Origin of the sequence: Streptomyces sp. G-G2 (assembly GCF_030063135.1) — a bacterium.
Classification (GTDB): Bacteria; Actinomycetota; Actinomycetes; order Streptomycetales; family Streptomycetaceae; genus Streptomyces.
This window is the reverse complement of the sequence record NZ_JASISO010000028.1, coordinates 1-54,952: the sequence shown is the minus strand read 5'-3', so window position 1 is coordinate 54,952 and position 54,952 is coordinate 1. Positions and strand designations below refer to the sequence as shown.

At 70.8% G+C, this 54,952-nt stretch carries 50 protein-coding genes and 5 pseudogenes; 21 read left to right on the top strand and 34 right to left on the bottom strand.

What is annotated here, in order from left to right; translation table 11 throughout:
* The 3 genes from QMF80_RS22345 to QMF80_RS22335 form a co-directional block, all read right to left on the bottom strand.
* The coding region (locus tag QMF80_RS22345; protein ID WP_283455991.1) for an ABC transporter ATP-binding protein at positions 1-524 on the bottom strand (524 nt) is incomplete at its 3' end.
* Entirely contained in the window at positions 521-1,240 is a 720-nt protein-coding gene (locus tag QMF80_RS22340) for an ABC transporter ATP-binding protein (RefSeq protein ID WP_283455990.1), read from the bottom strand. The genes QMF80_RS22340 and QMF80_RS22345, both read right to left, overlap by 4 nt.
* Entirely contained in the window at positions 1,240-1,830 is a 591-nt protein-coding gene (locus QMF80_RS22335) for a hypothetical protein (protein WP_283455989.1), read from the bottom strand. Before QMF80_RS22335 ends, QMF80_RS22340 begins: the two co-directional genes overlap by 1 nt.
* A gap of 120 nt (positions 1,831-1,950) precedes the next feature.
* On the opposite strand from QMF80_RS22335, the gene QMF80_RS22330 reads away from it, so the two are divergent.
* Together QMF80_RS22330 and QMF80_RS22325 are read left to right on the top strand one after the other, a co-directional pair.
* Entirely contained in the window at positions 1,951-3,243 is a 1,293-nt protein-coding gene (locus QMF80_RS22330) for a HAMP domain-containing sensor histidine kinase (protein WP_283455988.1), read from the top strand.
* Positions 3,244-3,541: 298 nt separating this feature from the next.
* Positions 3,542-4,420 carry a COG4705 family protein gene (locus QMF80_RS22325; protein ID WP_283455987.1) on the top strand — a complete coding sequence of 293 codons (879 nt, stop codon included), beginning with the start codon at positions 3,542-3,544 and terminating at the stop codon, positions 4,418-4,420.
* A gap of 130 nt (positions 4,421-4,550) precedes the next feature.
* Here the strand turns inward: QMF80_RS22325 and QMF80_RS22320 are convergent, their stop codons facing one another.
* Positions 4,551-5,612: a M56 family metallopeptidase gene (locus QMF80_RS22320; RefSeq protein ID WP_283455986.1), complete on the bottom strand. Its 1,062-nt coding sequence runs from the start codon at positions 5,610-5,612 to the stop codon at positions 4,551-4,553.
* A gap of 263 nt (positions 5,613-5,875) precedes the next feature.
* Between QMF80_RS22320 and QMF80_RS22315 the strand changes: the two genes are divergently transcribed.
* From QMF80_RS22315 to QMF80_RS38365, 3 genes and pseudogenes are all read left to right on the top strand, one after another.
* Positions 5,876-6,052, top strand: a complete 177-nt coding sequence (locus QMF80_RS22315; protein ID WP_349372230.1) for a hypothetical protein — start codon at positions 5,876-5,878, stop codon at positions 6,050-6,052.
* 382 nt (positions 6,053-6,434) lie between these two features.
* The gene (locus QMF80_RS22310; RefSeq protein ID WP_283455985.1) at positions 6,435-6,779 is read left to right on the top strand and encodes a hypothetical protein; all 345 of its coding nucleotides are present in this window, start codon (positions 6,435-6,437) and stop codon (positions 6,777-6,779) included.
* Positions 6,776-7,552, top strand: a pseudogene (locus QMF80_RS38365) (polysaccharide deacetylase family protein). The gene QMF80_RS22310 and the pseudogene QMF80_RS38365 overlap by 4 nt, the downstream one beginning before the upstream one ends.
* 229 nt (positions 7,553-7,781) lie before the next feature.
* Here QMF80_RS38365 and QMF80_RS22300 read toward each other — a convergent pair.
* On the bottom strand, positions 7,782-8,498 hold the full coding sequence (locus QMF80_RS22300; RefSeq protein WP_502962895.1) for a COG4705 family protein: 717 nt from the start codon (positions 8,496-8,498) through the stop codon (positions 7,782-7,784).
* 449 nt (positions 8,499-8,947) lie between these two features.
* On the opposite strand from QMF80_RS22300, the gene QMF80_RS22295 reads away from it, so the two are divergent.
* On the top strand, positions 8,948-9,760 hold the full coding sequence (locus tag QMF80_RS22295) for a COG4705 family protein (RefSeq protein WP_283455982.1): 813 nt from the start codon (positions 8,948-8,950) through the stop codon (positions 9,758-9,760).
* On the opposite strand, the gene QMF80_RS22290 is transcribed toward QMF80_RS22295, so the two are convergent.
* The 3 genes from QMF80_RS22290 to QMF80_RS22280 form a co-directional block, all read right to left on the bottom strand.
* Positions 9,741-11,111, bottom strand: a complete 1,371-nt coding sequence (locus QMF80_RS22290) for a sensor histidine kinase (protein ID WP_283455981.1) — start codon at positions 11,109-11,111, stop codon at positions 9,741-9,743. The genes QMF80_RS22295 and QMF80_RS22290 overlap by 20 nt on opposite strands.
* Entirely contained in the window at positions 11,108-11,770 is a 663-nt protein-coding gene (locus QMF80_RS22285) for a response regulator transcription factor (protein ID WP_283455980.1), read from the bottom strand. Before QMF80_RS22285 ends, QMF80_RS22290 begins: the two co-directional genes overlap by 4 nt.
* A 531-nt stretch (positions 11,771-12,301) precedes the next feature.
* A complete protein-coding gene (locus QMF80_RS22280; RefSeq protein WP_283455979.1) occupies positions 12,302-12,856 on the bottom strand; it encodes a YceI family protein in 555 nt (184 codons plus the stop codon).
* Between the two features lie 518 nt (positions 12,857-13,374).
* Here QMF80_RS22280 and QMF80_RS22275 point away from each other — a divergent pair.
* Complete coding sequence (locus QMF80_RS22275) at positions 13,375-14,076, top strand: hypothetical protein (RefSeq protein WP_283455978.1); 702 nt, start codon at positions 13,375-13,377, stop codon at positions 14,074-14,076.
* A 291-nt stretch (positions 14,077-14,367) separates the two neighbouring features.
* On the opposite strand, the gene QMF80_RS22270 is transcribed toward QMF80_RS22275, so the two are convergent.
* From QMF80_RS22270 to QMF80_RS22260, 3 genes and pseudogenes are all read right to left on the bottom strand, one after another.
* Positions 14,368-15,198 carry a ZIP family metal transporter gene (locus tag QMF80_RS22270; protein WP_283455977.1) on the bottom strand — a complete coding sequence of 277 codons (831 nt, stop codon included), beginning with the start codon at positions 15,196-15,198 and terminating at the stop codon, positions 14,368-14,370.
* Between the two features lie 296 nt (positions 15,199-15,494).
* A pseudogene (locus tag QMF80_RS22265) lies at positions 15,495-16,008 on the bottom strand (LuxR C-terminal-related transcriptional regulator); the annotation flags it as partial.
* A gap of 261 nt (positions 16,009-16,269) precedes the next feature.
* Entirely contained in the window at positions 16,270-16,641 is a 372-nt protein-coding gene (locus QMF80_RS22260) for a winged helix-turn-helix transcriptional regulator (protein ID WP_283455976.1), read from the bottom strand.
* Positions 16,642-16,732: 91 nt separating this feature from the next.
* Here QMF80_RS22260 and QMF80_RS22255 point away from each other — a divergent pair, with 91 nt between their 5' ends.
* Entirely contained in the window at positions 16,733-17,572 is an 840-nt protein-coding gene (locus QMF80_RS22255) for an SDR family oxidoreductase (protein ID WP_283455975.1), read from the top strand.
* Positions 17,573-18,050: 478 nt separating this feature from the next.
* Here QMF80_RS22255 and QMF80_RS22250 read toward each other — a convergent pair.
* Positions 18,051-18,260 (bottom strand): annotated as a pseudogene (locus QMF80_RS22250) (IS3-like element ISPfr13 family transposase); the annotation flags it as partial.
* 922 nt (positions 18,261-19,182) lie between these two features.
* On the opposite strand from QMF80_RS22250, the gene QMF80_RS22245 reads away from it, so the two are divergent.
* From QMF80_RS22245 to QMF80_RS22235, 3 genes are all read left to right on the top strand, one after another.
* A complete protein-coding gene (locus QMF80_RS22245) occupies positions 19,183-20,595 on the top strand; it encodes an ATP-grasp domain-containing protein (RefSeq protein ID WP_283455974.1) in 1,413 nt (470 codons plus the stop codon).
* On the top strand, positions 20,592-22,592 hold the full coding sequence (locus QMF80_RS22240; RefSeq protein WP_283455973.1) for a PEP/pyruvate-binding domain-containing protein: 2,001 nt from the start codon (positions 20,592-20,594) through the stop codon (positions 22,590-22,592). Before QMF80_RS22245 ends, QMF80_RS22240 begins: the two co-directional genes overlap by 4 nt.
* 80 nt (positions 22,593-22,672) lie before the next feature.
* Positions 22,673-23,944 (top strand): MFS transporter, encoded by a 1,272-nt coding sequence (locus QMF80_RS22235; RefSeq protein ID WP_283455972.1) that lies wholly within the window; start codon positions 22,673-22,675, stop codon positions 23,942-23,944.
* Here the strand turns inward: QMF80_RS22235 and QMF80_RS22230 are convergent.
* On the bottom strand, positions 23,935-25,002 hold the full coding sequence (locus QMF80_RS22230; RefSeq protein ID WP_283455971.1) for a PAS domain-containing protein: 1,068 nt from the start codon (positions 25,000-25,002) through the stop codon (positions 23,935-23,937). The genes QMF80_RS22235 and QMF80_RS22230 overlap by 10 nt on opposite strands.
* Before the next feature lie 479 nt (positions 25,003-25,481).
* Between QMF80_RS22230 and QMF80_RS22225 the strand changes: the two genes are divergently transcribed.
* The gene (locus tag QMF80_RS22225) at positions 25,482-25,646 is read left to right on the top strand and encodes a hypothetical protein (protein WP_283455970.1); all 165 of its coding nucleotides are present in this window, start codon (positions 25,482-25,484) and stop codon (positions 25,644-25,646) included.
* A gap of 301 nt (positions 25,647-25,947) precedes the next feature.
* On the opposite strand, the gene QMF80_RS22220 is transcribed toward QMF80_RS22225, so the two are convergent.
* The 9 genes from QMF80_RS22220 to QMF80_RS22180 all read right to left on the bottom strand — a co-directional run bounded on the left by QMF80_RS22220 (position 25,948) and on the right by QMF80_RS22180 (position 35,472).
* The gene (locus QMF80_RS22220; RefSeq protein ID WP_283455969.1) at positions 25,948-26,955 is read right to left on the bottom strand and encodes a CU044_5270 family protein; all 1,008 of its coding nucleotides are present in this window, start codon (positions 26,953-26,955) and stop codon (positions 25,948-25,950) included.
* On the bottom strand, positions 26,952-27,518 hold the full coding sequence (locus QMF80_RS22215; protein WP_283455968.1) for an RNA polymerase sigma factor: 567 nt from the start codon (positions 27,516-27,518) through the stop codon (positions 26,952-26,954). The genes QMF80_RS22220 and QMF80_RS22215 overlap by 4 nt, the downstream gene beginning before the upstream one ends.
* 234 nt (positions 27,519-27,752) lie before the next feature.
* Positions 27,753-29,222, bottom strand: coding sequence for a cytochrome P450 (locus QMF80_RS22210; RefSeq protein ID WP_283455967.1), 1,470 nt, complete (start codon positions 29,220-29,222; stop codon positions 27,753-27,755).
* A gap of 434 nt (positions 29,223-29,656) precedes the next feature.
* Entirely contained in the window at positions 29,657-30,907 is a 1,251-nt protein-coding gene (gene fabF, locus QMF80_RS22205; RefSeq protein WP_283455966.1) for a beta-ketoacyl-ACP synthase II, read from the bottom strand.
* Entirely contained in the window at positions 30,904-31,383 is a 480-nt protein-coding gene (locus QMF80_RS22200) for an SCP2 sterol-binding domain-containing protein (RefSeq protein WP_283455965.1), read from the bottom strand. Before QMF80_RS22200 ends, fabF begins: the two co-directional genes overlap by 4 nt.
* Complete coding sequence (locus tag QMF80_RS22195) at positions 31,380-33,065, bottom strand: FAD-dependent oxidoreductase (RefSeq protein ID WP_283455964.1); 1,686 nt, start codon at positions 33,063-33,065, stop codon at positions 31,380-31,382. The genes QMF80_RS22200 and QMF80_RS22195 overlap by 4 nt, the downstream gene beginning before the upstream one ends.
* Positions 33,062-34,051 (bottom strand): hypothetical protein, encoded by a 990-nt coding sequence (locus QMF80_RS22190; protein ID WP_283455963.1) that lies wholly within the window; start codon positions 34,049-34,051, stop codon positions 33,062-33,064. Before QMF80_RS22190 ends, QMF80_RS22195 begins: the two co-directional genes overlap by 4 nt.
* A gap of 4 nt (positions 34,052-34,055) precedes the next feature.
* Positions 34,056-35,192 carry a 3-oxoacyl-[acyl-carrier-protein] synthase III C-terminal domain-containing protein gene (locus tag QMF80_RS22185; RefSeq protein WP_283455962.1) on the bottom strand — a complete coding sequence of 379 codons (1,137 nt, stop codon included), beginning with the start codon at positions 35,190-35,192 and terminating at the stop codon, positions 34,056-34,058.
* Positions 35,193-35,211: 19 nt separating this feature from the next.
* Complete coding sequence (locus tag QMF80_RS22180; protein WP_283455961.1) at positions 35,212-35,472, bottom strand: acyl carrier protein; 261 nt, start codon at positions 35,470-35,472, stop codon at positions 35,212-35,214.
* 343 nt (positions 35,473-35,815) lie between these two features.
* Between QMF80_RS22180 and QMF80_RS22175 the strand changes: the two genes are divergently transcribed.
* Positions 35,816-36,247, top strand: a complete 432-nt coding sequence (locus tag QMF80_RS22175) for a DUF8189 domain-containing protein (RefSeq protein ID WP_283455960.1) — start codon at positions 35,816-35,818, stop codon at positions 36,245-36,247.
* A gap of 29 nt (positions 36,248-36,276) precedes the next feature.
* Here the strand turns inward: QMF80_RS22175 and QMF80_RS22170 are convergent, their stop codons facing one another.
* On the bottom strand, positions 36,277-36,639 hold the full coding sequence (locus tag QMF80_RS22170; protein WP_283455959.1) for a hypothetical protein: 363 nt from the start codon (positions 36,637-36,639) through the stop codon (positions 36,277-36,279).
* Between the two features lie 124 nt (positions 36,640-36,763).
* Positions 36,764-37,168 (bottom strand): DUF1622 domain-containing protein, encoded by a 405-nt coding sequence (locus QMF80_RS22165; protein WP_283455958.1) that lies wholly within the window; start codon positions 37,166-37,168, stop codon positions 36,764-36,766.
* 433 nt (positions 37,169-37,601) lie between these two features.
* On the opposite strand from QMF80_RS22165, the gene QMF80_RS22160 reads away from it, so the two are divergent.
* The 3 genes from QMF80_RS22160 (at position 37,602) to QMF80_RS22150 (ending at position 40,182) form a co-directional block, all read left to right on the top strand.
* Complete coding sequence (locus tag QMF80_RS22160; RefSeq protein ID WP_283455957.1) at positions 37,602-38,222, top strand: hypothetical protein; 621 nt, start codon at positions 37,602-37,604, stop codon at positions 38,220-38,222.
* Between the two features lie 347 nt (positions 38,223-38,569).
* Positions 38,570-38,914, top strand: coding sequence for a transposase (locus QMF80_RS22155; protein WP_283455956.1), 345 nt, complete (start codon positions 38,570-38,572; stop codon positions 38,912-38,914).
* A gap of 524 nt (positions 38,915-39,438) precedes the next feature.
* Positions 39,439-40,182, top strand: a complete 744-nt coding sequence (locus tag QMF80_RS22150) for a class I SAM-dependent methyltransferase (protein ID WP_283455955.1) — start codon at positions 39,439-39,441, stop codon at positions 40,180-40,182.
* Between the two features lie 109 nt (positions 40,183-40,291).
* Here the strand turns inward: QMF80_RS22150 and QMF80_RS22145 are convergent, their stop codons facing one another.
* A complete protein-coding gene (locus QMF80_RS22145) occupies positions 40,292-40,666 on the bottom strand; it encodes a cupin domain-containing protein (protein ID WP_283456036.1) in 375 nt (124 codons plus the stop codon).
* Positions 40,667-40,733: 67 nt separating this feature from the next.
* On the opposite strand from QMF80_RS22145, the gene QMF80_RS22140 reads away from it, so the two are divergent.
* Positions 40,734-41,174, top strand: a complete 441-nt coding sequence (locus QMF80_RS22140; RefSeq protein WP_283455954.1) for a MarR family winged helix-turn-helix transcriptional regulator — start codon at positions 40,734-40,736, stop codon at positions 41,172-41,174.
* Here QMF80_RS22140 and QMF80_RS22135 read toward each other — a convergent pair.
* The 5 genes from QMF80_RS22135 to QMF80_RS22115 all read right to left on the bottom strand — a co-directional run bounded on the left by QMF80_RS22135 (position 41,140) and on the right by QMF80_RS22115 (position 46,232).
* A complete protein-coding gene (locus QMF80_RS22135) occupies positions 41,140-41,826 on the bottom strand; it encodes a DUF3291 domain-containing protein (RefSeq protein ID WP_283455953.1) in 687 nt (228 codons plus the stop codon). The genes QMF80_RS22140 and QMF80_RS22135 overlap by 35 nt on opposite strands.
* Before the next feature lie 154 nt (positions 41,827-41,980).
* Positions 41,981-42,709: a GNAT family N-acetyltransferase gene (locus tag QMF80_RS22130; RefSeq protein WP_283455952.1), complete on the bottom strand. Its 729-nt coding sequence runs from the start codon at positions 42,707-42,709 to the stop codon at positions 41,981-41,983.
* A gap of 479 nt (positions 42,710-43,188) precedes the next feature.
* Positions 43,189-44,022: a PIG-L family deacetylase gene (locus QMF80_RS22125; protein ID WP_283455951.1), complete on the bottom strand. Its 834-nt coding sequence runs from the start codon at positions 44,020-44,022 to the stop codon at positions 43,189-43,191.
* A 288-nt stretch (positions 44,023-44,310) separates the two neighbouring features.
* Positions 44,311-45,681 (bottom strand): SMI1/KNR4 family protein, encoded by a 1,371-nt coding sequence (locus QMF80_RS22120; protein WP_283456035.1) that lies wholly within the window; start codon positions 45,679-45,681, stop codon positions 44,311-44,313.
* A 110-nt stretch (positions 45,682-45,791) separates the two neighbouring features.
* Complete coding sequence (locus QMF80_RS22115) at positions 45,792-46,232, bottom strand: hypothetical protein (protein ID WP_283455950.1); 441 nt, start codon at positions 46,230-46,232, stop codon at positions 45,792-45,794.
* Positions 46,233-46,699: 467 nt separating this feature from the next.
* Here QMF80_RS22115 and QMF80_RS22110 point away from each other — a divergent pair, with 467 nt between their 5' ends.
* Positions 46,700-46,915, top strand: a complete 216-nt coding sequence (locus QMF80_RS22110) for an ArsR/SmtB family transcription factor (RefSeq protein WP_349372231.1) — start codon at positions 46,700-46,702, stop codon at positions 46,913-46,915.
* 252 nt (positions 46,916-47,167) lie between these two features.
* Here the strand turns inward: QMF80_RS22110 and QMF80_RS22105 are convergent, their stop codons facing one another.
* Positions 47,168-47,533 (bottom strand): darcynin family protein, encoded by a 366-nt coding sequence (locus tag QMF80_RS22105; protein ID WP_283455949.1) that lies wholly within the window; start codon positions 47,531-47,533, stop codon positions 47,168-47,170.
* 77 nt (positions 47,534-47,610) lie between these two features.
* Positions 47,611-48,503: pseudogene (locus QMF80_RS22100) on the bottom strand (NAD(P)H-binding protein).
* Between the two features lie 113 nt (positions 48,504-48,616).
* Between QMF80_RS22100 and QMF80_RS22095 the strand changes: the two are divergent.
* Positions 48,617-49,561: a LysR family transcriptional regulator gene (locus QMF80_RS22095; protein WP_283455948.1), complete on the top strand. Its 945-nt coding sequence runs from the start codon at positions 48,617-48,619 to the stop codon at positions 49,559-49,561.
* An 818-nt stretch (positions 49,562-50,379) separates the two neighbouring features.
* Here QMF80_RS22095 and QMF80_RS22090 read toward each other — a convergent pair.
* Entirely contained in the window at positions 50,380-51,609 is a 1,230-nt protein-coding gene (locus QMF80_RS22090) for a serine hydrolase domain-containing protein (RefSeq protein WP_283455947.1), read from the bottom strand.
* A 370-nt stretch (positions 51,610-51,979) separates the two neighbouring features.
* Here QMF80_RS22090 and QMF80_RS22085 point away from each other — a divergent pair, with 370 nt between their 5' ends.
* Positions 51,980-52,699 (top strand): GbsR/MarR family transcriptional regulator, encoded by a 720-nt coding sequence (locus tag QMF80_RS22085; protein ID WP_283455946.1) that lies wholly within the window; start codon positions 51,980-51,982, stop codon positions 52,697-52,699.
* A 644-nt stretch (positions 52,700-53,343) separates the two neighbouring features.
* Here QMF80_RS22085 and QMF80_RS22075 read toward each other — a convergent pair.
* Complete coding sequence (locus tag QMF80_RS22075; RefSeq protein WP_283455945.1) at positions 53,344-54,159, bottom strand: helix-turn-helix transcriptional regulator; 816 nt, start codon at positions 54,157-54,159, stop codon at positions 53,344-53,346.
* A 138-nt stretch (positions 54,160-54,297) separates the two neighbouring features.
* On the opposite strand from QMF80_RS22075, the pseudogene QMF80_RS22070 reads away from it, so the two are divergent.
* Positions 54,298-54,828, top strand: a pseudogene (locus QMF80_RS22070) (SDR family oxidoreductase); the annotation flags it as partial.
* Positions 54,829-54,952: the final 124 nt, after the last annotated feature.

The following is a 54,952-nucleotide window of genomic DNA, read 5'->3' as shown; positions in this document are numbered from 1 at the left end:
GGCGGGTGGGGCTGGTCGGCTGGGTCGAGCCGGGGCCGGGCGGCCAGGACTCGGGCGACCGCGACGCGCTGTGCCTGTCCGCCCGAGATGTCGTCGGGCAGCTTGGCGGCGAGGTCGGCGACGCCGACGCGTTCCAGGGCGGCCAGCGCGCGGCCGTGGGCAAGCTCGGCATTTTCCCCGGACAGCACCAGCGGCAGGCCGGTGTTCTCGGCGATGTCCAGGGTGGCGATGAGGCTGGGGCTCTGGAAGACGACCCCGATGCCCTGCGCACGGGCCCGTGGCCCGGCCTTCGGGCCCGCGGCTTCCGCGCACCAGGGCCAGAGCACCTCGCCGCTGGTCGGCTGTTCCAGTCCGGCCATCAGGTGGAGCAGCGTCGACTTGCCCGACCCTGAGGGCCCCATGACGGCGATCCGGTCGTGCGGGTGCACCTGGCAGTTGGTGCCGTGTACGGCGACCACGGCCGCCTGCCCGTGTCCGTAGGTCCGTCCGGCGTCCCGGCAGGTGACGAGCGGCAGGCCGGTCATGGCTCGATCCTGCCGTCGCGCAGGGTCAGGACCCGGTCGGCGCCCCGTACGGCCGCGGTGCTGTGGGTCACGAGCAGCACGCCGCGGCGGCTGTCACTGCCGCGGGCGCGCAGCAGGTCCAGGACGCGCTGTTCGGTGCTCCCGTCGAGTTCGCCGGTCGGTTCGTCGGCGAGGAGTACGGCGGGGTCGTTGGCCAGGGCGACGGCCAGGCCGGCCCTGGCCAGTTCTCCCCCGGCCAGTTCGCGAGGCAGGGCGCGGGCCCGGCCGAGCAGGCCCATCTGGTCCAGGAGGCCTTCGACGGTGGGTCCGCCGACGCTGCGCCGCCCCCCGGCGGTGCGGGCGAGGCGGATGTTCTGGGTGACGTCGAGGTGGGCGATCAGGTTCTCCGTCTGGAGCAGGATGCCTATTCTGCGGGCCCGGACCCTGGCCCGCTCGGCCTCGGGCCGGTGGCTGATCCGCTCTCCGGCGACCCGTACGGTTCCTCCTTCGGGCTCGTCCAGGCCCGCGAGGCAGGCCAGCAGCGTGGACTTGCCGGAGCCGGAGGGGCCCACGACGGCCACCAGCTCTCCGGGAGCGACCGTGAGGGACACCCCGCGCAGGGCGAGGGTCTCCTCCTCGCCCGCGCGGTAGAACCGGTACAGCTCGCGGGCGTCGAGAGCCGGCGGGGCGGGGGGCGCGGGTCGGGTATTCAGGACGGACGGGACCGCGGCGGCCATTACGGCCACCGCAGCGAGTCGGTGACCGTCCGCCAGGGATCGACGTTGTCGGCCGTGACCGGGCCCGACAGGGTGAGCACGATGTCGCGGCTGTCGTGGTGGAACACGTACCGCTCGAAGGCGTCGCGGACGGCCTTGCCGGTCACCGGGTCAGGGGCCGTGTTGCCCTGGTACGTGTACAGGAGGGCCTTGCCGGACTTGCGCGTCACCTCGGAGGCCTTCCCGGGCGCGAACCCGGAGACCGCCTTGGCCAGCGCCGGCACGTCGCGCGCCGTGACCGAGGCGATCGTGGGGGCCTGCGCGGCGGCGCGCTCGGACACCTCGATCCGGTTCAGCTTGTCGGTGAACGCGGTGACCGGGCCCGTGGAGGTACGTGCCCAGCCTTCGGGCACGCTGACCGTGAAACCGCCTGTGGGCGGCTTGAACACCACGTACACCTGGTTGTCGGGGATGTCGCCGGGCGGATTCGATTCAGCCGGGGCGGGCGGCGGCTTCGGATCGGCGGCCGCCGGGGAGCCGGAGGCACCGCACCCGGCGAGGGTCGCGACGACGAGCACGACCGTGGCGGAAGCAGCGCATGTGCCACGCATGTTCATGGCGCCCTCCGAACACTGGATGGATCTCCCACGCTAGGCAGTGCCGCGTTAAGGGCCGGGGCCGTGAAGGTGAGGCGAAGGCAAAACCGGGACCGCGGAGGCCATGATGGGCCCATGAGGCAGCGTGTGGTGCGGGTGGCGGTGGCCGCTGTCCTGGTGGCTCTCGTCCTGCTGGCAGGGCCGCTGGCCGCGGTCGTCCAGCGGTCCTTCTTCGAGGCCGAGCGCGGCGCCCTGGAGCGTACGGCCCTCGCGGCGACGGTCGCCGTGGGGCCCGAATTCTCCGCGGGTGACGCCGTCGAGCTGCCGCGCCCCCGACCCGGGGGACGGCTGGGGGTGTACGACCTCGCGGTGCGCCTGCGCGCGGGTACGGGAGGACCGTCGGGTGACCCGGTGACACGCCGGGCGGTCGGCGGGAAGGTCACGCGCGGGAGCAGCGGGGACGATCTCGTCGTCGCGGTCCCGGTGGTCTCCGCGGAACAGGTCATCGGGGTGGTCCGGGCCTCGGTCCCCGCCCGTACGGTCTGGAACCGCGTTCTGTGGGCGTGGGCGCTCCTGCTGGCGGTCACCCTGCTGGCCCTGGCCACGGCGGTCCTGGTCGCGCGCCGCCAGGCACGCTCACTGAGCGCCCCGGTGGAGGCGCTCTCCCGTACGGCCACGGAGATCGCCGACGGTGACCTCGGCGCCCGGGCCGGTCCGTGCGGGATCGCGGAGCTGGACCAACTGGCCCGCACCCAGAACGATATGGTCGAGCGGCTCACCCACCTTCTGCGCCGGGAGCGAGACTTCAGCGCCAACGCCTCCCATCAGCTGCGTACGCCGCTGACCGGGCTCCAACTCGGCCTCGAGGCCGCCCAGAAGCTGCCTCCGGGTCGGGATCTGCGCCCGGCCGTGCGGGAGGCCCTGGAGCGGGTGCGCCACCTGGAGGAGACCATCGCGGAGGTGCTGCGGCTGGCCCGGTCGGGCAGCGGTGAGGAGCAGCCGGTCCCCCGGGAACCGCTCGACCGTGTCCTGGACCGCGCACGGGCGCGCTGGCACGGCGAGTTCGCCGCCGCCGGGCGGCGGCTGGAGTTCCGCTCGTCGCCCGGCTCCGAGCCCTTCGATGTCGCGGGCCGCACCACCGCGCAGATCCTCGACGTCCTCCTCGACAACGCGCTGCGGCACGGCCGGGGTACGGCCGCGGTGGCCATGCGGGAGACCGCCGGGGCGGTCGCGGTCGATGTGGCCGACGAAGGGACGCTCGCGCTCGCCCCAGGGGCGGTGTTCACGCGCGGCAGCACGACCGGCCCGGGCAGCGGTATCGGTCTCGCGATGGCCCGGGAACTGGCGGAGGCGGCGGGCGGGCGGCTGAGCCTGCGCTCCCCGGCTCCGACCACGTTCACCCTGCTCCTCCCCGGTCCGGGGGATTGACCCGGTCCCCCGGACCGGCCGGCGAAGAGCCGAGCCCGCCGGTCACCGTGTCGCGACGTACGAGGGCGGCCGGCTTCCGCCACGCTGAAGGTCACGACCGCCACCGCGTCGTCGCATGCGTCGAACCCGGGTCCTTCATGTTCCGTGTGAGGGGAAAGCAAACACGCGCTCGGACACGGTCACTTCACCGCCGCAGGGGACGCGAGGTACCGGCAACGCCGCACGACCCCCTCGTGCCCACCCGGCGGCCCGATCCATGAGCGTGCGGCGTCGATACACCGACCAGGAGTGATGGACAGTGGAAAAGTCAGAAGCGCTGACCGAGCAGGACGTCGTCGGCACCGGAGCGTACGTCGTGAAGAAGCTCCCGGAGGTCACACTGGCTTTCTGGATCATGAAGATCGCCGCCACGACTCTCGGTGAAACAGCTGGGGACCTCTTCGCCCAGACCCTGGGGCTGGGCTACTTCCTCACCACGGTCGCACTGTTCCTGATCTTCGTGGTCACGCTGGTGGTCCAGCTCCGTTCCAAGCGGTACAACCCCTTCTTCTACTGGACCGTCATCCTGTCCACCAGCATGGCCGGCACCACCATGTCCGACTTCATGAACCGTGACGCCAGCGCGAAGTACCTCTCGGTCGGGGCGACGTCGCTGGGCTGGGGCCCCCAGGGCCTGGGATTGGGTTACCCCGTCGGCGCGGCGATCCTCGTCTCGATCCTGGCCGCGATCTTCGTCGTCTGGAGGTTCACCGGCATGACGTTCGTCATCCGCGACATCACCACGCTTCGCGGCGAGGCCCTCTTCTGGTCGGCGATCCTCGTGTCCAACACGCTCGGAACCTCCATGGGCGATTTCCTGTCCGACAGCTCCGGACTCGGCTACCTGGGCGGCGCGCTCCTCGTCTGCGCACTGCTCGGCGTACTCCTCGCCCTCATGCCGGTGCCCGTGGTGCCGAACGTCGTGCTGTTCTGGATCGCCTTCGTACTCACCCGCCCACTGGGGGCGACCGCGGGTGACTTCCTCACCAAGCCGATCGCCAAGGGCGGCCTGGACCTCGGCACGACGGGCTCGTCCGCCGTGCTCTTCGCGGTCCTCATCGGCCTCATGGGCTACGCCCGTGTTCAGGAGCGCAGGAACACCGTCCGGCGCGTCGAGGTCGCGGCCCGGAACTCCTGAACTGGCCGGTACGAGCCCCGTTCAGGTCCGACCGCGCTTTCGGCGGATGCGGGAACTGGCGTTGCTCGCGGCGCTCTGTCGCTGACGGACCCACAGCCCCCAGGCCCACCGTCGCTTCCCGGCCGTCCGGCTACCCGCCGTGGCCTTCTCGCTCACCCGGTTCGCGGTGCCGGCAGTGAACGTCAGGTGTGTCATGGAAGCCGTCACGCCGCGTTGCGCTTGAGGGCGTGAGCGAAGCGGCGCACCGCGCCCGTTGCGCGTCGTCGACCATCCGGTCGCTGTCGGACGCGGCGTTGGCCAGGCTGGCACAGCACAGGGTCAGCAGCAGCGCGCCCCCGGCGATGGGGAGGGTGCGGCGAGGCGGCGGTGGGGCCAGCAGGGCCCGGACCCGCTGGGGTACGTCACCGCCGGTGACGGCGAGCGCCGGAGTACTCGTCGCGCGGGAGGCGGAGGCAAGGGCGGCCCGCCCGACCGCGCGGGCGACGACCCTGCGGCTCCCGACCTCCGCGGCGGCCTCCTCGTCGGCCCAGCGCTCCAGGGCGAAGCCACCGGCGTCGGCCAGTGGCCGCAGCAGCGGATTGACGGCGGCGGTGAGCCGCCACAGGATGTGGAAGAGGTGGTGGCGGCTTCGGAGGTGGGCTCTTTCGTGTGCCAGCAGCGCCTCGCGTTCCTCGTTGCCGAGGCAGCGCAGCATGCCGCGTGACACCACGATGCGTCCGGGGGCGCCGGGAAGGGCGAACGCCTGCGGAGTGTCGTCGTCGATCACGACCAGCTGACTGTCGCCGGGTGCCCGGGCGCACTCGCGCCGGGCCCGGAGCAGATGACCGGCCTGTCGTACGGCTGCGAGGACCAGGGAGACGGCTCCCGCCAGCAGCGTCAGGGCGCTGACCACCGCGACGGTGAGGTGGACCGGGTCCTCGGCCCGCAGCGCGGGCACCGACCAGCGGCCCTCCGCCGCCACCTGGGGAATCTGCGCCACCCCGGTGAACGCCAGCAAGGCCAGCGATCCCGTCCAGCCGACCGCTGTCACCAGCGCGGCGCAGGCCAGAGCCCACGCCGCGGGGCGCGGGGCGAGTCGACGGGACATGCGTGGCGCGAAGACGGTCAGCGCGGCCGTGACCGCGAGCGGAACGTAGACGCTGATCAGCACCGGCTCACCTCCCGTCGTCCCCGCGCCGCCCGGCGTCGTCACGACCGTCGTTCCTGGACAGCAGCTGGTGCAGCAGTTGCTCGTCCTGTGCGGACAGCTCGGAGACGAAACGGACACGCGGGGCCGCCGCCCCCGACGCGTTCGGTGCTGGTGTAGATCCGCTGGTAGGCCCACGGCGCCTGGACGAGCATCCGGCCACCGGCGCGGTCGTCTCGACCTACCCCGGAGCCAGTCGCCTGCTGGGCGACCTGCGTCGCGCGGGCCGCCTGACCGCCCCCGTCCTCACCTACCTGACCGACTTCTCCGTGCATCCGCTGTGGGTGGCGGACGGCGTGGACGTGCACCTGGCCGCCCACGGCGTGCCCGCCGCGCAGGCACGAGCGGCCGGAGCCCGGGACGTTCGCGTGTGCGGCCCGGTCGCCGACCCCCGGTTCCGTCCCGGCGACGGACAGGAGCGCGACCAGGCCCGCGCCAGGTTCTAACTGCCGTACGCCGCCCCGCTCGCCCTGCTCGTCGCCGGGTCCTGGGGTGTCGGGCCCGTCCGGCAGGTCGCCCGGGAACTGCGCGACTGCGGCGCCGGCGTCCCGGTCGTCGCCTGCGGCCACAACGACTCCCTGGCCCGACAGCTGCGCGCGGACGGCATCACACACGCCTACGGCTGGGTCGAGGACATGCCCGGCCTGATGCACGCGGCAGACGTCCTGGTCCAGAACGCGGGCGGACTCACCTCCTTGGAGGCGTTCGCGGCGGGTCTGCCCACGGCCAGTTACCGCTGCATACCGGGCCACGGTCTGACCAACGCCGCCGCCCTGGAAGAGGCGGGCCTCGCCGTCTGGATCCGCGACCCGGCCGATCTCAAAGGGCGTGCTGCACGACCTGGTCGAGGGCCCGCGGGGGCTGCGGCAGCGCGCGGCGGGACTCGCTCTGTTCGCACAGTCCTCGCACGACGGGCCCGCGGCCGAGATCGCACGCGTCCACCGCTCGGATCCGCGGCCCCCTGCCTCGCGACCCGCCACGAGGCGGCGCGGCCGCCCGCAGCGGCTCGCGGCCACGACAGCCGCTGCCTGCGCGGTCTGGGCCTGCGCCGTGGGCACCGGGCTCGCGACGACGCACGACGGGCCCGCTCTGATGCGCGCCCTCGACCACGGCCTCGACCCGGACCGCCTCGCACCCGGCCAGGGCCACGCTCCGGAAGGGCATCACTCGTGAACACGACCCGCGCCCTCCGGGCGACCACTTTGGCCGCTGCCGCCCTCGCGGCCGTCCACGGCGCTCCCGTCGTTTCCACCTTCGGACCGCTGCGCAACCGCGTCATGCCCCGCCTCTGCGGCCGGGGCCGCCCGGACCACGTCGCGCTCACCTTCGACGACGGACCCGACGCCCTCTCCACACCCTTCTTCCTGCGGTCGCTCGACCGGCGCGGGGTGCGCGCCACGTTCTTCATGCTCGGCAGCGCCGCCCACCGCGCTCCCGGCCTGGTCCGCGAGATCGCCGCCGCGGGCCATGAGATAGGCGTCCACGGCTGGCAGCACCGGCCTCCTGCTGCGCGGCCCGCGCGCCACCTACGACGACTTCGCCCGCGCCCGCGACACCATCGCCGCGATCACCGGAAGCCGGCCCACGCTCTTGCGCCCCCCGTACGGTGTCATGACCACCGCCGCACACATGGCGGCCCGGCGCCTGGAACTCACGCCGGTCCTGTGGACCTGCTGGGCAAGGACTGGACGGCTCGGGCCACACCGGAGTCGGTCCACCGAACGGTGGTTTCCTCCTTGGACGGTGGCGGCACCATCCTGCTCCACGACTCCGACTACACCTCCGCCCCCGGCGCCTGGCGCGCGGCCCTGGGCGCCCTCCCCCGCATTCTCGATACCTGCGGGCAACAGGGCTACGGAGTCGGCCGGCTGTGCGGCCACGGCTGGCCCGGTGACACCGAGAGCCATGCCGTTCACCCCGCGCGCGGCGGTGCTTCGGGTCACTGATCACCCCGGGCCCCTCCTGCCGGAGTGGATGCGCCAACCCGGGCATGACGCTCCGGCCCAGGAGGGGGCCAGGCGGACGTGGGGACCACATCGAGGTGGCCGATGGGGTTCTCCGTCCGACGAAGGGTGCTCACCCTCCACTGAGCCCGCACGGCGCCGCGGCGACGAGGTTCACCTTGCTCCTGCCCGGCAGCAGGACTGGCGCATCGCCCCGGCCGGCCCGGGAAGTTCAGCCAGTCTGTCCGGCGAGAGGCCGGGACACCGGCGTGTCGGCGCGGCTGACCTGCAAGTAGCCGACGAGCACGGCGATCGGCACCAGCAGCGCGAGGCTGACCGGCCCGGTCCCCCATCCCAGGCCGTCGCGCAGCGCGGGGACGCCCATCCAGTCCGCGAACGAGGCGCCGAGGGGGCGGGTGAGGACGTACGCCGCCCAGAAGGCGGCCACGGCGTTCAGGCCGAGGAAACGGCGGCACAGGACGGGCAGCGCGATCAGGGCTGTGAAGAGGAGACCGGACGGCAGGTAGCCCCAGTGCAGGGTTCCGGCGGTGAGGTCGCCGACGGCGGTGCCCAGGGCGAAGGTCGTCAGGACGGTGGCCCAGTAGAAGGATTCGCTGCGGGTGGTGCGGATGCTGTGGATGGACAGGGTGCGCTCACTGGCGTACCAGAGGGCGAGGACGACGGCGAGGACGAGGGCGAACCCCACGGCCGACACCGTGTACGGGATGCCCACGATGACGTGGACGACGTCTGCCGCCATGGTGCCGAACACGCTGACCATGACGATCGCCGACCAGTACGTCCACGGCCGGTAGCGCGGTGACCGGAACTGCAGTATCAGCAGGGCCGCCAGGCCCGCGAACCCGAGGCAGCCCGCCGGGACCGGGCCCAGTGTGCGCGCCAGGAAATCGGAGGCGGTCTCCCCCATACCGGTCGTGAGGATCTTCACGGTCCAGAACCAAGCCGTGACCTCGGGCACCTTGGAGCAGCCCGCTCCCGGCCGGGCACGGTGGGAGACCTCTGGGTGCGGTGCGCGGGAAACCTCTGATGCCGCGGTTGTGCTCACTGCCTCTGTCATCGACGTCCGCCCTCCCGGCGCCAACTGTTGCGCCGTGCGCTGCTGCTGGTGTGCGGGAAGGCCCCGGCAGCCGGGGATCCCGGGGCAGGCGGCCGCCCGTACTGATGTCTACAGGACTGTAGACGATACGGTCCGGGCTTCCGCACTCCGGCCCCCCGAGCGGGGCGGGCGTACGGCGTTCCGGGCGGCCGGCTTCCGCGGCGGGCTGTGGGCGAGCAGGGGACCGTAGGAGCCCGAGCGTGCACGGAACTCCGGCCGCGCGTGTGCCGGCGGAGCGTGCTCAGGATCTGTTCAGGTAACCGGTGGCACGGTCTGCTGCCATGACATCCGAGACGTACAGTCAGCCCGGCGCCGTCCGTGGCCGTGGGCCGCGCTGGAACAAGGTGCCCGAGGTCACGCTCTACTTCTGGGTCATCAAGATCTTGTGCACGACCGTCGGGGAGACCGCGGCGGACTTCCTGAACTCGCAGCTGGGCCTGGGGTTGACCGGCACGTCGCTGGTCATGAGCGTGCTGCTGGCGGCGGCCGTGGTCGCGCAGTTCCGTACGGCCACCTACCGGCCGTCCGTCTACTGGCTGGTCGTGGTACTGGTCAGCGTGGTCGGCACCCTGATCAGCGACAACCTGACGGACAATCTGGGCGTGCCCCTGGAGGTCACCACCGCGGTGTTCGCCGGGGCCCTCGCCCTCGTCTTCCTCACCTGGGCCCGGATCGAGCGGACGCTGTCCATCCACAGCATCGACACCGTGCGCCGGGAGGCCTTCTACTGGCTGGCGGTGCTTTTCACCTTCGCCCTGGGCACCGCGGCCGGAGACCTCGCGGCGGAGCGGCTCTCCCTGGGCTACTGGTTGTCCGCGGTGCTCTTCGCGCTGGCGATCGGCGCCGTGTGGCTCGCGCACTCCGTCGGGCTGGACGCGGTGTGGAGTTTCTGGATCGCCTACGTCCTGACCCGCCCGCTCGGTGCTTCCCTGGGCGACTACCTCTCCCAGTCCTCCGACGACGGCGGTCTGGGTCTGGGCACTGTCCTCACCAGCGCGCTGTTCCTGCTGGTGATCCTCGCGCTGGTCGTGTTCCTCACGGTCACGCGTAAGGACGTGGCCCGCAGGGAGGAACTCAGCCGGACGGCAGTCTGACCACGAACACCGCTCCCCCGCCGTCCGGTTCGCCGTATTCCGCTTCGCCGCCCGCGGAGCGGGCCAGGCGCCGGGCGAGCGGCAGACCCAGGCCCGCCCCGTCGTGGCCATCGCCCGGATCGGCCCGGTGGCCGGGCCGGAACAGCTGGGTGCGGAAGCCGTGCGGGACGCCGGGACCGTCGTCGCGCACCTCGACGCGGACGCGGGCCGCCTCCCGGCAGGCGCGGACGTGGACCGTCGTCGCCGCGTAGCGCAGCGCGTTGTCCAGGAGGGGGCTCAGAATGCGCTCCAGGAGGGCGGCGGACACTCCGGCGGTCAGTCGGCTGTCCTCGCTGGTGACCGTGATGCCGACCGGGTGGGTACGGCCGGCCCGGGCGCTGAGCGCCTGCAGGACGGGGAGCACGATGGCGGTGCCGGGTACCTGGCGGGCATCCTCGCGGGCTTCGGCGAGGAGGGTGTCGCAGATGGCCCGCATGGTGTGGGCGGCTTCGCCGATGGCCGTCTGCGCGGTGCTGGTTTCGGAGTCGCTCCGCGGGCGGGACTGCCACCACTCGAGTTCGGCGATGATCGTGGCCAGCGGATTGCGCAGTTCGTGGGACAGCTCGCTGGTGAGCTGCCGTTCATGGCGCAGGACCGCCCGGATCCGGTCGAGGAACGCGTCCAGCGAGGCTCCCAGCCGGGCGAGTTCGGCGGGCCGGGCGACGCTGGCGAAGCGCTCCTCGGAGAGGGTGGCGCTCCATCGGGCGGCTTCGTCGGTCATCGCGTGGACCGGCCGCAGGGCTCGCCCCACAGCGAGGCGGGTCACCGCGTACGTGCAGGCCAGCATGACGGCGTCCAGTACCAGAGAAGCCACCAGCAGGGTGTTGCCGGAGTCCTGGTAGGGCATCAGGTCGAGTGCGGTGACCACCGTCGCCGAGCGGCCGCTCCCCGAGGGGGGTACGGGGCGGGCGCAGAGGCGTACGGCTGCTCCGCCGTGCGTGGCGGTCGAGCACCGGGGGCCGCCCTGGGCGGTGAGGCGCGTGGCCTCCCGGGTGACGGGGCTGCCGGCCGCGGCGGACGGCGGCCTTTCCACCAGGCGGGTTCCCTGGTAGATCCAGGCGTTGGCGTCGAGGAGGTCCTCCTGCGGGGTCTCCAGTACGCGCAGGAGCGGGCCGCTGGTGTCGACGGTCGCGGCGATGGCGGTGGCGCGGGCCCGCAGCACCTCGTCCGCCTGGCGGACGAGGTGCTGGTGGACGAACGCGTTGAAGGCCAGGGTGAACACCGCCGTGACGAACGCGGCGGTCGCGACCGCGAGCAGGGAGAGCCGTCCCCGCAGCGTGGCCGGCCGCTGCCAGGCTCGCAGTGGCCTCATGACAGGCGGTGACCTACGCCCCGGGACGTGCCGAGGGAGAGTGCGCTCCCGGCCTCCCGCAGCTTGCGGCGGAGCCGGGTCAGGTACTGATCGAGGGTGTTGTCACTGACCTGAGCGCCCTCCGGCCAGCCGGCCCGTACCAGCTCCCGTCGTCGCACCAGGCCCCCTTGGGCGGTGAGAAGGACGGCCAAGACGCGGAATTCGGTCGGCGTGAGGTTCACGGGGAGGCCGCGCACGGCGCAGGTGTGGCGCAGGGGGTCCAGTACGACGTCTCCGGCGGTGGCCGGTGAGGCAGCAGGGCTGCGTTTGACCGCGGCCCTCAGGCGGGCGGCGAGTTCGGCGAGGTGGAACGGTTTGGCGAGGTAGTCGTCGCCGCCCGCGGAGAACCCGCTGAGCCGGTCACCGAGCTGGTGGCGGGCGGTCAGGAAGACGACCGGACGGTCGAAACCGCCCGCCCGCAGGGCCTGGCACACGTCGCGGCCGTCGGCGTCCGGCAGCCCGACATCGAGGACCACAGCGTCCACGCTGCCGTCGGCCAGCCGCAGGGCGGTCGCGCCGTCCGGCGCGGGAGTGCTCTCGAACCCCTCGTCGCGCAGCCCGCGCAGCAGGACGTCACGCAGACGGTGGTCGTCCTCGACAACCAGGATGTGCCGGCTCATGATGACGGCCCTTCCCTCCTTGAACAGCGCCTCAGCCGGTCTTCACCGCCGGGGCGGCAGTGGCGCTGCAGGACGCGGCGCGGTCGCGCGGGTGCGAGGAAGAGGGCCATCACGGGAACGAGGCAGCGAGCCCATACGCCGACCTGGAGCGCCCGGCCGACCGGCGACCAGAGCATATACGGTCTACAGCACTGTAGACGATCCATGCGCGGAGGGACGCCGCCCATGGGCGACAGGGTCGCGGAGTAGCGCCCTGCGGGCGAGCTGGAGGCCGACGTCCTCGCGGCGCCCCGGTGCGGCCGACGGCCCGCTGACCCCAGGACGCGTTGACGAGCCGCTCGACAGGTCCCTCGCCGCACCACCGTGACCACGATCCCGTCTCGCGTGGACGAAACGGACATCGTGGCCCGGAAGCAGTCCCGTGGCCGGGCGGATGCCGTGACGGGTGGGGCACGCGTTCGCCATCACCGTGTCCGGCGAAGGGCGCAATCCCTCAGATCTCGGACAGTGACGAGGTAGCCGCCGTGGCTGTCAGTCCTGCTTGATCGCGGATACGTCGAACTCCAGGACCACCTTGTCCCCCACGAGTACGCCGCCTCCCTCCAGCGCGGCGTTCCAGGTGATGCCGTACTCCTTGCGGCTGATCGTCACCGCGCCTTCGAACCCCACCCGCCGGTTGCCGAAGGGGTCGGTGGCACTGCCCATGAACTCGAAGTCGATTCCGACCGGCCGGGTGACGTCCTTGATCGACAGGTCTCCTTCGACCCGGTAGCGCGTCTCGTCGAGCTGGCTGACACCGCTGCTGGTGAAGGTGATCTCGGGAAAGCCCGGCGCGTCGAGGAAGTCATTGGTGCGCAGGTGGCCGTCGCGCTGCTCGTTGCCCGTGTCGATACTGGCGGCCTGGATCGTCACCTTCGCCCAGGACTTACCCGGCTCGGAACCGTCCAGGTCCGCGGTGCCGTCGAACTCGCGGAAGGTACCGCGGACTTTGGTGACCATCGCGTGGCGGGCGACGAACGCGATGCTGGTGTGAGCGGGATCGAGCACATAGTGCCCGGTGAGGTCAGCCAGGGGCTTCGAGGTCATCGGCGTACTCCACAGAGAGGAAGGGGAGGGGACGAGCTGCTGCAGAGCCCACGCTAGAGAGTCCGCCCACCGCAGGCTCAACCCCGCACCCGATACCTCACCCGGATGCTCCAAGAGCTCGCATCCGCACGGATGGGCCCGCTCGCCTCCAGCAGTGGGCCGGTGACCCGCTTCTCGGTCCCGACCTCGAGGACTACCTGTACGTGTCCGTCACGAACGCCACCGCCACCAGTCCGACGGACCCCTGGCAGCCTGGTGGCGCGCCCGGCCAGCCCGCCCGGGCAGTAAGGGCCACAGCACTGGCCGCCGCCGCAACGGCGCGACCTGGCTCATCGACCGCCGCCTCGGCGCGATCGTGATCCCGGCCGCGCTGCCGGGGAGGCGCGCCGGAGGTGACCTTGGCGGTGGGACCGCAGGTGCTGTCCGCCGCACGGGAAGCGCCGTGTACGACAATCCATGGCCGGGGGCGGGTACGCCACAGATGGACACCGGAGCCCCCACCGCACCACCATGGCCATGTGCCACGTACTCCCGAACTACCTGAAGCCACTGCGCACCATCGGCTGCCCGCCTGGCAGCGGGTGACGCAGGGCGAGAACCGGTGGGCCTCGACCGCTGCCGTGCTCACCGCCGTCGCGCTGCAGTGGACGCTCCCGGAGCGGCTGTCCGTCAAGCCCGAGTGGCTGCTGCCCGGACTTGAGATCGCCCTGGTGTTGGCGCTGATCGCGGGCAACCCGCGCCGTATCGAGCGGTCCTCGCAGATCTACCGGCTCGCCGAACTCGTCCTGACAGCCCTCATCAGCGCGGCCAACGGTTGGTCTGCGGTCAGGCTGGTGGTCGGTCTGGTGACGGGGACGGAGGGCAGCGACGCGACGTCACTGCTCGTGACCGGCGGCGGTATCTGGCTGACCAATGTGATCGCCTTCGCCCTCTGGTACTGGGAGTGGGACAGGGGCGGTCCGGTCGCCCGGGCGCACGCCACGCACAGATACCCGGACTTCCTGTTCCCGCAGATGCAGAGCCCCGAACTGGCTCCGCCGCACTGGGAACCGGCCTTCCCCGACTACTTCTACCTCTCCTTCACCAACGCCACCGCGTTCAGCCCGACCGATGTGATGCCGGTGACGCGGTGGGCGAAAATGCTGATGATGCTCCAGTCGGCGGTCTCTTTGCTGACGGTCCTGCTCGTCGTGGCGCGCGCCGTCAACATCCTCAAGTAACCATCGACGCCCACGGGCAGCCGTCATCGCTGTGACGACTCCGGGCCGTGATCAGTCGTCGCGGCTCCTGAGCCGACGTACGCCGAGCACGCAGCACGTGTGGTGCGAGCCCCGCCACCAGGCCGTAGGCCCCACCGCAGGAGACACTGGCACCGTGGAGTACAAGCTGTGCCAGTGAAATCCTGGCCGCTGTCGGTGGAGCGGTTGACCCAGAGTTCGTGGTCGTTGGCGGTGACGCGGCCGATTGCCACCAGGCGGAGAACTGACGGACCGGGGCTCGGGTTCGACGGGTCAGACTCCGGCGGCGGTGACGACCGCGTCGGTCGTGAAGCCCAGCAGCAGGCCGAGCAGGATGCACCAGGTGGTCAACTCCTTCGTCGCGGCGCTGCGCCGGGCCACGGCCAGCAGCTCGATGACGACGTAGAGGATCGACCCCGCGGCCAGGCCGAGGAAGGCGATGGACAGCGTGTCGTTGACGAGGTGCTGTCCGAGCAGGGTCCCGAGGAACGTCGGTCCGCCACCGATCGCGCCCAGTAGCAGGAGCGTGCCCCAGGAGGGACGTTCGCCCTCGGCGGCGAGCGGGGCGACGATGCCGAAGCCCTCGGTGGCGTTGTGCAGGCCGAAGCCGATCACGAGCAAGACTGCCAGGGAGATCTCACCCTGGGCAGCGGAACTGCCGATGGCGAGGCCCTCGGCGAAGTTGTGCAGGCCGATGCCCGTGGCGATCATCAGGGCGAGTTCGCCCGCGTACGACCTCACGGCCGGTGCGAGTTCGGCGGCGGCCGCCGCTCCCGGGCCGACCGGACGGGCCGAACCGGCGCGCCGGGCGGCGATCCAGCGGTCGTACTGCACAAGCCCGCCGAGTCCCACCGCGAGGCCCGCGGACAGCACCAGCCCGTCGGTGAGCGAGGTGCCCCAGTGCGCGCCCTTCAACGCTTCGTCCACGGGCTCCCAGGCGTGGCTGAGTATGTCCCACACGAGGAAGACCAGAATGCCGATCGCGACGGCGTTCATGCCGCCCTTCAGCCGCGGGGTCGCGTTGCGGAGGCGACCGATCGGCAGCCCGAGGAAGATCGTGAAACCCGCGATGGCGCCGAGGAGCGCGATCTGAGAGCCGGACATGGAAACTCCGCAGGAGAGGGCAACAGGGAGACCTACCTCCGATATGAGGTAAGGCTGCGCTAACCATAGACCTCCCGAAGGGTGATCGTCTACATGATGTAGACGATCCGGCGGTGCGGTCGTGGCACTCCGTCGGTTCTCCAGGCGACATGTGCGGTACCAGTACGACAACCTGGCGCCACCCGGTTTCGCCACCGCTGCGCTGTCTTCCTGTCCGGCGCGGCCGCCGACTGTCTGAGACCCGGTTCTCACGCGTAGCCGCGGCCCGTCTCACGATCGTGTTGCCGTCGTCCTCCTCATGTGCCGCTACGCCACCGCTGGTGCGGGCGGGCCAGGCCGATGTCGTACGCGAGGATGACGGCCTGGATCCGGCCGCGAGCACCGATCTTTGCCAGGATGCGGCCCACGTGGGTCTTCACGGTGCTTTCGGACAGAACCAGGCGTTCGGCAATCTCACTGTTGTTCCAGCCCTGCCCGATGGCCACCAGGACCTGGTGTTCCCGCTCGGTCAAGGCCTGGATGCTGGGGTGGGCCGCCGGACGAGGGTCGGCCGGTCGCCGGGGGAGCCGGTCGGCGTAGGCATCGAGAAGCCTGGCGGGTCAGGCCCGGGGCGATGACGGCGTCACCCGAGGCCACGGCGCGGATCCCGGCGAGCAGTTCCTCGGGTTCGGCGTCCTTGAGCAGAAACCCGCTGGCTCCGGCGCGCGGGGCCGCGTGCGCGTACTCGTCCAGGTCGAAGGTGGTGAGGACCAGGATCCGGGAACGGCCGCCCGCGGCGACGACGCGCCGGCCTTTGAGACCGTCATGGCCCGCTTCCGCAGAGCCTGGCCCGCCATGATCCGGGCAGAGCTACGGGCGGCCGCAGCAGTTGGCAGCCGGTCAGCATTGAAGCCAGTCCGGGTTGAGGCAGCCGCCGGTGGGTCGTGAGCGACAACGCCGTGCTCGCCACCCTCCCCAGCCGCCAGCCCGCCCACCTGACGCACACCACCCTCGTCGGCACCCCTCGCGGCGAGCGCGGGGCGTCGGCCGCGCGCTTCATCGCGTCGCGGATGTGCGTCGGCGGCGACCGCCCTATTCCACGCTGCGCGGCGACAGCCGCTGTGTGATCCGGTCGAACAGCTCTGTCAGCGGGCCGCCGACGTCCTGACCGAACTCGGTCAGCCCGTAAGTGACCTGGGGCGGCGTCGTTGGTTTGACCTCCCGCCAGACCAAGCCGTCCTGAACCAGCGCACGCAGGGTCTGGGCGAGCATCTTCTCGCTGATGCCCTGGATGCTCTCGCGCAGCTCGAAGAACCGGAGGTTGTTATTTCGCAAGGAGATCAAGACCCAGACGCCCCACCTGCTGGTCACATGGTCGACCACATCGCGTGCGGGGCAGTCGGTGTGAAACACGTCATACGGCTTTCCCACCTCGCCCTCTGTGAGCTGTGCGCCTTCCGTCATGTGATGAGCTTACCCGCAGGTATGTCCTTACGAGAAGTTAGCCCACCTTCTAGCCTCCAGGTCACAGAAGAGATCGAGCGAGGAGCCAATCATGATCGTGGTGACCGGGGCTACCGGGAATGTGGGCCGGCCGCTGACGCGGGCGCTGGCCGAGGCGGGACAGCAGGTGACGGCAGTGTCGCGGCACGCGGCGGCCGTGCCGGACGGTGTCCGCCACGTGGCGGCCGACCTGGCCGAGCCCGCCGGCCTTGAACCCGTACTGGCCGGGGCGAAGGCGCTGTTTCTGCTGCTGGCCGGCGACATGCACGCCGCCGGAGCCAGCCCGGCCGACATCATCGCCCAAGCCGCGGACAGTGGGGTTCGCCAAGTCGTCCTGCTCACCTCGCAGGGCGTAGCCACCAGGCCCTACGGCCCGACGCGGATCGCGATGCGCGCGGTGGAGGACGTACTGCGCGCGTCCGGCTTGGACTGGACCATCCTGCGGCCGGGCGGCTTCGCCTCCAACGCGCTGTGGTGGGCCGAGTCCGTCCGCGCGCAGCGGGTCGTCGCCGCGCCCTTCGGCGACGTCGGGGTACCGGTCATCGACCCGGCAGACATCGCCGAGGTCGCGGCGGCCTGCCTGCTGGATCACCAGCACACCGGCGCCGTGTACGAACTGACCGGACCTGAGAGGATCACGCCGCGCCAGCAGACGGAAGCCATCGCCGCCGCGCTGGCCTCGCCAGTGCGGTTCCACGACCTGACCCGCGACGAGGCCAAGGCAGCCATGTCCCAGAACATGCCGGTGGAACTCGCCGCAGACACCCTGGACATCCTCGGCTCCCCGAACCCGGCCGAGCTGCGCGTCAGCCCGGACGTGCGGCGGATCTTGGGCCGCGCCCCGCGCCCCTTCGCCGACTGGGCCGCCCGCAATATCGCCGCGTTCCACTGAGGCTGGTCAGCGCCTCTGGAACCTCTCGGCGTGCCCGGCGATCCGCTGCCGATTGTGGGGAAACCTGATCTGGCGTTGACGTTGGCGTGGTCGGGCGGGGGTCGACGCAGTGGCCGCAATGGATCGCCGTGCACGGCATATCCGGCTGCGGATCGCTACCTTCCCGGGGAGACCGACGCGGCGCGAGGGTATCGGCTGAGGCAATCGGACCGGGCCCCGGGCGCCTGGCGTCGGTCTGACGAGCCCCGGTGGGTGCCGCTCTCGCCTGCGCGGGAGCGGCACCACGGAAGGAGGCGGCTGCCGTCAGGCCTTGCCCATGAGGGGTGCCACCCGTTGCTTCGTCATCTTGGTACCACCCGTCAGGCCGTTGTCGTTGCTGTAGCACCAGCTGACGAGCACGGTCACCACCAAGGTGCCGACCCGCGGCCACCAGCGTGGTGTCGCCCCCCGCCAAGCGGTGCTGGTCTCGGTGATGGCCCAGGCCGTCGATCGTCTCCATCAGCGCGTTGTCATACGCGTCCCCGACGCTGCCGATCGAGGGGCGGATGCCCTCGATCGGCTGGTGCTCGGTGAAGCGCACGCCGGTGTCGCGCGACCCGGCATCGGAATGGTGCATGAGCTGGTCGCGTCCGACGGGGCTGCCCTCGTGGGTGCGGCGCCACAACGCCATCCGTAGCGGCACGTCGACCGGCAGCGGCGGCCCCGGTACGACGGGCGGAGCAGTCGACGCGAGCGATCCACCTTCGCTCCGCGCGGCGGCCGCACCGGAGCGCAGCCGCTCCGGCAATGGCCGGCCCGGGGCGAGGACGATGCCGCGCAGGGGCAGCCGGTAGGAGTCGCCCGGCCTGGACGCGTGCAATTCACGGGCGTCGAGCAGAACGTCATCGGGGCCCGTACGCGCGGCGGACGATTCCGCCCTGGCGAGGAGTTCCGCCAGCGGCCGCCCCGGGAGACCCGGCCCACTGAGCGACCCGGCTCGCCGTGCGTCGAGGCCGGGCGTGAACCCTCGTGGGCCTCGTCACAGGCGGACGCATCCGCAGTGCCTCCCCCACACCGTCGGCGATCAGCACGGCGTCCCCCTCGGAGGAGGCGTGGAGCGCTGCCGTTCCCCGGACGGGAAATGGGTGCCACCGGTGTCGTCGCCGGGGGCCGGCCCCCGCGCGCACCTGCGGCCAGGAGCAGCGCCCCGACATGGCACCCGCGGGACACCTCGGCGGCAACGGGGAAGGAGGCCAGTTCGGCCAGATCGGGAGGCGCGCGGCAGATCCAGAAGGCGATCGGCCATCGGCCTGAACCCCAGGACCCCGGCCCTCCCGCCGCCGCCGCGGCCGCTCCGGTCCCCGGCCGGACGGCGACGACCTCCCGGGCCGGACCCGCGGACGGGATGACCCCCGAGGGCTCCGAGCGGGTGGCTGAAATCCCCTCCCCCAGGCTCCAGTTGGCGATCGCGGTTGTTTGGCGAACGCCTAACCGAGTAGGTGCACACCTGTGCGTCCAGCGTCTACCGCCGTGCTCTAGTTACCCGTGGTCGGTACGTGGTGACACCGCGTACGGATCGTCCGCCGACGACGCCGCGCCACACGGCGTCTCCCCTCAACCTCAGGAGCACCATGACCCCGATCCTCTTCGTCTATGCCAAGGGCGGCCCTCCGCTGGAGTACGCGGTCCCGAGAATCGCGGCCCATGCCGAGGTGCACGTCCTGGCGCTCGCGTCACTGCCTCGCTCCACCGAGCCGGTGTGGCTGCCCGGGTGCGCGTCGGTCACCACGGCCCTGCCGGGCGAGGGGGTGGAACTGGTCGATCTGATCTGTTCCCACGCCCGCCGCGTCGGCGCGGCGGCGGTGCTGACCCTGTCGGAGTACGCGGTGGTGGCCGTCGCCCACGCGAGCCTGCGGCTCGGGCTGCGCGGCGCCGGCGAGCGGGTCGCGGGGGCGCGGGACAAGCGCCTGATGCGCAGGATCTGGCGTGACGCCGGGGTGCCCGTACCGGGGTTCGCGGAGATCCACGCTCCGCAGGACATCGCGACCGCCTTCGAGACCCTGCGGCCGCCGCTCCTCCTGAAGGCCGCGTGGAGCGCGGGTTCCACGGCCCATCTCACCGTGTGGAACGAGCAGCAGGCCGAGGAGGGCTGGAAGACCGGACGCACCGTCATGGAGGCGTCCTCCGCGCAGGGTTACGCGGAACTGCACGCCGCGGACGAGGGTGTCAGCGATTTCCTGCTGGAGGAGATCGTGACCGGAGAGGCCTCCGGCTGGTTCGACGGGGCCGGCTGGGGCGACTACGTCAGCGTGGAGGGGATCGTCGCCGACGGCCGCTACCACCCGCTCTGCATCACCGGGCGGATGCCGACCATCGCGCCCTTCACCGAGCGGGCGAGCCTGGCTCCGGCCGCCCTCCCGATCGCGTTGCAGCGCCGGATCGAGGAGGTGTCGCGCGCCGCCGTCGACGCGCTCGGGCTCGACACCTGCGCCACCCACACCGAGATCAAACTCGGCGCGGACGGGGCCATGTGGCTGATCGAGACCGCGGCCCGCTTCGGTGGGGTGATGACCACGCGGCAGGTGGAGACCGTCTTCGGGCTCGACATGATCGGCATGCTGGTGTGCCAGCTGCTCGGCCGGGAGGTCGCCTACCCGGAGCGGATGCTGACCGAGGGCCAGGGCGCCGCCGGATCCCTCGTCGTGCTCGCCGTCGACCCCGAGGGCCAGCCCTGGACCGAGCTCCCGGCCTGGGACTTCGGGGCGGTCGACTGGCCCGCCCTGGTCGCGCCGGGAACCCGCGTGGAGCTGGTGCGCGAGCACAGCCTCCCGCCCGGCAGCCCGGTCCCGCCCTACGAGGAGGCGGGTGGGGCCAATTCCATGGCAGCGCTGTGCTTCCTCAGCGCCGCGACCGGGCCGGAGCTGCTGGCCGACTGCGGCCGCATCATCGCGGCCCTGCCGAACGCCCTCACCGCCGCGACCGCCGCCCCCACCACCGCCTCCCCCCTGCCCGCCGACCGCTCGACGCCCGGGAGCACCGCATGACGAACCCCGCCACCATCACCCCCGCGCCGTCCCCCCGGGGCGCCGCCGTGGACACCCTGCTCACGCTCCCCCTGTTCGAGCAGCTGGCCGGCGTGCTGGGCGGCCACCCGTACGTGAAGGTCGTCGTTGACCGGGACCAGGGCTTGTGGCACGTCCTCGACAGCGCGGTGCACACCTTCCACGTCAACTACATAGCCACCGAGATCCAGGGGCTGACCCTCGACGAGCTCGACGCCGGACTCGACCGCTTCAACCACGACGTCTACCAGGACCCCGCGCGGCGCTTCCTGCTCGGCGTCCTGTCGCTGCACTCCCGGGGCGGTCCGGAGCGCAACGAGCCGTTCATGGTGCTCGAGACCACCGAGGCCGACACCATGGGCGCGGACCTGCTGATCGAGTTCCACGCCTTCGTACGGGCCCACCTCGACCCCGCGCTGGAGCTCCTGGTGAAGCCGGCCAACCACGGCCAGGAGAACGCCCTCGCGGCGGTGCCGGAGACCGTGGTGCCCCGCGCACGGGGTCACGCGCTCCTGGCGTCCGCGCCCTTCGTACCGCTGACCCTCGCCTCGGCCACCGGCCGGCTCCGCGCCTTCGCCTCGGGCGAGGAGTACCTGGCCGCCCGCGCGGACCTTACCTGGTACGACATCGTCACCATGCCGGTGGTCCCCGACGACATCCCGCGGCTCTCCGGTCTCATCAACGCCCAGCCCACCACCCCGCTGTCGCACACCAACATGCTGGCGGCCGGCTGGGGCATCCCCAACGCCATCGTCCGCGGAGTCCTCGACACCATCGCGGACGAGAAACTGGACGGCGCCTGGGTCCATTACGAGGTCACCGCCGACGGGTTCACCATCGAGCGCGCCGAGGAGCCGTCGGACCTCGCAGAACCGACGTGGCACACGCAGCGGGTCCGTCTCGACGCGCCGCACGTGACGGACGTACCGCTCGTGCCGCTGTCCGCGCTACGCGCCCGCGACCGCAACCGCTACGGCACCAAGGCGGCCAACCTCGGGGAACTGCACCACGTACTGCGCCACGGCTCGTCCCGGCTGACCGGCTACTACTCCGTGCCCCGCCCGCCCCGGGCCGACCTGCTCGGTCACCTGGCCACCCGGCTGCGGATGCCCGAGGACGGCCATCTCGCCCAGTACGCGGGCGAGTTCCTCACCCGACACGTCCGGGCACCGGCGGGCATCGCCGTCCCCTTCTCCGTCCAGCAGCGCTTCCTGGACTCCTCGCCCGCCGTGCAACAGAGCATCGGGAAGCTGAAGATGGCCCTGGAGCTCAACGCCATGGACGCCGTGGACACGGTCTGCGTCCAGTTGCAGCACCTGGTACGCACCCTTCCGGTGCCCGAGGACCTGGTGCGCGCCCTGGACACACAGCTGGTCGAGCACCTGGCCGGCACGAGCCGCTTCGCCGTGCGGTCCTCCTCCAATGCCGAGGACCTTCCGGGCTTCTCCGCCGCCGGGATCTACGAGTCCCACACCAAGGTCACCGACCTGCCGGGGCTGCTGGACGCCATCCGCCAGGTGTGGGCCTCGCTGCTCTCCCCGCGCAGCGTGCGGCTGCGCCATCAGGCCGGCATCTCCCTGGACGACACCTACATGGGCGTGATCGTCCAGCGCTACGAGCCGTCCCCGCTCGGCGGCGTCATGGTCACCTGCAATCCGACCAACCGGGCCGACTTCCGCAACGTGTACCTCAACTGCGCGCACGGGTCCACGGCCGATGTCGTCGACGGCCGGACGCTTCCCCTGCAGTACCTGTACAACACGGTCGAGGGCGGCGGCCGCACGATCTCGCTCGGAGCGGCCGGCGAGGACCTGGCGCAGGAGACGCGCGACCACCTGGGCCGGCTGGCGCTGGCGGGACGCCTGCTGCAGTCCCACTTCGCCACGGACTACACATTCGCCGGGCCGCTCGACGTCGAATGGCTGCTCGGGCCGGGAGGCGCGCTCCACATCCTCCAGCTCCGGCCGTACAGCGCCTGACCTGCCCGTCCGTCCGCCTAGCCGCCTGTCCGTCTGTCCGTCTGTCCGTCCCCACCCAGCGCCCCTCCCGAAGGTCACCCATGCCCCTCTCCCTCCTGCGTGCGCGCGTGAAACGCCGCGTCCGTCCGCCCGCCGCGGTGCTCCGCGTGATCCGGCTGAACAATGGGTTCCAGCTGTTGTTCAACCTGCTGTGGTGGATGCCGGTCTTCTACGAGTACCAGAAGCAGGCAGGCCTGTCGGACAGCCAGATCTTCGGCATCCAGAGCGTCTACTACGTGGCCTTCTGCCTGCTGGAGATACCCACCGGCTTCATCGCCGACCGCATCGGACAGCGCCGCTGCATGCAGCTCGGGGCGGCCGCGATGACGGCGGCGAACCTCATTCCGGTCGCCTCGCCGTCCTTCGCGGGTTTCATGGCTCACTTCCTGGCGATCGCCGCCGCCCGCTCGCTGGTGTCCGGGGCCTCCAGCGCCTACCTGTACGAGTACCTGCACGAGCACGGCGCGGACGCGCACTACGTACAGGCGGAGGGCACCGCCCGAGCGCTCGGCCTCTGGGCGAAGATCGCCTGCTGGCCCCTGGTCGGCGTCCTGATGCACGTACGGCACGAGGCCCCTTACCTGCTGACCGCGCTGTCCACGCTCGGTTCGCTGGCCTGCGCCGCGGCCCTCCCGGCGATCGCGGCGTCGCCCCGCGAGGACGCGCACCCGCCCGCGGAGCGCCTCGGGCTCCTCGGCTCGGCCCGCCAAGCCGTGAAGGTGCTCGCAACGTCACGGTCCCTCGGGCCGCTGATGGTGCAGGGCGTGGCCGTGTTCACGCTCGCCCGTATCTGCCAGGTCAACCTCTTCCAACCGCTGCTCCTCGAGAAACACCTGCCCGTCGCCGACCACGGTGCGGTGCTGTCGGCGATGACGGTCGCCGAGGCCGTCGGATCGGCCAGAACCGGCTGGTTGCGCAGCAGACTGGCCGACACCACCACGGTGACCGTTCTCAGTGTGGTCATGGCCCTCACGCTCGCGGCCACCACACTGTCGGGGGGCCTCGGCACGGTCGTGTGGCTGTGCGTGTTCGCCGCCGCGGCGGGCCTGGCGTACCCGGTGCAACGCAACCTGATCAACGCGGCCATCCCGCCGACGCCGTACCGGGCGACCCTGCTGTCGGTGGAGTCCATCATCGACCGCGGCGTGTGCGCGCTGGTCGCGCTGGCCGTCGGCGCCTATCTGGCGGCCGACCGCCTCGACGCGCTCCTCGTGCACGCGGCGGTGGGCACCTGTCTGCTGCTGCTCGTCGTGGGCGTCGTCCTCGGGCGGTTGCGTCGGGACGGGGTACGGGCGGCCACCGGTCAGCCCTGATACGGGGGGACGGCCGCGCGCGGCGGCCAGGCCCTGGCGTCGAGGATGCCGAGGGTGTACGCGCGTGCCACCAGGGCCGGGCGTGAGTCCGCGTCGAGCGCGAGGCGCAGTCGGCGCAGGTGGTAGTCCAGGGCCTGGCGCGACAGTCCCAGGTCGGTGGCGACGGCTCCGTTGGACCGGCCGCCCGCCATGAGGGAGAGGACCCGCAGCTGCACCGGGCTGACCTGGACGATGGTTCCGAACTCGGCGCTCCGCGAGGTCAGTACGGCCGAGATCCGGTCCGGAGCGCCATGGCGCCTGACCACCGCGAGGTCCGCGCGCAGCGCCATGCTCTGGCCGGAGGCTGTACCGCAGACCACGGAGCACGTGTGCCGGGGCATCTTGCCGGCGACCAGGTCCGCCCACGCGCGTCGCACCGCGCGGGGGTCCCCGCGCAGGTGCCCGATGGCACGGCTGCCCTCCAGGGAGGCACGGTCACCCCCGAGCAGTTCCGCGACTCCCCCACTGACCCGCTGTACGCGGCCCTGCAGGTCCAGGGTCACGATCGCCAGTCCCGAACGCTCCCACAGGGCGTGGAGTTCCTCGGCGGTGGCCGCCTTGTCCTCCAGGGCCCGGGTCTGGTCGGTGACGTCGGTGTAGATGCCGCCGACGCGGGGGCCCCGGCCGAGGTCCAGGACGAACCGGTGCCCGGTCACCTGCCGGGGCGTCCCGTCGGGGTGCCGGAAGACGAGGGTGTGCCGGACGGGCCGGCGGGAGGACAGTACCTCGCGGTCCAACGCCCTGAACATGGCGGCGGCGTCGGGTGCGTCGATCTCCTCGACCGTCCGGCCGACCACGGCGTGCGACTCCATGCGGTAGAGGTGGGCGTAGGCCGCGTTCACCCACAGGTACCGGCCCTGTCCGTCACGGATGAAAGCGGGCGCCGGAGCGTACGAGGCAAGGGCCTCGAACCACCGCGCCGCCTCCGCGGCGTCCTCCTGTCCGGCCGCGCCCCGCGTCGGCTCCCCGCCCCCGTCGGCCGTCGACTGCCCCTGACCGTGTTCGTTCTGCGCGTACATGCCTGTTTCTGTCTCTCGGTTCTCCGCTCTCGCTCCGGGCGGGAGGTCAACTTAACCTGATGTGAACGACGTTACGGCCCACAGAAACCGGAATGTCCCATACCGGGCGCCCCCCGGCGCGTCTTCCGCCACGACATCGCCTGCCACTTCTGCGGCCGGTCGTGCTGGAGGCCCATGAGGAGGGCAGCTCATGACGAAAACGATTCCTGAGACGCGGGCACCGCGTCACCAGGAGGGCGGTCAAGCTCGTGCGGAACTGTGTCCTGTTTGAGTATGGCGACCTCCCCCGGTGGGCGTCACCGCACCGGCGCGGCCTCGCCCCGGCCCACGCACCGGCGGCACGTCGTCGCTCGCGCGGCGGACGGACGCGAGGCCCGCGGCGGCGGCCGGGCCCCGTGGAGGTCGAAGCGTTACGCTGCTCGTATGCAGATATCCATATTTTTGCAGTAGATCGAGTCTTCGAAAACGAGGAGTCGGCCATGAGCCAGCACGACGAGTACTCCACCCCCTCACAGGCCGAGGGCGAGCGGCTCGACGAGGACATGGACGAGGCGCAGAGGAAGCAGCGCCACGCGCAGACCCAGCGCGGCACGCCCTCCCAGGCGGAGGGCGCCCGCGAGGCCGAGGGGGACGGGGAGGAGTAGGGCGGACCCACTCCTGCTGTGCGACCGCACGCATGCCGACCGTGGGATGCGCATCGGCTTCCGGGAGCCCAGGGCAGGAGAGCGCGTGCACGGCTGCAGCACCAGGTGGGGCCGCACCCTCGTCGACCACCGCTGAGCCTGTTCCTCGGCGAGCATGTCGGCCGGCTTACGGCGGGGTCTCGCGGTGACGCGGTCGTTGACCTCGGCGGCGCGCAGGTTTGAATCTGGGCGCCAGTGCCGCGTCAGGCAACGTTCGCCCCGTCGCGACGCCCTCGACGGGCAAACATTGCCTGACGCGGCACTAGCTTCCTGGGACCTGGCCCGCCTCGTCCACAACCCCGCGGGCGACGATGGCCGTTGACGTGACTGGCGTGCCGGCCTTCCCCCACGCGCTGTCCTTGAGCAGCACGGTGCGCTCACCCAGCAGACGCATGCTGTTCGTGTCGAAGATCCATTCGGTCCGCTCGCCATGATGGATCCGGGCAACCGCAACACCTGCCCGACCTACAGCGTCTGTCACCTCGGGGACCAGGACAACGCCCGGAATTCGGGCGGCTGCACGGTAGAGAGCAGCACTTACCCCAGGCGGGGGCTCCACCGTCCGCAACAGGTCGCCGATCGCGACGAAGGCTTGCTGATCGGGTCCTGTGGTGGATCCGGAACCCTCGCCGTGGTTGAGGCGAGCATCGGCGTAGATCTTCTCCAACAACCGGTCGGGATCCGTCGGGAGGGACTCGAGGAAGCGGTAGGTCGGACCGTTGATGCTGCCGTTGCCCTTGCCTCCTGCCGGATCCGTCGTGGTTCCCCGGACGGCGCGCGTGACCGTACCGCCTGATCCGTCGATCGATACCCACCGCTCCGCTGATTCATCTGTTCGGGCAGCCTCCATTCCCCCATTCGCGGTCTCGGACAAGGACGTGGAGTGTCCGGCCGTCTTGGTGTACAGAAACTGCCCGTCACGGACGGTCGGAGCGGGGGCTGCCTGCGCCGCCAGCGCCACGCGATCCAGCAACTGAACGGCCGCAGGTTCGGTCCGAGCGCCTACAGGACCCCCGCCTGAGCCACTCGCGCCGAGGGTAGTGGCCAAGGCCACGGCGCACGTCGCAGCACCGACAGCGAGAAACAGAGCCATCGGACGGCGGGACCGTGCTGGAGCACCTTGCAGGTTATTTACCGTTTCGCGCATCAGGTGCTCTTTAATCCGGTCATGTCCATGGAACGGCAGATCAGTATCTGAAATGCCGGGCATACGCCGGATCGAGTCCATGGGCTCGACCGGGCCGCATCGTGCGTCATCGGCGGCGTTCACAGGTCTCCTTCCCGTGCTGTTCGGGTCGCGGGGGTACGTCTTGGGGCCGCAGGCTCCGGCAGGTGAGCGGCTGCGAGCTTGCGCAGGCGGCCCCGGGCGCGGGAGAGTCTGGAACGCACGGTCCCCACAGGCACGCTGCACACCTGTGCCACCTCTTCCTGACTGAGGCCGGACCACACGCACAGAAGGAGAACTTCCCGGTCCACACTGCGGAGCCTCTTCAGCGCAGCAAGGGCGGCTGCTGCCTGGGCGGTGTCAGCGATGCGGGAAACAACAGCGTCCGCCAGGTCCGGAACGATGCCGGGCGGCGGAAGACGCGCTATCGCGCGGCTGTGACGGCGCGCCGCCCTGCGGCTGTTGCGCATGACATTGGTCGCGACACCAAAGAGCCATGCCCGCTGGCTGATGACACCTTCAAGCGTGTCGCGGAGCCGCCACGCCTCGAGAAAGGTAAGGGAGACGATGTCCTCAGCGCCCGCAAAGTCTCCGGTCATGCGGACGGCGTGCGCGTACACCGCCCGGGCGTGAGCTTCGTAGATCTTCGCGAACAGTTGGTGGTCCACGCTGAGTAGTGTCCGCACAGCCCACCATGTTGCATGTGAAGCACATCACACGGAAGGAGAATCGTTTCACAGCGCAAGCAGTCAGGTGACCGCCAGCAGGGCGGCGAGGCTATTTTCTGGATCATCCTTCGCGACAGACGAACCTCAGTGCTGCTGCCGCCCGGGCCAAGCGGGCGACGGCTGCCTCACCGCCACCGACCTACCCCTCACACCACCGGCCCCGCCCTGGAAACCTCAGTGACGGACGCCACGCGCTCCGCGGCGCCTGGCGGACACCGGCAGACCGCGCAGCGGCCGGATCGTGATCCTTGCCAGCGTGTCGACCGCGAACCCGGGAACGGGCTCGAACTCCCAGTGCCGCCCCAGGGTGGCCAGCGCCATGACGCCCTCCATCCGCGAGAAGGTATTGCCTATGCACTGCCGCGGACCGCCGCCGAAGGGGAGATAGGCGAGGCGCGGGCGTCCGGGCCGTACCGCGTGACCGGCGAGCTCGTCGGTCGGGCCGGCGGACCGCGGGGTCTCCAGCCAGCGCTGCGGAGCGAAGAGCTCCGGCTGCGGCCACCACTGGGGATCGCGGTGGACGACCCACGGGACGATCGCGACGAAGCTGTCCTTGGGGACTCGGCGGCCGCAGACCTCGAAGTCGTCCAGGGAACGGCGGGCGACGCCCATGATCGGCGGGTAGAGGCGCATCGCCTCGGAGAGGACCGCGTCGGTCCAGACGAGGCGGGGCAGGTCCTCGACCGTGGGCAGCCGGTCGCCGAGCACCTCGTCGATCTCCTCGTGCATCCGCTGCCGTGCCTCGGGGTGACTGCCGAGCAGGTGGTAGGCCCAGGTGAGCGCGCTGGCCGTGGTCTCGTGGCCGGCCATGAGGAGGGTGATCGCCTCGTCCCGTACCTGGAGGTCCTCCATCGGCTCCCCGGTGTCGGCGTCGCGCGCCGCGAGCAGCAGGGAGAGCAGGTCGGCGCCCTGGCCGTCGCCCTGCCTGCGCTCCGCCATGAGCCGGTAGACGATGGCATCGAGGTTGTCCCGGCCCTCGTAGAAGCGCTTGTTGCCGGGCAGCGGCAGCTTCGCCAGATGGCGGGCGAAGGGCAGGGAATCCCAGCGCAGCGGACCCTCGTGGCGCGGGATGGCGGTGCGGATGGTGTGGGCCACATCGCTGTCGAGCGAGACGTCGAAGAGCGTGCGGGCCACGATGGCGAGGGTCAGCTCGGCCATCTCGACCTGCAGATCGAGCCGGTCCCCGTCCTTCCAGCCGGACTGGATGTCGTCGGAGAGCTCGGCAAAGGCACGGCCGTAGCCGGCGATGCGTTCGTGATGGAACATCGGCTGGATCAGCCTGCGCTGCTTGCGGTGGAACGTGCCGTCGCTGGTGACCAGGCCGTTGCCGAGGATCACCTCGAGCGGGGCGGCCCACTTGCCGCGTCCGGCGCTCATGACGTCCTTCGCGAAGTTGCGGTGCGACGTGACCAGGATCTCGTGGGCCGCCTCTGGATCGCTGACCATGTACAAGTCGCGCCAGCCGAGCGGGATGCGTACGACGGGGCCGTACTGGTCGCGCAGCCCGGTGACGTAGTCCAGCGGATTGCCGGACATCGCGAGCAGGGCGCGCAGCCGGCCGGTGGGGCCGGGGGCGGCGGTGGCGGTGGCCATAGGGGCGGTGGAGACCTGGGTCATCGAGGTGCCTTCCTGAGGTGCGCTCACGAGTGGCGCCACGGGCTCGGCCGGCGGCCCAACGGGTCGTGGGCGCCATGGTGGTTGAGGGCCCGGCCCACCGGTGCGAGCAGACCGAAGACCAGGTCCTGGACCCACCTGGAGCGTCTTGTGAGGGCGGACTCGTCTCACTCGCGGGCGATGACGGCGGGCCGGAGCACTTGGGGGTAGCCCTTGCGGTTGCTGTGTCCGTCGTCGGCCAGGCCCCAAAGCGTCTCCAGGAGTCCGCCGACGCGCAGGGCGGCCTCAGGGCGCTGAACATGCCTGCCGCGGCGTCCTGGTGGCGATCGACGATGCGATGCGAAACGCCCGGCGGTACGCCATGGACCTTCCCCGGCTCGGCGAGGATCTCCTTGCCCCCGGTCGCGCTGCACCCCCAGTCCTGCGGGTGGCTTCCGGCGTGGGCTCCATGGACACGGGTGGGGTCACTCCCTGACGAAGCGTTGGAGGGCGAGCGAGACGTTCTGCCCGCCGAAGGCGAAGGAATTGGAGAGGGCCGCCTGGGTCTCGTACGGACGGGCGGTGTTCGGCACGTAGTCGAGGTCGCACTCGGGGTCGGCCGCGTCCTGGTTGATGGTGGGCGGGATGACCCCGCGGTCGATGGCCAGGGCGCAGAACGCCGTCTCGGTCGCGCCGGCCGCGCCCAGCAGATGGCCGGTCATCGACTTGGTGGAGCTGACGGCCAGGTTCCCGCTGTGCGTGCCGAAGGCGGACTTGATCGCCTTCGTCTCGGCGGCATCGGAGAACTGGGTCGAGGTGCCATGGGCGTTGACGTAGTCGATCTCGTCGGGCTTGAGGTCGGCCTCGCGCAGCGCGGCGAGCATGGCGCGGGCGGCACCCTGCCCGGTGGGGTCGGGGGCGGTGACGTGGTAGGCGTCGCTGGTCTGGCCGTAGCCGCAGATCTCGGCGTAGACGTACGCGCCCCGCGCCTCGGCCGACTCCGCGGTCTCCAGGAGCAGCATGGTGGCGCCCTCCCCCATGACGAAACCATCCCGGTCCGCGGTGAACGGGCGGGAGGCTCGGCGGGGTTCGTCGTTGCGGCGGGACAGCGCGCGCAGGTTGTCGAAACCCGCGATCAGCGGCGAGACGATGCATGCCTCGGAGCCGCCCGCCAGTGCGGCCCCGGCATAGCCGTCGCGGACCATGCGGTAGGCCTGCCCGATCGCGTCGGCCGAGGAGGCGCAGGCGGTGACCGGTGCGGCGCCGGGGCCGCGGAAGCCGAAGCGCTGGGCGACCGTGCCCGCGCCCATGTTGACGATGGAGCTGGGCACGAAGTACGGGGAGACCATCCGGGGCGCCGCCGCGTCCTTCAGCACCCCCGCCATCATGGTGCCGGCGCCGCCGATAGCGCTGCCGATCACGGTGGCGGCGCCGTCCCGGTCGATGCCGTCGAGGCCCGCGCGCTCCACGGCGAGTTGGGCCGCGGCGATCGCGAAGTGGCAGAACCGGTCGAGGCGTCTGGCCTCCTTGCGGGTCAGCCAGTCGGTCGGATCGAAGTCCGTCACCTCGGCGGCGATCCGCACCGGCAGCCGGTCTGCGTCGAAGCCCTTGATCGGTCCCACGCCGGTGGATCCGGCGAGCAGCCGCGTCCAGACCGTCTCGGTGCCGATGCCGAGCGGGTTGACCATGCCGATGCCCGTCACCACCACCCGGTGGCGCCCGGGGGCTGTACTCATCCGGACTCACCCGGCTCGGCGAGCCCGAAGAGAGACTCCATCCGCATCGCGAGGTGCACATCACCCTGGATGTGCAGCCGGCCCTTGAGCAGCAGATCCATCCCCTGGGCCGCGGCGGAGGCCATCTCCACGAAGCTGACCGCGTCGAGGGCGAGGGTGACCGCGGGGTCGCCCGAGATCCCCGTCTCGCGCACGTCGCAGGTGTCCTCGGTCAGTACGAGGTCGTACGCGACGGTGTCGGCCGGAGACCTTTCGACCTCCCAACGGGCTGTCCGCGGACCGTCCGTGAGGCCTCCGGTGTAGCGCTCGGGCATCCGGTCGAAGGCCGAGCGCAGCACGGCCTCGCCCTCGGGTGTGGCCAGCCAGGCCGCCAGGTCCTCGCGCGGCAGCCCGGCGAGGGCGGCGCGGACTTCGGAGAGTGCGCCGGAGCGCAGTCCCGCGACTCGCTCCGGGGAGAAGGTGGTTTCAGCCGTCATGACGGCTCCTCCGCTCGTGCGGGCACCTGCCCGCTGTTGACTATGCGGTCGACGGCCTGCCGGAGTTCCTGCCGGGGTGCGATGCCGGGCAGCCGGGCGAGGACATGTCCGTCGGGCCGTACGAGAACCGCTTCCGGCCCCCGCAGGGCGTAGCTTTCGGCGAAGGCTCCGGTGACGTCGCGCAGTGGGGGCCCGTCCGCGGTGATCACGGCTGCCGTGAGGGGCAGGCCCACGACGGTCGGGGTCTCCTGCGCCACTTGCTGCCAGACGGCTCCCTCTGCCCCGGTGAGCAGGGCGAAGCCATTGCGGTTCAGGTCGGTCGTGGAGATCCGGTCGCCGGCCCGGTCGAGCCAGGCGTGCGGGGCCCGGTGGCCGGCCCGGGCGGTCGGCTGATAGGTCACCACGTCCTGGACCACCGGCTCACCGGGGCCCGGTGCGTAGGTGAATCCCAGCGCCTGCCCCTCGAAGTCGAAGTGTGGCCGATGCTGTTCGATGTTGCGGGCGAACTCCGCATGATCGGCGTCGGATTGGAGCAGCGCCCGCTTCTGGAGGGCGTTGCTCTCGCTGTGCCGGGCGTTGAACTCCGCGACCGGGCGCCGCTCACGCTCGTACGAGTCGAGCAGCGTGTCGGGGGCGCCGCCGCGCAGCACCGCGGCCAGCTTCCAGCCGAGGTTGTGGGCGTCCTGGATGCCGGTGTTCATGCCGAAACCCCCGGTGGGCGGGAAGGTGTGGGCGGCGTCTCCCGCGGCGAGCACCCTGCCGTCGGCGCTGCGCCAGGAGTCGAGCCCCGTGGAGCCCATCACCCAGTTCCGTACGGAGTGGATGCGCAGCCCCCCGACCGGCTCGCCGATGGCGGCCTCGATCAGCTTGTGGTGATCGACATCCTCCTCGAAGTAGGTGTGTTCCTCGTCGGGGGTGAGGGCGGGGATCTCCAGGAGCCATTCGCCGCGCGCGGGGTCCACGGTGATGAGGACGCCCCGCACGGTGGCGTTGAGCACCCAGTACAAGGCGCTCTCCCGGCCGGCCGTCCAGGGCGAGAGGTCGGCGCTGAAGTGGATGTCGAGGAGCCTGCCGAGCGGCGTGGCGGCGGTCCGCCGCAGGCCCACTGTCTCGCGCAGCGGGCCGTGCAGCCCCTCGGCCAGGACGGCGTAGTGGGCCTCGACGACGATGGGGCGCTCGCCCCCGGTCGTCACCCTGACACCGGACGGAGTCCGGGTCAGCTCCTCGGCCCTGACCCCACGGATCACTCGTGCGTTCTCGGGGAGCCGGTCGACGAGCAGCGCTTCCACCCGGTTCTGCGAGCAGATGACGGGAAGGACCGGGCTGATGGCCGCTCGCCGCATCAGGGCTTCCGCCGAATCGATGACGTCGAGGGCGGCGAGTTCGGTGCCGGAGAGCTCGGTGCACCAGGTGATGCGCGCCGTGTTCTCCAGGGGCACGCCGGCGCGGCGCACCTCGGCGTCGACGCCCAGGTACCTGAGCAGCTCCATGGTGCGCGAGTTGATCACCGTGGCGCGTGGGTGACCGGACGGTGCGGGGCGTTGTTCCAGCACGACCGTGCGGACGCCGAGTCCGGCGAGGAAGTGGGCCGCGGCGAGGCCGGTGGGCCCGCCACCGACCACCACGACGTCGGCCTCCACCCGCTCGGCGGCCTCCGGCGGCTGCGGTACGGCTGCGGTCATCGTCGCACCTCCGCAAGACCGGCGACGACCGGCGCCAGGCGCCGGGCCACCGCCGCGTCGAAGCCGGCCTTGAACAGGACGCGGGCGACGACGACGGCGGGCAGCCCGGCCAGGACGGCGCCGAGCAGCCAGAGCGCGAACACCGCGGTGAGCGCGTTGCGTTGGATCTCACCCGGCCGGCCGGCGCCGCGGATGACCCGGCCCCAGACCCGGAAGACCTTTCCGGCCAGGAGGTCGGCCGCGGCCAGCGGAGAGTGTACGGGGGCCGCGTCATGGGCGGCGAGAACCTCGCGGACCCGGTCGGCCAGGGCCTCTTCGGAAGCGGCGCGGGACGCTGGTTCGGCCCGTCCCGGGGTGAATTCGAGCTGTGCTGGCGCGAGTTCGGCGATGCGCTCGCCGAGGAGCGCGAGCCGGTCCAGCTCGTCCATGCCGACACCGGCGCGCGGGAATCCCCAGGACGCCTCCCGCTTTCCGGCGAGCAGCCAGCGCAGCGTGGTGACGAAGGTGACCCCGGCGGAAGCGGTGTCCACTGCGGCGATCGTGCCCACGTAGCGGCCGCCCGCGGCCTGGAGCAGTTGCCGCACCTCGATGGCGGCCGAGTACCACATGTTCCGGCAGGCCACTAGGCCGACGACGGCACGCCCGTCGAACGCCTTCGGCTCGGCGCCGATGAACGCGCGCATGGGGAGCGCCGGAGCCAAGTACCAGACGGGGAAGGCGAAGACGACCAGGTCCGCGTCGTCATCCTCGGCCACCGGCGGCCGGGCGGTGATCTCGGTTGCCCCGTCGGGGTCGACGGAGGCGGGGAAGACACCGAAGAAGCGGCGTACGGGCCAGGGGAAGGGGAAGGGTTCCCGCGGTCTGATCTCGACCTTGCGTATGTCCCAACCCGCCTTCTCCAGCGGGTCGGTGACGGCGGAGACGGATTCCAGGAGCTGACCGGTCTGTGAGTACCAGTAGACGGTCACTCGGGGCTGTGCGCCCATGACCTCAGACCCCGCCGCCGGAGACGGCCGTCAGATGCGCGAAGGACACCGCGAACCGGCCGGACTCGGGGACCATCAACAGGAGTTTGTCGCCGGGGGACACCAGGCCCTCGCTGAGCATCTCCTCCAGGATCACGTAGACGCTGGCGGAGCCTATGTTCCCGACCCGGGACAGATTGCTGTACCACTTCTCGATGGAGGGGCCCCTGAGCTTCTTCTGCTCGATCTCCTTGAGCACCATGGACTTCATGCGCTCGCTGGAGTAGTGAGCGGGGAACCAGGCGAGCTCGTCCGGGTCGAAGCGGCCCTCGTCGAGCAGACGCTGGTACTCCTTGACCCCGAGCCGCACGAGGTGCGGCAGCAGGCCCAGGTTCTGACGCAGCGCCAGCGCGCCGTCGGCTGCGGCCTCGGCCACGGAGGGGTAGTCCAACCAGGTCTTCTCCGCCGAGTTGTCGGCCGCGCCCATGTACATGCACGTCTGCTCGGTGTTGGCGTAGGAGGTGAGCGAGATCCAGTCGATCCGCAGGCTCACCCCATCGGCCGCCGGGCGGTCCCGTACCACCGCGGCGCCGGCGCCGTCCGAGAGCATGTAGCGCAGGAACGCCATCTCCATGGCGATGGCACCGTCGTCCGAGACCGGCCGGACGTCGGCGAACCGGTCGCTCTTCATGAGGCGCGACATCAGCTCGGACGCGCAGGCGACCGCGTTCTTCTTCTCCCCGGCCACCACCTGGAGGTAGGCGCTCTTGAGCGCCATCATCCCGGAGCTGCAGATGCCGTGGGTGCTGACGATCTCGCAGGGCGGGCTGCCCAGCTCGCCGTGGACGCTGCTGGCGAAGCCGGGCGCGATGAGATCCGGGAGCCCGGTGGCCGCCGCGATGAGGTCGATGTCGTCGAGAGTGATATCCGAGCGGTCCACCGCCTGGCGAATGGCCGCGACCGCCAGGTCGGTGTTGGAGAACAGGGTCTTCTGCTGCTTGTCGATGGCGTAGTGCCGTGACTTGATCCCGCAGTTGTTGAGGGTCTGCTCGCGTAACCCCGAACTCGCGCGGCCCACGCTGCCGATATAGTCCTCGACCTCGTCGTTCGGCACCGGTTCGCCAGGCAGGAAGCTTCCCATGGCGGTGATGTAGGCAGGCATTGCAGACTCTCCCCGTGATCTAGGCGGTTGCTTTGGTTTCGATCTTGGAGACGGCGAGGTCCAGGACGTCGCCGACGGTGCGGACCGAACCGATGCGCTCGTCGTCCATCGAGATGTCGTACGCACCCTGAAGGGTCTGCGTCATGGCGACGAGGTCGAGTGAGTCGATGGCGATGTCGTAGTACAGATCGGATTCCTCGGAGATTTCATCCGGGTCGGCATCGCACTTGGCCACGAGGAATCCGGTGATATCTGCGTAGAGATCGGTCCTCAAAGACATGTTCACCTCCCGCGCCTCACCCCCTGTGCGGCACGGGATTCACTCTGACCCAAGCCGTGGGACGGGACAAGGCCAGACTTCCGGGCGGAGATCGACTTCGACCGAACCTTGAACGTCCTCAAGCCGGCGGTCGAGCATCCGCTACGGGGCTGGACGTCCTGCAGGGGCTTGGCCTGCGACGTTGTTGTCCTGACGCGTGGGATGGTGTGCTCACCTGAATGATCAGTGCCGCGTCAGGCAACGTTCGCCCCGTCACGACGCCCCGCACGGCTCGGCCCCTCGGGAAACGGTAAGTTAGCCGGTCGTTAGCGGCACGTAAGCGAGGCTGGCTAGCGTGGCGCGCATGAACAGGATGAAGCTTGTAGCGCTGGCGGCCGTGGCCGCCGCCTGTCTGGGCCTCACCTCGCAGCCAGCGCAGGCGGCGGACGTCTGCAGTCGCGGGGCCGGCCAGTACTTCTGCGAGTACGGGGTCACCAAGAAGACCCTGCCGGACGGATCCAAGCAGGAGTTCGTCATCGGCACCGACAACGCGGTGTGGACCCGCTGGACCCTCAGCGGGAAGTGGACCACCTGGTCCTCCATGGGTGGCTTCGCAACCAGCGGCGTGACCATCACCAAAGTGGGGGTGAACCCCTGGGAGTTCGACGTGTGCGTCCTCGGCGGCGGGGACAGGCAGTGGTGGGCCACCCACCGCTACGGCAACGGGACCTGGTCCAGCTGGTCCCGCATGCTGGACACCCCGTCGGGACCGTCGTGGCCGACCACGTCCACGTGAGCGGCCCGCAGCGTTTGCGGACGTGAGCGCTACTCCTGTGGCCAGTCGTATCCGTCCGGCCCCTCGGCTCGGATGGCCATGTCGCGCAGCACCTCTGCCGACGAGGTGGCCGGGTCGCTTTCGTCATGGACCAGGGCCAGCTCCACGTACGCCGCCGCGAACGCGGCTGCCAGTTGAGTGACGGCCCGGCCCATCTCGCGGCCCACCTGGTCGGCCACCTCCTGCAGCGAGGCATCGGAGGAGATCTCTATCCTCGGCATCGCCTCGGTGAGGAACTGACCCATGAGGTTGGGTTCGTCCTCGGGCGCGTCGTCAGCCTCGGGATGGACGAACGCGTCGTAGGCCTCCGTCAGGATACCGACGACCTTCCTGATGACCTCGTTCTGATCCATCTCATGAGCGTAGACCCCGTGACCGATGAGGTCTGCGGCTTTGGCAGAGAGCGTTTTGATGTGCCGCCGCCTCCCGCTCACAGACCGGCATGTCGGCGGCTACCGGCCGGCCCGGGCCTGCGGGTCAGGGAGGAGCGAGACGGGATTCGGGTTCTTTCTGATCGTGCTCGATCTCGGCGCGTTCCTGCGCGATTTCCCGGGTGAGGAAGAAGTTCAGGATGGTGCGGATGGCCGCGATGGCCGCCAGCTGGCCGATCTCGGCGAAGCTGGGAGCGACGGCTGTGCGCAGGACATCACCCGCCAGTTGGAATTCCAGTCCGAGGACGAGGAAGCGCCCCAGGCTGAGGCGAATCTTGTTGAACTCGCCGATGAGGGACCGTCTGCGGAGTCCGGTCGTGGCGAACCGTGCGAAAGCCCAGATGGCTCCCAGGAAGATGATCAGCGCTCCGGCCGCCTCGATGACGTGTACCAACCACCCGATCATCTCCCGTACTACCGATTCGGATACCAGCTCGCCTGACGCGTTCATGTGGTCTCTCTACCCCGCCTGGGTCCGGATGGCAGATCCCTCCGAGGGCGAGATCACCCAATTGGCCGAGGAACTGGGCCTGCACCCGCTGTCGCGCGATACCTGCGGGACGTCGCCGTTCACTTGCACCGCACGGACATAGAGGTGCGGACCCTGGACGAGCTGCGGAAGCCCCGTCAGCCCGATCCAACGTCGCCGCACGGCTGACGAAGCGCGCTGTCCGCAGCATGCTCGGGCGGTACGGGGCTCCGACCGACGGGCCTGACATCCCCGGACCGGTTCCGCGCGAGCGGCGGCATCGACGCGGTGGACAGGAGGGGCGACACTGATGGCCGTGGCATCGGGGGCTGGGCGTGCGAGGGGCGGCGGGAAGATGCAGGCGTTGTCGGCCAGACGGGGGCTCGGTCCGCGGGGGATGGCGGTGACGTGGGGCGTGATCATCGTCCTGGCGGTGATCAGCACGTTCGGGCCCGCGATACTCGACCTCGGCCTGGGGATCGTGTTCGGCGTCATCGTGTTGATCACGCTCTACACATGGGTACTGCGGCGGATCTCCTACGGCAGCAGGACCGTGCCCCAGTGGGCCAGGACTGCCTACTGGCTCGGTGGTGCGCTGCTGGTCATCGGCGGGATGCACGCGCCGGATGCCGCTCTTGCGCTCACGGGTGAGCAGGGCACGGCCGTGGTCGATGGCGCCTCCACAGGGACCGGCGCGCATGGAATGAAGTACACACAGTGCTGGATCGATCTGCCGAACGGCAGCAACGAGCAGCTTCCCGCGACCGGGCCCTGCCCCGCACCGCACGGCACGCACCTCACAGTCGTGTACTCACCGCAAGGCATCATCGGCCCGATCGTCGGAAGCAGGAGCGACCTCATGTGGTGGTGGGCGCTCGTCTTCCAACTCGTCGGCATCGGGATCCTCACCGCCACAGCGGTGCTGACCGTCAGCGACCCCGTCCTTGAACGGCCCCTTGGAAGGAGTGCCGGTCGCCGCGGCAAGAGACCGCGGCCGCGACCGGGTACACCTCCGCGGAATCGAAGACGATTTTGAGTCCGCGCGGTCCGGGGACGCTCGGATCATCGACGGTTCCGGAGGGATGGCGCCATGCTCTGAGGGCTACCAGCCCAGGGAGGACTGGTGGCCGCTCTTGGTGACGTAGGAGATGACGTAGACGTTGCAACCTCTGATCGAGTAGCCGCCCGAGGGAACCGTGTACACGTAGGCGTGCGGTCCACGGCCGGCAAGAGCGCTGTTGACGCCGATGACGGAGCCGGCGTTGCAGGCGGCGCGGAGCCCTGGCGACGTTCGGCTCGCGGTTCACTTCGCTTTCCTGCTCGCCGCGGATTCACCGAGCCGCATCGCGTGCCCCGGGTGACGCTCGGATCGTTGGGACCGGTGTGAACGAAGCCGATGATCTCGACGACCGCCAATGGGCCGCCGTCCGCGCCCTGATCCCGCGATGCGGGCCAAGCGGACCGGATTACCGGACCATCGTCAACGGCATCTTGTGGCACCAGGCCGGTGGCCGCCGCTGGCACGACCTGCCATCACGCTACGGTCCTTGGCACCGCTGCGCCGAACGCCTGCGCCTGTGGAGCAGCGACGGCACCTGGCAGCAGATCCTCGGCCGCCTCAGCAGTAGTCATCTCGCGGAAGGCACTGACAAGCCGGAGGCGGGGGCTGCCGGAAGGACGGAGATGACCCGGAACACCAGCGACTGGAACACCCCTTGGCGCGTCTAGTGCTGTGCCCGCAGGCAGTGGGTCCTGGCCGCGCTGCCCTGAAGGTGGACCGTAGCTCGCGCGGTGATGCGGCGCGGGCCTGCGCAGCGTGTCCGGCGGTGCTGCCCGGCCGAGCCTGACGCAGTTTCCGGGCTCACCTGGTGAAAGCCGCCCGCGCAATCTCATCGGGGGCTGCGCTCGCCTCCGCGAGCCGTTCCCCGTCGGGGGACCAGATGCCCGAACGGCCGGACGTGCGGTCGAAGCCGCCGCCGGTCGGACCGGCGAAGGCGGCCGTGGCGACCCATTCGCCGTGGACTGCTGCGACCCGGCGGCCACGCTCGCCGTGGACCGCAGCCTCGCCGAAGGCGTCGAACTCGCAGGCCCGCCTGTACGGGAGCCCGGGACGATACTCATATCTTCGTGTTTTCCGCCAAGCCTGATGGCCTGCCAGGTTGGGAGAGACTGCCCGTCAGAGGCGCCGGCCTGCCCCGATCGCGGGGGCCCGTGGCCGATGACGGTGGGAAACATACGGGGAGGACGGCACGATGAGTGCACAGCAGCAGTACGACGAGATCGGTGAGGCGTACGAGGGGTTCAAGGCCCTGCCGCTGGAGCAGTACGCGGTGGTGCCCGGTTTCCTGGCCCTGGTCGGGGATGTGAGCGGCAAGTCGGTCCTCGACCTTGCCTCCGGCACCGGCTTCTACAGCCGGGAGTTCAAGCGACGCGGTGCCACGGACGTGCTCGGCATCGACATCTCGGGCGAGATGGTCGCCGTGGCGCAGAAGCTGGAGGAGCGAGACCCGCTGGGCGTGCGCTACGAGGTCGGCGACGCGTCCGCGCTGCGGACCTTCGAGCAGCCCTTCGACGTGGGCCTGGCCGTCCAGCTGCTCAACTACGCGTCTGACATCGCCACCACCGAGCTGATGTGCCGCAACATCCACCGGAGTCTAAAGCCCGGCGCCGAGCTGTTCCTGCTCAACCAGTCGCCCGACTTCCGCTTCGACGGGCCGTCCCCGGAGAAGTACGGCTTCCGCAGCGAGCTCACCGGCGAGGAAGTCGAGACCGGGCCTCAGGTCCGGACCACGGCGCTGCTCGACCCGCCCGTCTCGTTCCTCGCCAACCGTCCGCGCCGCGAGGTCTACGAGACCTGTCTGAAGGCAGCCGGATTCAGCGAGCTGAGTTGGGCTCCGGTGGAGGTGTCCGAGGCCGGCGTGCGCGAGTTCGGCGCGGACCACTGGGCGGACCTCGCCGCCAATCCCCCGCTGGAAATGCTGCGCTGCCGCGCCTGACGGCCTCGCCCGGAGGACATGCGGCGACCCGGCCCCTGATCGACTGCGCGGACGCCGGGGCCGGGGCCCGGGGCCGGGCCACCGACTCGGGTGCGGGCCCGCAAGGGGCCTATCGGGCCCAGGGCGGTGAGATGGTGCTGCCGTCGGCCAACTCGGCGGTGAGCCCGACGAGGGTGGTGACCCACATGTGGACGGGCTGGTCGGTGGTGTTGGCGACCGCCAGCCGGGATCCTGCCGGTGCCACCGCCGCGTCACCGGCGCCGAGTTCCGCACCCTCGTCGCCGATGGTCAGCCGGAGGCGGCCGGAAAGGACGTAGAACGTTTCCTCGTGGCTGATCGTGTGAGCCGGACCCACCATCCCGGCCGGCATCTCGACGCGCCAGGAGGCGAGGTCCCGACTGCCCGTGCCGGGACGGACGTAGGAAACGAAACGGCCACCGTGGATCTCATGGGCGATGGCCTCGTCAGCGCGGATGAACGGCATATTGACCTCCATATAGACAAGTAGCTTGTCCATGAAGACAAGCAGCTTGACGAGTTATAGTCAACCCATGGACGACGCCCTGGCCTTCTCCGCACTCGTACTGGCACTCTCCGGACAACTGGTGCAGGAGATCCACACCCGTGTGTCCCAGCGGGGGTTCGAGGACCTGCGCCCCGCGCACGGCTTCGCCTTCGCCCGCATCTCCGTGGGCGACGCCACCACGGCCGACCTGGCCGAGCACCTGGGCGTGACCAAGCAGGCCGCGGCGCAGCTGGTCGAAGAACTGGTCCGCAAGGGGTACGTGGAGCGGCGCCCGCATCCGCGCGATGCCCGCGCCCGCCTCCTGGTACTGACCGAGACGGGCTGGGCCGCCACCCGCGCCGCGGACCAGGCGGCCCGAGCCGCCGTCGCCCCCTGGCGGGAGGCGTTGGGCGAGGCCCGTTTCACCAGCCTCGTCGCCGACCTGACACGCCTCACCCCACCGGGCCCGATCCGCCCGGCCTGGTGAGCCGACACGATGAGTCGGCGCCGTACAGGCCCTGACGGGCGGGCGCCTGGATGACGGCCCCGGATGCGCCGCCACCGTAATCGTCCGTCCTCGGCGAGGGTCTGGCGACGCATCCGGGGCCGGGTCGTGGGTGGCGAGGTGATCGGCGAGCGCGGTGGGTCGCCGGGCGGGCGGGTCGAGTCGCCCCTGTCCGCATGGAACCCCGATATGCCGGAATCTGCAGAAGTGCTTCAAAACGGCCCATCTGCCGAGCAACATTGCAGGTCACCGGGCTGCTCGGCGTATGCGCGGGGAGGACCCCGGCACTCGTGTGCATGACACAAGGGGTGTCGATGCTCCCCCGCACGCGCGGAATGACCTTGGCGGGCGGCCTCGGCCGCGATGCAGGGAAAGTGAAGGTGAGCGGGTGGAGCGACAGGCCGTGCGCACGCGGGTCCGGGAGCCGGTCCACGGCCTCGCCGCGGGCGGGAGATCCGGCGGAGCCGTCAGAGCACCAGGGGGACTCGGCGTGCCGCTTGAACCATTCGCGGCGCCGCCGGATCGCTTCCCGGTGTCCGTTGCGGTGGACGAAGTCCCACAGGCCCTCCGAGGTCTCCCGGACCGGCAGGGCAACGATGACGTTCTCGCTCGCCGGGCACTCGCCCGGTGGCATCAGCCGCGCCCCCCTGCGGGATCACCTCGGGCAGCTCCGCCGTGCTGAACGTGCACTCGTCCCTGCGTTCGGAACCGGACGGGCCATCCCGGCGTACGAGCCACTCCCAAGCCACACCTCACCCGCACCCGCCGCCAGGTGCGCCACATGGTCGTTACGCGCGGGCGGCGACCACCGCGGCGCGCACTTCGGCGAGGGATCGGCGCTGGATTCCCTGGGCGTCGAAGTTGTCGTGCGACAGCCAGGACTCCAGGACCCGCTTGTTGGCGGGCCACTCGCCGTCGATGACGGAGAACCAGGCGGTGTCACGGTTACGGCCCTTGTAGACGACCGCCTGGCGGAAGATGCCCTCGAAGGTGAAGCCCAGTCGCTCAGCCGTCGTGCGCGAAGGTGCGTTGAGGCTGTCGCACTTCCACTCGTAGCGCCGGTATCCGAGGTCGTCGAAGACGTACCGCATGGCCAGGAACTGGGCCTCGGTCGAGAGCGGACTGCGCTTCATCAGTGGCGAGAACATCACGTTGCCGACTTCGACGACACCGTGGTCGCCGTCCTGCCGCATCAGCGAGAGCGTGCCGACCGCCGTACCCCGGCCGAGGTCGATCACCGCGTAGTGCCGGGGGTCGCTACCGGCTGCCGCCTCCTGGACGTAGCGCCGGTAGTCCTGCGCGTCCTCGAACGGCCCGGTGAACATGTACGTCCAGTCCCGGGCGTCCGAACCGCTGGAGTAGGCAGCGAAGAGGTCGGCCGCGTGCCGGTCCGCGTCGAGCGGCTCCAGCCGGCAGTACTGGCCTCCCAGGGTGACCGCGGCGGGCAGCGGGCGCGGGGACCAATCGGACACGGGCACACCGATGGGCTGGTCGTATTCGTTGGGACGGAAAGTCATGGTTTCTCCTGGTCCGGGTGCTTCCCGCCAGCGTACGGAACGTGTGGACTTGTCAAGGGTCCGGGGTGGGCATGATCGACGGGTCACGAGCCCTCGGGAGAGCAGTTGTGCGCCCGTGACCGGCGCGGGGGCGGTGAGCGCGGCGCCGACGGCTCGACGCCCCAACGCCAGGGGCCCGCCACCGGCGCGGTCACCGCCACCGTGACCAGCGTCACGGGCACCACTGCGTGGAACGGTGAGGAAGACCATGTCGGGGGCTTGCCGGCCGAGACGGGACGGTTCGAGGAGGCGCAACCCTGGCTCCGGCGTGCTGCGGCCTCCGGTCCGGCTCGACGCGAGGATGGACCTCGGGCACGTGCTCATCCGCACCCGTCGCGGGCGGAGCGAGGCCCAGCGGTGGTACCGGCGGGAGGCCGCGCGGGAGAGCCGGAGGCCGCCCGCTTCCCGGAGCAGCGGGCGGCCCCCACCCCGACGGAGGATCAGCGCAGTCCGGCGAGGAGGTCGGTCTCGGGTACGGCCGCGCCGGTGGCGTCCTTGACGCGTACGAAGGTCTCCGTGCCCATCAGCTCGCCGAACCTCTCCTTGCCCATCTTGAGGAAGAAGATGTTCTCGCCCTGGCTGGCGTGCGCGGCCAGCGCGTCGAACTTCTGGCCGCTGAAGGCGAGGGTGTCCACCCAGGTGGTGATCTCATCGTCGGGAAGACCGATCTCGGCCATCGCGGCGGCCTCGGCCGGATCCGGCTCCGGCATGTCCCCGTGAAGCTCGCGCATGATCTCGCCGAACCGCTGCATCATCGAGCGGGGCATCGTCGTCCAGTACACCTTCGGTGTCAGCTCGGTCATCTCCAGTGCCGCCATCGTGATGCGGTGGGCCTGGATGTGGTCGGGGTGGCCGTAGAAGCCGTTCTCGTCGTAGGTGACGACCACATCGGGCCGGTAGCGCCGCATGAGTTCCGCGAGTCGGGCGGCGCCCTTCTCCACGGGGGTCTGCCAGAAGGATCCGGGGGCGTCGTTGCTCGGCCAGCCCATCATCCCGGAGTCGGCATAGTCCAGCGTCTCCAGATCGCTGATCTTCAGGACGTCACAGCTGGTCTCGAGTTCTTTACGGCGCATCAAGGCGACGGCCGCCGGATCGTGTCCGGGGTCGCCCGGCTTGACTCCCCCGGGTCCGTCACCGCAACCGCCGTCGGTACAGGTCACGAGGACCGTGCGGATGCCTTCCGCCGCGTACCGGGCGAGGACCCCTCCGGTTCCGGTGGCCTCGTCGTCGGGGTGGGCGTGTACTGCCATGAGCGTCAAGGGCCGGTCAGTCATGAAAAAGTCCTCCTGCAGAATGGAATACGTCGTGATCCGAGTGTGCGGCGGGCGCACCGGGACCCTGGGTCGCGGATCCTGGTGGGGCGGACGACCTGATGGTGACCGTGTTCCCCACCCCAGCGGCGCGGCTGCCCCCCGTTCCATGCAACCGTGCCGACCGGACCGGCTGTTCCCGGCGCGGCCGCTCGGCCTGCCAGGCACACATCAAGGCGTGCCGGATGTCGCCCACCGGGGCCGCGGCGGGGGAATCCACCGGGCGGTGCCAAGCCCCTGCGGCCCCGCCGCCTACGCCGGGGGGCCGAGGTCGCCTTCGACGACGGTCCGGGGGATCAGGGGCCGGCCCCACAGGGCGAGGAGCTCGTTGGCGAGGTCCGCCACGGGCAGGGGGTCCTCGCCGTAACCGACCTTGATGGCCGCGGCCGACAGACCGCGGGGCACGGCTTCGGCGTCGAGCAGAAGGCGCCATTCCCGAGGCCCGAGCTCCAGGTATTCCAACCCGGTGAGCCCGCCGATCTCCCATGGGGTGGCGAGCGTGCCGGTGTGGGCGGCGAGGGTCCGCAGCCTCGGCAGTCCCATCAACGGCGCGAGGCCGAGCGGCGGACCGTTCACCACGCCGATCGAGAGAACCTCCAGGCCGGGATGGGCGGCGTCCTCAACGCTCCGCAGGCTGGACCCATTGACCCATGCCACGGCCGGTGGCCGCTGAGCCTCCTGGGCGCGGGGTACCGCGCTGCGCCGGTCCAGCATCAGGTCGGTGAGGGAGTCGGCTAGGAGCTCGGCGCCGACGCTCTCCTCGTGGGAGATGAGGATGACCTGTCCGGTGTGTCCCCGGGGGGCGGGTGTCAGATCGACGGCCAGCCGGTCGCCGCCGCCGTTGTCGCCGAAGACGATCCAGCCCGGTGAGCCGACCAGCCCCTGCACCGCGGCGTCGGGCCGGATGTCGACGGTTTCCGTCGCCGCGAACCGCCAGGGGCACTCGCGGGTCACCGCTTCGGCGACGTACACGCCGTCCAGGCCGAAGAGCTCGCACCGGACCGCCTCGGAGTGGCGTTGCGCGGCGTCGTAGTCGCCGCGCCGGTCCTCCCACTTCGCCCGGGTCACCCGGTAAAGCGCTTTGAGCTCGTCGGGCAGGGCTATGCCCAGACGCGTCTCCGCCGCGGTGATCTCGGCTTCCGTGGCGCCGACGGCGTCGGGCAGGCGTTCCCGGAGCACCTGCCCGAGCACCGCCGGGTCCGCCGACACCGCCGGCACCGCCTCGGGCGCCGGCTCGGGAAGGCGGTGCCAGGGCTCGGGAAGCGCGCCCTCCACCAGGATGAGCGCCCCTGGATGCGGGCCGACGCCGGGCTCCACTGCTGTGCTGGACCCGAGCAGGTGAAGCAGGGTCCTCCCCGTCGGCTCGGTCTCCATGGCGAACGTGACGGCCTCGACACCGTCCTGGATCAGAGCGTCGCGCACCCGTTCCACAGCGTCGTGCTGGTCCCGGTTGTCCTCCAACTGGGCGGCGCGACCGCGCGGCGGCAACCGCCGCGTCAGCGGCACGCTCCAGGACCCGCGGCCGATACGGCCCACCACCCGGCCGCCGGGAACGGCGAGGCGCTTCGCGTGTTCCGCCCGCAGGAGCCGCAACAGGGGTTCCCAGGTGTCGAATTGGTGCATCGAGGGAACGGGGTCGCAGCCCACCACGCGCCCGTGGGTCAGTTCGCGCCAGGACGGGTCGATGTGGGCCGACGGCTCAGCTCGACGCACGTGTGCCCGGTGATCCCGGGTCAGCGGCGGCCGGCGTTCAGGATGACGAGGAACTGGCCGCCACCCGCCTCGATGTCGGCGGCCACCGCCAGCCCCGGTACCAGCCGGGAGAACCGGTCCACCAGCCAATCCGCCGCAGCCTGGGCGTCCTTCCTGGTCGGACAACGGCCCACCATCTCGCGGCCCCCCTTGCGCTCCAACCGCGCGGCGACGGCGATCAGCGGCGCGGGTTCGACCACGTACAAGCGGTCCGGCCAGGCGATGACCACCTTGACCGCGCCCTTGCGGCTGTTGCACCCGCGGTGCGCGAGCCGCTCGGCGACCTTGGCCTTCCGGTCGGCGGTCCGACTGTCAACGCTGGGCCCCTGCGCGTCGTTCACCGACTTGTCGGGGTCCACCGGTTCGTCGCACACCCAGCACCGCCAGCCGTCACGCTCGGCCACATCATCGAGAAGACTCATCCGAGCAAACTAGCCTGCCCAGCCGCCGCCCCGCGCACCAGGGCCTCTGCAACCGGGTGAGCCGTGGTCCGTGGTGTTCCTGGACACCACGCGAATGATCAAGAATCTCCGGCCACCGCCCGACTTCGCCGGCCTCGCAGCGTGGAGCCGGGGGCTGACAGGGCGTAGGCGAACGTGGAGGCCCGAAGGTCAGGCGTCGCCGGGCCCGCGGGCGCCCCCTCCACCCGCGTCATGGTCCGCCCCGGCCCGGAGCGCGTTCGTGCGTACCGGGCTCCAGGTCCCCCGTGCGGCGATACCGTGGTGCCACCACGCCAGATGACAGCCCAGGAGCCCCGGATGAGCTAGTGCCGCGCACGGCTAGCCCTCGCCGGAGACCGGTGTGATGTGGGAGACCGCCCGCGACACCCACCTCGCCCCGCGGCCTCGCCACCGTCTGGCACACCGACACCACAGCCCCGCCGGCCGTACTGGCCGACCTGCTCGGCCGCACCCGCGCCCGCGTCATCGGCCTTCTCGCCCAACCGGCCAGCACGACCGAACTCGCCCAGCGGCTGGGCGCCGGCCCCGGCACAGTGAGCCAGCACCTCGGCGTCCTGCACCGCGCGGGGCTGGTCACCCGGGCCCGGCACGGCCACCTCGTGCTCTACCTGCGCAGCCCCCTCGGCGACCAGTTGCTGACGTGATGTGCGATCACCGAGACGAGCCGAAAAAGAAGGGGCGAGAAGTGAGCTCAGAAGCCGCCAGTAGTGCCGTCCGCGGGCCCCCACCGGACCCGCATCCAGGATCCGCTCGAAGAACGCATCGGCCCGCGCGGACAGGCGCCCATGGGCCGCTTCTTGGGAGGCGGCCCATGGAAAGGAAGGTTCGGTGCCTGTGGCGCTTCTTGGGTGGACCCTGGCCGGACCCCGGCCCGGTCACGCGGAGCGGGCGGTGTATCAGGTGGTGATGGTGGCTACGGGGTCGAGGCCGTAGGTGCGGGCGTAGCCGTTCTCGGTGCCGACCAGCAGGTCGACGACTTCGAAGTAGCGGTCCCAGAAGGGAGTCTCTCGCAGCGCGTCGATGAGGAGCTGGTACGCGCGGTGATCGTCTGCTTCCCAGACCCAGACGTCGGTGACGCGTGCGGAGTAGAACTCGGTGTCGTAGAAGCGTGACCTGACGCCGGTGGTTTTGGCCTCGATCGCGGAGACGACTTGGGTGGTGAAGGCGTCCACCCGTTCCTGGACGGTCATGGCAAGCCATTCAGGTGTGCTCTTGACGAGTATGAAAGCGGTCACCGTTGCTTCGGCTTCCTTGGTGGGCATGGCGGGTCCTCCCCAGGTGGCAAGTGGTCTCGATGTGGTGGGCACCACGGATTCCGGTGATGCGCCGACGGTGTGGGTCAGGACAGGACGGCGGGCTTGAGGGTTTGGGCGCACCACTGCTGGAAGGTGGTGGGAGAGGCGGTGGCCGCGGTACGGGTAACGCCGGCGTCGAGGCCGCTGTCCTTGGCCTGCTTCATGTCGGCGATGCCTTGGACGAACGCTTCGTCGAGGCCGTAGCCGACGAGAGTGGTACGCAGTTCCTCGAGGGGCTGGCGCTCGTAGCGGACGGGGCGGCCCAACTGCTCGGTCATGATGCGGGCCAGGTCATGGGGAGACAGGTCCTGGGGGCCGAGAACCGGGACATTGTCGATGCCGGTCCAGGAGCGGTCCAGCAGCAGGCGGGCGGCGACGGCGGCGATGTCGGCGACGGCCGTGAGGGGGGCCTTGCGGTCGGCGTCGACCACGTCGGTGAAGACGCCCCTCTCGCGGATCGAGTCGGCCTCCTCCAGGAGGTTCTCGAAGAAGGAGGGGTTGGCCAGGGCCCGGTAGGCGACGCCCGTTTTCGCGAGGAGGTCGTCCATGGCGTGGGAGGCGGTGACGAGCCCGGCGCGGTCGGCGACCGGAGTGCCGCGGCCGAGCGCGGAGACGCCGACGACGTGCCCGACGCCGTGGGCGGCGAGCGCCTTCGCTGCGGGGCGGGTGAAGCCGCAGTAGGCGTCGGTCGGGGCCAGAGAGGAGTCCGGGGGGCGAGCCAGAAGACGGCGTCCGCGCCCTCGAAGGCCCGGTCGACGACCTCGGCGTCTCCGTGCGAGCCGATGACCACCTCGACGCGTTCGCGCACCGCGTCAGGGAGCCGGGCGGGGTCGCGTGCGATCACCCGCAGTTCCTCGCCGTGGGTGGGGGCGGCTTCCAGGAGCAGGGGCACCAGGTGGCGGCCGATGTTCCCCGTGGGAGCAGTGATGACGATCATGAAAACCTCGCAGGTCGTGCCGGGTCGGTACGCCCTCCATCCTGCTGAGAGCCACGGCAGTGCCACAATGGGAACTTCAGCACGCAATCATTGCCTGAAATGGAATTACCCTGGTGAACAGCCCTGATCCGGTCATCGACGCCAACCTCGCGGTCGCGCTCGACGCCCTGCTGACTGAGCAGAGCGTCACGCGCGCCGCCACCCGTCTCCACACCTCCCCGGCAGCCATGAGCCGCACCCTCGGCCGCCTGCGCCGCATCCTCCAAGACCCCCTCCTGGTCCGGGCAGGGCAAACGATGGTCCCCACTCCGCGCGCCCAGGCCTTGCGCGACGAGGCCGCTGCGGTGGTGCGCAGCCTGGGAGCGCTCCTCGCCCCCGGCACCGTGGTCGACCCCGCCACCCTGCGCAGCACCTTCACTCTCCAGGCCGCCGACCTGGTCGGTGCGGCACTGGCCTCCGGCCTGCTGAGACTGACCCGGCAAGAGGCGCCGGGGGTCTCATTGCGGTTCCGGGCCGAGGAGTTGGAGGCTGGGCCGGCCCTCCGCGACGGCCGGATCGACCTGGAGATCGGCTCCATCGACCACGTCGATCCGGAAACCCAGGTCGAAAAGCTGCTCACCCTGCGGATGGTGGCGGCCGTCCGGTCCGGTCACCCCCTGGCCGAGGAGCCCCTGACCCCAGCCCGGCTCGCTGCCGCCGACCACGTCGCGGTCAGCCGCCGAGGCCGGTTCACCGGTCCCCTCGACACCGCCCTGGCCGAGCGGGACCTACGTCGGCGGGTCGCCGTCGTCCTCCCGAGCCATCTGGCCGCGATGGCCCTTGCCGCCCGCAGCGACGTCGTCTGCCTGGTCCCCGCGGCGCTCTCCGGCGCGGCTCCCTCACCCCTCACCGCCGACGCCACCGCCCTCGGCCTGCACCTCCTCGATATCCCCCTGCCTCTGCCGCCACTGACCATCGGCATGGCCTGGCATCCCCGCCAGACCGCCGACGGAGCCCACCGCTGGCTCCGTGACGCCGTCCGACGGACGCTTCGCGCGCCTGGAGGGTCGACTGCCTGACGTGCTGAGACTCCCGGCTGCGGGACGGCCCGCGAGGGGACAGGGCGGCGGCGCGCCGGGGGCGCAGGCGCAGCGGGCCGGTGTTGGCCGGCTGAGTGGTCTTCTTGACCACCGCGTACAGGTAGTCGCGCTGGTCGCTCACTTCAGGCGTGGACGGCGTGGACGCCGAAGGAAGCGCGCCGGCTCGTCGACGACGTCGCACATGTTGTTGTTCGACGTGCATGTCTCCAGCAAGGCGTGGTCGCCCTCGTACGTGCCGCTGAAGTGCAGCGTCTGGTGACTGGGGCATGGAAGGTGTCGCTGCCCGCGACTCGGCTGCCGTGCTCGTCGACCTCGACCGAGTAGATCCACTCGATGCCGGTGGCGCGACCCCAACGCGCCCTCAGTGCGGGGTTGTTCGTTCCGCCGCCCTCATTGCTCCACACCACTGAGTAGGTGAGGATCTGGTGGCCTGGAGTGGCTGCCGGGGCGACCTCGTGCCACGCGATGAGCGGTGTGCCAGTGGTCGCGTTCTGGTACGGGCTGCCGAGGCCGGCGAGGCTGCGCCCGTAGACGACGGGGCATGGCGCAGCACCAGGTACTGCGGGCTGTCCGGCTCGTACGTCGTTACCTGCAGCGAGTCCACGAGGGCAGAGCTGGCGGCCGCCGGAGAGGCGTTGCCGGAGAAATGCAGGCGCAGCACGTGCGGGCCCGCGCCGAGGTGGCCCAGCGCAAGCTGCCGGTGCGGGAGCTGCTCGCCGGAGACGACGAGGTCGGTGGCGTGGTGCTCGTCGGCCGAGATCGGGCACGCACGCGGGCCCGTACCCCAGCCCCCGGTGTCAGTCCTCAATGGCCTGGTAGACCGTGCTCCAGAAGTCGTGGAAGGCGTGTGCCGAGTTCGGTACGGACATGCCGACCTGGGTGAGCAGGACTCCGGTGAGGTTCTTCTCCGGGTCCGCGTAGGTCGAGGTGCCGCTGCCGCCGTCCCAGCCGAACTGACCGACGGACGCGTAGTCACCGCGATAGGTGCGCACCGCCATCCCGATGCCCCAGCCGCCGTGCTGCCCCTGGCCGAACGACAGGTGGACGTTGTTGACGGCCATGGCGTGCCGGACGGCCTGCTGCTCGGGCGTGAGGCGGTTGGTGGTCATCAGCTCGACGGCCGGCCGGGACAGGATCCGCTCGCCGCCGTGCGTCCCGCCGTTCAGCAGCATGCGGAAGTACGCGTGGTAGTCGTCGGCGGTGGAGACCAGCCCACCACCGCCGCCCTGGAACGCCGGAGGCTCGCTCCACCGTCCCCCCTTGGCCGCGTCCCAGACGTGGAACTCTCCGCTCTGCGGGTCGGGGGCGTAGAGGTCCGTCAGCCGGTCGATCTTGTCGGCGGGGACGTGGAAGCCGGTGTCCTTCATGCCCAGGGGCTCGAAGATCCGCTCGCGCAGGAACGCCTCGAACGTCTGGCCCGTGACCCTGGCGACCAGTACGCCGAGCAGGTCGTTGCTGATCTGGTACTGCCAGCGCTCTCCGGGCTGGTGCATCAGCGGAAGGGTGCCGAGGCGGCGGATCCACTCGTCCGGTCCGGGCATCGGCACCGGCAGGTTGGGCGTGAGCCCCTGCTCGAATATCGCGTTCATGATCGGAGCACCCAGCGCCGTCATATCCATGCCGAGCCCGAACGTAGAGGTCAGCAGGTCCCGTACGGTGATCGGCCGCCGGGCCGGCACGGTCTCGTCCAACGGACCGTCGATCCGCTTCAGCACCTGCCGGTCGGCGAGTTCGGGCAGCCACCGGTCGACCGTGTCGTCGATCCGGAGCCTGCACTCGTCCACCAGGACCATCACCGCGGCGGCCGCGACCGGCTTGGACGTCGACGCCATCCGGAAGATCGTGTCCCTGCGCATCGGCGCGCCGCCGTCGTGGCGCATGGTCCCGAGCGCCTCGACGTACGTCTCCTCGCCGCGGCTGACCAGGGCGACCAGACCGGGGATCTTCCCGGAGTCCACGTGCCGCGCCAGTACGTCGCGCATGCTGCGCAGCCCGGCCTCGGAGAAGCCTCCGTGGTTCTTGCTCATCGTGTAACTCCTTGATCGCGGACCGCCGGTGGCGGATGTGGGTGGGGACCGCTGACCGACCCTCGCCGAAGTTCGGGAAGTGCTGAACAAGGACGAAGCTACATTGCGTTCACTGATCGGTCAACGTTCACCTAGCGCCTAACTGTCCAGCATTCAAGGCACAATTGGCGACTATTGCAATGAACCTACTACTGAACGCAAAGGCGGGGCCGGGGTCGACATTGCAATGGGCTGACGGGGCGCATACGGTGCAGCCAGGCGTGCGGGCGCCGTGTTCCACGCCTGCCGACAGACGGCGACACGTTGACAGACAGTGGCACGTCGACAGACGGCGACATGCCGACAGACAGGCGGAAGGAGACCGGCGCCGATGCCCGGAGGCAGGCTCACCAACGAGGATCGTCAGGACATCGCCAGGGGGCTGGCCGAGGGGCGCGGATACGCGGAGATCGGCCGACTGCTGGACCGGCCCGCGTCGACGGTCATGCGGGAGGTCACGCGCAACGGCGGCCCCGAGGGTTACGGGGCGAGCCAAGCGCAAGAAGCCACTCGGGAACGTGCGCGCCGACGCAAGCAGGCCGTTACCGCTCGGCCTCCGACATCACCCGCCCTCGACGACGGCGCCCACGGCCGCGACCCCCGAGCGGTCCAGGGGTTCACGGACTCCTACACCGATCTCCTGGAGCAGCAGGGGCTGCCCCGGATGACGGCCAGGGTGCTGGCCTGTCTGTACATCACCGACTCCGGCGCCCTCACCGCCGCCGACCTGATCCAGCGGCTGCGCATCAGCCCGGCGTCGGTCTCGCACGCCGTCACGTTCCTCGAACAGCAGGGCATGCTCAGGCGCGAACGGTCTCCCGGCATGCGCCGCGAACGTTATGTCATCGACGACGACTTCTGGTTCCGGTCGATTCTCGCGACCACGCAGATGAACGTCACCCTGGCGGCGGCATCACAGCGTGGAGCGGAGATCCTCGGGGCCGCCACTCCTGCGGGCGCCCGCTTCGAGTCCTCCGCCGAACTCCTGCTCCTGGTGAACCAGGCCCTCCAGCAGGTCATGAAGCAGCACCGGTCGGCGGCCGAGGAATGATCTCGGGAGGCCTGGGGGCGGCCTGACGGGCGCACAGCGACACCGGCTGGAGCCGCCCCAGCGCTCCTGGAAGGGCGCGGCCCGGTTGATCCCGCGGGCGGGTGTCCCGTGGCTGAGCCATACGCACAGGTGGAGCTGGACGGACCGTCACGCCGGTAACGCGGCCCACGACTTCACGATGTGCACCGCTCAGTGATCGCCTGCGGGGGTTGACCCCACCGCACTCACTGGCCTCAGCGGCACCACCGCCGGGCAGGCCAGCCGGATTCTGCGATCAACCAATTCACCGAAGGATGGGACTGACAGGCACAGCAGCACTGCGCGCCTCCCGGCTGCGGGTGCTGGCCGCCGCGGACCTGATCGTGCCCGGTCACGGCAGCCCGTTCAAGGCCGACGACACCACCCCGCGCTAGCGCCGCCACGGCAGGTGGGCTGCTCTGAAGCACTTCTGAAGGTTCGGGCATACCTGGAAGATCCGGCAGAATTCATCCGGGCACGGCGATGCTCGTGACCGGTCAGGAGGCTCCGCACACCAGGGCTTCGCCGGCCGCCGTGGTGATGCCCCGGTTGACGGTCGTACCCCTGTCCTCAGCGGCCGCCGGACGGAGTTTCCGTCATGTCCGGTCTGCTCGCGCGCCGAGCCGTCATGGCCCGGGTGCGCTCGGCGCCGCGTAGATCACGAGGGTGTGCTCCGGCCGCCCGGCTACGTGGAACGCCGTGTAGGCGTACGTGGCTACGCCTCCGTCCGGCGACCGGAGCCTCTTGTGCCCGCCGCCGCGTGCCTCGACCTCGTACCGCGGCCACCATTCCCGCACTTCGGAGCTACCTTCGTGCAGTTCGTCGACCAGCCGCCCGAAGCGCGGATCCCCGGGGTGGGAGCCGGCCAGGGTGCGCACCCGCGCGAGCAGCCCCCGCGCCTCCGGCTCCCAGTCGGCCAGGACCTCCCGTGCCCGCGGGTCCAGGAACGTCCAGCGCGCGAAGTTCGGCGGCCGACCATCCGCGGTGACGAGCCCCGGGAACGCCCTTTCGGTCGCCGGGTTGTGGCTCAGTACGTCGTACGTGCCGTCGACGACGTACGCGGGATGCGGCTGCAGCAGCAGGGGGACGGCGGCCACCTCCGGGTCGAGGGGCTCGGGCCCTGGTTCCCCGGTGGCCGGTGCTCGTCCGGCGAGCCGGAAGAGGTGGTCGCGCTCGTGCGCGTCGAGGCGCAGGGCGCTGGCGAGGGCGTCCAGGACCTGGTCCGAGGCGCGGACGTCCCGGCCCTGCTCCAGATACGTGTACCAAGTGGCGCTCATCCCCGCGAGCACGGCCAGCTCCTCGCGCCGCAGCCCCGGGGTGCGGCGCCGTCTCGTCGACGGCAGACCCGCCTCGCGCGGGGTGATGAGCTCGCGGCGGCTGCGCAGGAAGGCCGCGAGTTCGCGGCGCTGCCGTTGAGTGTCGGACAAGGCGCTTTCCGACATGGACTACCACCTTCAGTTCCAGAATGAGTTGGCTCTGGATACCAGGCTAAGGCCGTCACACACTGGCCTTTGCCGTCGGCAGGAGCGGCAGGGACCACGAGAGCAGCAGTCATGAGCAGCAGTGCGGAAGGAATCGTCATGCCAGGCATCACGGGCAAGGTCGTGGCCATTACAGGGGCGAGCAGCGGGATCGGCGAGGCGACCGCGCTGCTGCTGGCCGAGCGCGGTGCCCGGCTGGTGCTGGGCGCACGGCGCACCGAGCGGCTGGCGGCGCTGACCACGCGGATCGAGAAGGTGGGCGGTGAGGCGGTGCATCTCCGCACGGATGTGACCCGGATCGACGATCTCCGCGAGCTGGTTGCCCTGGCCGGCGAGCGTTTCGGACGGCTGGACGTCCTCGTCGGCAACGCCGGGGTGGGCACGATCTCGCCGCTCGACGATCTGCGCACCGACGAGTGGAACCACATGGTCGACGTCAACATCAAGGGCGTACTGAACGGCATCGCCGCTGCCCTCCCCGTGTTCCGCGCCCAGGGCAGCGGCCACTTCGTCACCACGGCGTCCACGGCCGCTTACCGCGTCGTACCCGCGATGGCCGTCTACGCCGGCACGAAGGTCGCCGTGCGGGCCATCTGCGAGGGTCTGCGGCAGGAAGCAGGGCCGAACCTAAGTGGTCGACGCGCGAAGTCCTTCGGGGGTTGACTCCGGAGCCGGTGGTGAGTGTGGCGATTCTCGAGGGCATCAAGCGTCCGTATCGGGCTGCGTCCCTGCTTGGAACAGGTGAACATTGACG

Excerpts from the sequence above, each read along its gene's own strand:
- QMF80_RS22340 (WP_283455990.1), bottom strand. The coding sequence starts at position 1,240 with ATGGCCGCCGCGGTCCCGTCCGTCCTGAATACCCGACCCGCGCCCCCC.
- QMF80_RS22335 (WP_283455989.1), bottom strand. The coding sequence starts at position 1,830 with ATGCGTGGCACATGCGCTGCTTCCGCCACGGTCGTGCTCGTCGTCGCG.
- QMF80_RS22330 (WP_283455988.1), top strand. The coding sequence starts at position 1,951 with ATGAGGCAGCGTGTGGTGCGGGTGGCGGTGGCCGCTGTCCTGGTGGCT.
- QMF80_RS22295 (WP_283455982.1), top strand. The coding sequence starts at position 8,948 with ATGACATCCGAGACGTACAGTCAGCCCGGCGCCGTCCGTGGCCGTGGG.
- QMF80_RS22290 (WP_283455981.1), bottom strand. The coding sequence starts at position 11,111 with ATGAGGCCACTGCGAGCCTGGCAGCGGCCGGCCACGCTGCGGGGACGG.
- QMF80_RS22285 (WP_283455980.1), bottom strand. The coding sequence starts at position 11,770 with ATGAGCCGGCACATCCTGGTTGTCGAGGACGACCACCGTCTGCGTGAC.
- QMF80_RS22280 (WP_283455979.1), bottom strand. The coding sequence starts at position 12,856 with ATGACCTCGAAGCCCCTGGCTGACCTCACCGGGCACTATGTGCTCGAT.
- QMF80_RS22270 (WP_283455977.1), bottom strand. The coding sequence starts at position 15,198 with ATGTCCGGCTCTCAGATCGCGCTCCTCGGCGCCATCGCGGGTTTCACG.
- QMF80_RS22260 (WP_283455976.1), bottom strand. The coding sequence starts at position 16,641 with ATGACGGAAGGCGCACAGCTCACAGAGGGCGAGGTGGGAAAGCCGTAT.
- QMF80_RS22255 (WP_283455975.1), top strand. The coding sequence starts at position 16,733 with ATGATCGTGGTGACCGGGGCTACCGGGAATGTGGGCCGGCCGCTGACG.
- QMF80_RS22245 (WP_283455974.1), top strand. The coding sequence starts at position 19,183 with ATGACCCCGATCCTCTTCGTCTATGCCAAGGGCGGCCCTCCGCTGGAG.
- QMF80_RS22240 (WP_283455973.1), top strand. The coding sequence starts at position 20,592 with ATGACGAACCCCGCCACCATCACCCCCGCGCCGTCCCCCCGGGGCGCC.
- QMF80_RS22235 (WP_283455972.1), top strand. The coding sequence starts at position 22,673 with ATGCCCCTCTCCCTCCTGCGTGCGCGCGTGAAACGCCGCGTCCGTCCG.
- QMF80_RS22230 (WP_283455971.1), bottom strand. The coding sequence starts at position 25,002 with ATGTACGCGCAGAACGAACACGGTCAGGGGCAGTCGACGGCCGACGGG.
- QMF80_RS22225 (WP_283455970.1), top strand. The coding sequence starts at position 25,482 with ATGAGCCAGCACGACGAGTACTCCACCCCCTCACAGGCCGAGGGCGAG.
- fabF (WP_283455966.1), bottom strand. The coding sequence starts at position 30,907 with ATGAGTACAGCCCCCGGGCGCCACCGGGTGGTGGTGACGGGCATCGGC.
- QMF80_RS22200 (WP_283455965.1), bottom strand. The coding sequence starts at position 31,383 with ATGACGGCTGAAACCACCTTCTCCCCGGAGCGAGTCGCGGGACTGCGC.
- QMF80_RS22195 (WP_283455964.1), bottom strand. The coding sequence starts at position 33,065 with ATGACCGCAGCCGTACCGCAGCCGCCGGAGGCCGCCGAGCGGGTGGAG.
- QMF80_RS22190 (WP_283455963.1), bottom strand. The coding sequence starts at position 34,051 with ATGGGCGCACAGCCCCGAGTGACCGTCTACTGGTACTCACAGACCGGT.
- QMF80_RS22185 (WP_283455962.1), bottom strand. The coding sequence starts at position 35,192 with ATGCCTGCCTACATCACCGCCATGGGAAGCTTCCTGCCTGGCGAACCG.
- QMF80_RS22180 (WP_283455961.1), bottom strand. The coding sequence starts at position 35,472 with ATGTCTTTGAGGACCGATCTCTACGCAGATATCACCGGATTCCTCGTG.
- QMF80_RS22175 (WP_283455960.1), top strand. The coding sequence starts at position 35,816 with ATGAACAGGATGAAGCTTGTAGCGCTGGCGGCCGTGGCCGCCGCCTGT.
- QMF80_RS22170 (WP_283455959.1), bottom strand. The coding sequence starts at position 36,639 with ATGGATCAGAACGAGGTCATCAGGAAGGTCGTCGGTATCCTGACGGAG.
- QMF80_RS22165 (WP_283455958.1), bottom strand. The coding sequence starts at position 37,168 with ATGAACGCGTCAGGCGAGCTGGTATCCGAATCGGTAGTACGGGAGATG.
- QMF80_RS22150 (WP_283455955.1), top strand. The coding sequence starts at position 39,439 with ATGAGTGCACAGCAGCAGTACGACGAGATCGGTGAGGCGTACGAGGGG.
- QMF80_RS22145 (WP_283456036.1), bottom strand. The coding sequence starts at position 40,666 with ATGCCGTTCATCCGCGCTGACGAGGCCATCGCCCATGAGATCCACGGT.
- QMF80_RS22140 (WP_283455954.1), top strand. The coding sequence starts at position 40,734 with ATGGACGACGCCCTGGCCTTCTCCGCACTCGTACTGGCACTCTCCGGA.
- QMF80_RS22135 (WP_283455953.1), bottom strand. The coding sequence starts at position 41,826 with ATGCCACCGGGCGAGTGCCCGGCGAGCGAGAACGTCATCGTTGCCCTG.
- QMF80_RS22130 (WP_283455952.1), bottom strand. The coding sequence starts at position 42,709 with ATGACTTTCCGTCCCAACGAATACGACCAGCCCATCGGTGTGCCCGTG.
- QMF80_RS22125 (WP_283455951.1), bottom strand. The coding sequence starts at position 44,022 with ATGACTGACCGGCCCTTGACGCTCATGGCAGTACACGCCCACCCCGAC.
- QMF80_RS22120 (WP_283456035.1), bottom strand. The coding sequence starts at position 45,681 with ATGCACCAATTCGACACCTGGGAACCCCTGTTGCGGCTCCTGCGGGCG.
- QMF80_RS22115 (WP_283455950.1), bottom strand. The coding sequence starts at position 46,232 with ATGAGTCTTCTCGATGATGTGGCCGAGCGTGACGGCTGGCGGTGCTGG.
- QMF80_RS22105 (WP_283455949.1), bottom strand. The coding sequence starts at position 47,533 with ATGCCCACCAAGGAAGCCGAAGCAACGGTGACCGCTTTCATACTCGTC.
- QMF80_RS22090 (WP_283455947.1), bottom strand. The coding sequence starts at position 51,609 with ATGAGCAAGAACCACGGAGGCTTCTCCGAGGCCGGGCTGCGCAGCATG.
- QMF80_RS22085 (WP_283455946.1), top strand. The coding sequence starts at position 51,980 with ATGCCCGGAGGCAGGCTCACCAACGAGGATCGTCAGGACATCGCCAGG.
- QMF80_RS22075 (WP_283455945.1), bottom strand. The coding sequence starts at position 54,159 with ATGTCGGAAAGCGCCTTGTCCGACACTCAACGGCAGCGCCGCGAACTC.